Origin of the sequence: Gluconobacter wancherniae NBRC 103581 (genome assembly GCF_007988885.1) — a bacterium.
Classification (GTDB): domain Bacteria; phylum Pseudomonadota; class Alphaproteobacteria; order Acetobacterales; family Acetobacteraceae; genus Gluconobacter; species Gluconobacter wancherniae.
Map to the genome: position 1 here is coordinate 1 of NZ_BJUZ01000002.1, position 57,671 is coordinate 57,671.

45 protein-coding genes and 2 pseudogenes (1 of these 47 running past the window's edge) are annotated in these 57,671 nt (G+C 54.1%); 21 read left to right on the forward strand and 26 right to left on the reverse strand.

Going from position 1 to position 57,671, the window contains the following annotated elements; translation table 11 throughout:
• Positions 1–360, forward strand: a pseudogene (locus GWA01_RS07140) (IS5/IS1182 family transposase); the annotation flags it as partial.
• Here GWA01_RS07140 and GWA01_RS13010 read toward each other — a convergent pair.
• The 4 genes from GWA01_RS13010 to GWA01_RS07155 form a co-directional block, all read right to left on the reverse strand.
• The gene (locus tag GWA01_RS13010) at positions 250–528 is read right to left on the reverse strand and encodes a hypothetical protein (protein WP_186819554.1); all 279 of its coding nucleotides are present in this window, start codon (positions 526–528) and stop codon (positions 250–252) included. The pseudogene GWA01_RS07140 and the gene GWA01_RS13010 overlap by 111 nt on opposite strands.
• Positions 529–598: 70 nt before the next feature.
• Positions 599–1,843 carry a glycosyltransferase family 4 protein gene (locus GWA01_RS07145; protein ID WP_146795641.1) on the reverse strand — a complete coding sequence of 415 codons (1,245 nt, stop codon included), beginning with the start codon at positions 1,841–1,843 and terminating at the stop codon, positions 599–601.
• On the reverse strand, positions 1,840–3,225 hold the full coding sequence (locus GWA01_RS07150; protein ID WP_146797591.1) for a capsule biosynthesis protein: 1,386 nt from the start codon (positions 3,223–3,225) through the stop codon (positions 1,840–1,842). The genes GWA01_RS07145 and GWA01_RS07150 overlap by 4 nt, the downstream gene beginning before the upstream one ends.
• Positions 3,226–3,272: 47 nt before the next feature.
• Positions 3,273–4,865: a capsular polysaccharide export protein, LipB/KpsS family gene (locus GWA01_RS07155; RefSeq protein WP_228118529.1), complete on the reverse strand. Its 1,593-nt coding sequence runs from the start codon at positions 4,863–4,865 to the stop codon at positions 3,273–3,275.
• Positions 4,866–5,416: 551 nt separating this feature from the next.
• Here GWA01_RS07155 and GWA01_RS07160 point away from each other — a divergent pair.
• The 4 genes from GWA01_RS07160 (at position 5,417) to GWA01_RS07175 (ending at position 10,563) form a co-directional block, all read left to right on the forward strand.
• A complete protein-coding gene (locus GWA01_RS07160) occupies positions 5,417–6,736 on the forward strand; it encodes an LTA synthase family protein (protein WP_228118528.1) in 1,320 nt (439 codons plus the stop codon).
• Between the two features lie 492 nt (positions 6,737–7,228).
• The gene (locus GWA01_RS07165) at positions 7,229–7,660 is read left to right on the forward strand and encodes a sterol desaturase family protein (protein WP_229316071.1); all 432 of its coding nucleotides are present in this window, start codon (positions 7,229–7,231) and stop codon (positions 7,658–7,660) included.
• 12 nt (positions 7,661–7,672) lie between these two features.
• Positions 7,673–8,857, forward strand: a complete 1,185-nt coding sequence (locus GWA01_RS07170) for a glycosyltransferase family 4 protein (protein ID WP_146795649.1) — start codon at positions 7,673–7,675, stop codon at positions 8,855–8,857.
• Positions 8,858–9,234: 377 nt separating this feature from the next.
• A complete protein-coding gene (locus tag GWA01_RS07175) occupies positions 9,235–10,563 on the forward strand; it encodes a glycosyltransferase family 4 protein (protein ID WP_146795650.1) in 1,329 nt (442 codons plus the stop codon).
• 15 nt (positions 10,564–10,578) lie between these two features.
• Here the strand turns inward: GWA01_RS07175 and GWA01_RS07180 are convergent, their stop codons facing one another.
• The 7 genes from GWA01_RS07180 to GWA01_RS07210 form a co-directional block, all read right to left on the reverse strand.
• Positions 10,579–11,463: a hypothetical protein gene (locus GWA01_RS07180; protein WP_186819498.1), complete on the reverse strand. Its 885-nt coding sequence runs from the start codon at positions 11,461–11,463 to the stop codon at positions 10,579–10,581.
• On the reverse strand, positions 11,456–12,658 hold the full coding sequence (locus GWA01_RS07185; protein ID WP_146795654.1) for an AGE family epimerase/isomerase: 1,203 nt from the start codon (positions 12,656–12,658) through the stop codon (positions 11,456–11,458). The genes GWA01_RS07180 and GWA01_RS07185 overlap by 8 nt, the downstream gene beginning before the upstream one ends.
• Before the next feature lie 38 nt (positions 12,659–12,696).
• Complete coding sequence (gene rfaE1, locus GWA01_RS07190; protein WP_146795656.1) at positions 12,697–14,151, reverse strand: D-glycero-beta-D-manno-heptose-7-phosphate kinase; 1,455 nt, start codon at positions 14,149–14,151, stop codon at positions 12,697–12,699.
• Between the two features lie 288 nt (positions 14,152–14,439).
• Positions 14,440–15,696, reverse strand: a complete 1,257-nt coding sequence (locus GWA01_RS07195) for a polysaccharide biosynthesis/export family protein (RefSeq protein ID WP_228118527.1) — start codon at positions 15,694–15,696, stop codon at positions 14,440–14,442.
• Between the two features lie 336 nt (positions 15,697–16,032).
• Positions 16,033–16,680 carry an ABC transporter ATP-binding protein gene (locus GWA01_RS07200; RefSeq protein WP_146795658.1) on the reverse strand — a complete coding sequence of 216 codons (648 nt, stop codon included), beginning with the start codon at positions 16,678–16,680 and terminating at the stop codon, positions 16,033–16,035.
• 8 nt (positions 16,681–16,688) lie between these two features.
• The gene (locus GWA01_RS07205; protein ID WP_146795660.1) at positions 16,689–17,852 is read right to left on the reverse strand and encodes a capsule biosynthesis protein; all 1,164 of its coding nucleotides are present in this window, start codon (positions 17,850–17,852) and stop codon (positions 16,689–16,691) included.
• A gap of 328 nt (positions 17,853–18,180) precedes the next feature.
• Complete coding sequence (locus GWA01_RS07210) at positions 18,181–18,975, reverse strand: ABC transporter permease (protein ID WP_146795662.1); 795 nt, start codon at positions 18,973–18,975, stop codon at positions 18,181–18,183.
• A gap of 790 nt (positions 18,976–19,765) precedes the next feature.
• Between GWA01_RS07210 and GWA01_RS07215 the strand changes: the two are divergent.
• From GWA01_RS07215 to rfaD (GWA01_RS07235), 6 genes and pseudogenes are all read left to right on the forward strand, one after another.
• Positions 19,766–20,276 (forward strand): annotated as a pseudogene (locus GWA01_RS07215) (transposase); the annotation flags it as partial.
• 140 nt (positions 20,277–20,416) lie between these two features.
• Positions 20,417–20,881 carry an IS110 family transposase gene (locus GWA01_RS07220; RefSeq protein WP_222592700.1) on the forward strand — a complete coding sequence of 155 codons (465 nt, stop codon included), beginning with the start codon at positions 20,417–20,419 and terminating at the stop codon, positions 20,879–20,881.
• An 8-nt stretch (positions 20,882–20,889) separates the two neighbouring features.
• Positions 20,890–21,114: a transposase gene (locus GWA01_RS13375; RefSeq protein ID WP_371858430.1), complete on the forward strand. Its 225-nt coding sequence runs from the start codon at positions 20,890–20,892 to the stop codon at positions 21,112–21,114.
• A 55-nt stretch (positions 21,115–21,169) separates the two neighbouring features.
• Entirely contained in the window at positions 21,170–23,416 is a 2,247-nt protein-coding gene (locus GWA01_RS07225; RefSeq protein ID WP_186819499.1) for a glycosyltransferase family 9 protein, read from the forward strand.
• 53 nt (positions 23,417–23,469) lie between these two features.
• Positions 23,470–25,596, forward strand: coding sequence for a glycosyltransferase family 9 protein (locus tag GWA01_RS07230; protein ID WP_146795666.1), 2,127 nt, complete (start codon positions 23,470–23,472; stop codon positions 25,594–25,596).
• A gap of 14 nt (positions 25,597–25,610) precedes the next feature.
• The gene (gene rfaD / locus GWA01_RS07235; protein ID WP_146795667.1) at positions 25,611–26,591 is read left to right on the forward strand and encodes an ADP-glyceromanno-heptose 6-epimerase; all 981 of its coding nucleotides are present in this window, start codon (positions 25,611–25,613) and stop codon (positions 26,589–26,591) included.
• 94 nt (positions 26,592–26,685) lie between these two features.
• Here the strand turns inward: rfaD (GWA01_RS07235) and GWA01_RS07240 are convergent, their stop codons facing one another.
• A complete protein-coding gene (locus tag GWA01_RS07240; RefSeq protein ID WP_146795669.1) occupies positions 26,686–27,009 on the reverse strand; it encodes an integrase core domain-containing protein in 324 nt (107 codons plus the stop codon).
• Complete coding sequence (locus tag GWA01_RS13380) at positions 26,966–27,088, reverse strand: IS3 family transposase (RefSeq protein ID WP_186819500.1); 123 nt, start codon at positions 27,086–27,088, stop codon at positions 26,966–26,968. Before GWA01_RS13380 ends, GWA01_RS07240 begins: the two co-directional genes overlap by 44 nt.
• A 1,261-nt stretch (positions 27,089–28,349) precedes the next feature.
• On the opposite strand from GWA01_RS13380, the gene GWA01_RS07250 reads away from it, so the two are divergent.
• The 3 genes from GWA01_RS07250 to GWA01_RS07260 all read left to right on the forward strand — a co-directional run bounded on the left by GWA01_RS07250 (position 28,350) and on the right by GWA01_RS07260 (position 31,701).
• Positions 28,350–29,858: a glycosyltransferase family 9 protein gene (locus tag GWA01_RS07250; protein WP_186819501.1), complete on the forward strand. Its 1,509-nt coding sequence runs from the start codon at positions 28,350–28,352 to the stop codon at positions 29,856–29,858.
• 115 nt (positions 29,859–29,973) lie between these two features.
• Positions 29,974–30,975: an ADP-glyceromanno-heptose 6-epimerase gene (rfaD, locus tag GWA01_RS07255; RefSeq protein WP_146795675.1), complete on the forward strand. Its 1,002-nt coding sequence runs from the start codon at positions 29,974–29,976 to the stop codon at positions 30,973–30,975.
• Positions 30,976–31,110: 135 nt separating this feature from the next.
• Positions 31,111–31,701, forward strand: coding sequence for a D-glycero-alpha-D-manno-heptose-1,7-bisphosphate 7-phosphatase (locus GWA01_RS07260; RefSeq protein WP_186819502.1), 591 nt, complete (start codon positions 31,111–31,113; stop codon positions 31,699–31,701).
• Positions 31,702–32,089: 388 nt separating this feature from the next.
• Here the strand turns inward: GWA01_RS07260 and GWA01_RS07270 are convergent, their stop codons facing one another.
• From GWA01_RS07270 to GWA01_RS07285, 4 genes are all read right to left on the reverse strand, one after another.
• Positions 32,090–35,323 (reverse strand): TonB-dependent receptor domain-containing protein, encoded by a 3,234-nt coding sequence (locus GWA01_RS07270; protein WP_146795685.1) that lies wholly within the window; start codon positions 35,321–35,323, stop codon positions 32,090–32,092.
• Positions 35,324–35,621: 298 nt separating this feature from the next.
• On the reverse strand, positions 35,622–36,104 hold the full coding sequence (locus GWA01_RS07275; protein WP_371858439.1) for a cupin domain-containing protein: 483 nt from the start codon (positions 36,102–36,104) through the stop codon (positions 35,622–35,624).
• A gap of 41 nt (positions 36,105–36,145) precedes the next feature.
• Positions 36,146–36,691: a VOC family protein gene (locus tag GWA01_RS07280; protein WP_186819503.1), complete on the reverse strand. Its 546-nt coding sequence runs from the start codon at positions 36,689–36,691 to the stop codon at positions 36,146–36,148.
• Between the two features lie 97 nt (positions 36,692–36,788).
• The gene (locus tag GWA01_RS07285; RefSeq protein WP_146797602.1) at positions 36,789–39,377 is read right to left on the reverse strand and encodes an MMPL family transporter; all 2,589 of its coding nucleotides are present in this window, start codon (positions 39,375–39,377) and stop codon (positions 36,789–36,791) included.
• A gap of 82 nt (positions 39,378–39,459) precedes the next feature.
• On the opposite strand from GWA01_RS07285, the gene GWA01_RS07290 reads away from it, so the two are divergent.
• Together GWA01_RS07290 and GWA01_RS07295 are read left to right on the forward strand one after the other, a co-directional pair.
• Positions 39,460–40,056, forward strand: coding sequence for an IMPACT family protein (locus GWA01_RS07290; protein ID WP_146795691.1), 597 nt, complete (start codon positions 39,460–39,462; stop codon positions 40,054–40,056).
• Between the two features lie 86 nt (positions 40,057–40,142).
• Entirely contained in the window at positions 40,143–41,450 is a 1,308-nt protein-coding gene (locus GWA01_RS07295) for a solute carrier family 23 protein (protein WP_146795694.1), read from the forward strand.
• Between the two features lie 35 nt (positions 41,451–41,485).
• Here the strand turns inward: GWA01_RS07295 and GWA01_RS07300 are convergent, their stop codons facing one another.
• The 9 genes from GWA01_RS07300 to pspA form a co-directional block, all read right to left on the reverse strand.
• The gene (locus GWA01_RS07300) at positions 41,486–43,480 is read right to left on the reverse strand and encodes a glycosyltransferase family 4 protein (RefSeq protein WP_146795698.1); all 1,995 of its coding nucleotides are present in this window, start codon (positions 43,478–43,480) and stop codon (positions 41,486–41,488) included.
• Complete coding sequence (locus tag GWA01_RS07305; protein ID WP_186819504.1) at positions 43,461–45,080, reverse strand: Hint domain-containing protein; 1,620 nt, start codon at positions 45,078–45,080, stop codon at positions 43,461–43,463. The genes GWA01_RS07300 and GWA01_RS07305 overlap by 20 nt, the downstream gene beginning before the upstream one ends.
• A 270-nt stretch (positions 45,081–45,350) precedes the next feature.
• Positions 45,351–46,757: a DNA repair protein RadA gene (radA, locus tag GWA01_RS07310; RefSeq protein ID WP_146795706.1), complete on the reverse strand. Its 1,407-nt coding sequence runs from the start codon at positions 46,755–46,757 to the stop codon at positions 45,351–45,353.
• A 91-nt stretch (positions 46,758–46,848) separates the two neighbouring features.
• Positions 46,849–47,637 carry an ABC transporter ATP-binding protein gene (locus GWA01_RS07315; RefSeq protein WP_146795710.1) on the reverse strand — a complete coding sequence of 263 codons (789 nt, stop codon included), beginning with the start codon at positions 47,635–47,637 and terminating at the stop codon, positions 46,849–46,851.
• Positions 47,634–48,419: an MlaE family ABC transporter permease gene (locus GWA01_RS07320; protein ID WP_146795712.1), complete on the reverse strand. Its 786-nt coding sequence runs from the start codon at positions 48,417–48,419 to the stop codon at positions 47,634–47,636. The genes GWA01_RS07315 and GWA01_RS07320 overlap by 4 nt, the downstream gene beginning before the upstream one ends.
• Before the next feature lie 45 nt (positions 48,420–48,464).
• Positions 48,465–49,814 carry a DUF4097 family beta strand repeat-containing protein gene (locus GWA01_RS07325; protein ID WP_146795714.1) on the reverse strand — a complete coding sequence of 450 codons (1,350 nt, stop codon included), beginning with the start codon at positions 49,812–49,814 and terminating at the stop codon, positions 48,465–48,467.
• A gap of 1 nt (position 49,815) precedes the next feature.
• On the reverse strand, positions 49,816–51,081 hold the full coding sequence (locus tag GWA01_RS07330; RefSeq protein WP_146795716.1) for a hypothetical protein: 1,266 nt from the start codon (positions 51,079–51,081) through the stop codon (positions 49,816–49,818).
• Complete coding sequence (locus tag GWA01_RS07335; RefSeq protein ID WP_146795718.1) at positions 51,078–51,305, reverse strand: envelope stress response membrane protein PspB; 228 nt, start codon at positions 51,303–51,305, stop codon at positions 51,078–51,080. The genes GWA01_RS07330 and GWA01_RS07335 overlap by 4 nt, the downstream gene beginning before the upstream one ends.
• Positions 51,306–51,331: 26 nt before the next feature.
• Complete coding sequence (gene pspA / locus GWA01_RS07340) at positions 51,332–52,015, reverse strand: phage shock protein PspA (protein ID WP_146795720.1); 684 nt, start codon at positions 52,013–52,015, stop codon at positions 51,332–51,334.
• 113 nt (positions 52,016–52,128) lie between these two features.
• Between pspA and pspF the strand changes: the two genes are divergently transcribed.
• The 5 genes from pspF to GWA01_RS07365 form a co-directional block, all read left to right on the forward strand.
• A complete protein-coding gene (gene pspF / locus GWA01_RS07345) occupies positions 52,129–53,196 on the forward strand; it encodes a phage shock protein operon transcriptional activator (protein WP_146795722.1) in 1,068 nt (355 codons plus the stop codon).
• Positions 53,197–53,478: 282 nt separating this feature from the next.
• Positions 53,479–54,159: a phosphoadenylyl-sulfate reductase gene (locus GWA01_RS07350; protein WP_146795724.1), complete on the forward strand. Its 681-nt coding sequence runs from the start codon at positions 53,479–53,481 to the stop codon at positions 54,157–54,159.
• A 38-nt stretch (positions 54,160–54,197) separates the two neighbouring features.
• Positions 54,198–54,992, forward strand: coding sequence for a sulfate adenylyltransferase subunit CysD (cysD, locus tag GWA01_RS07355; protein ID WP_146797605.1), 795 nt, complete (start codon positions 54,198–54,200; stop codon positions 54,990–54,992).
• Positions 54,993–54,994: 2 nt separating this feature from the next.
• A complete protein-coding gene (gene cysC, locus GWA01_RS07360) occupies positions 54,995–56,875 on the forward strand; it encodes an adenylyl-sulfate kinase (RefSeq protein ID WP_146795725.1) in 1,881 nt (626 codons plus the stop codon).
• A 492-nt stretch (positions 56,876–57,367) separates the two neighbouring features.
• Positions 57,368–57,671, forward strand: the start of a protein-coding gene (locus GWA01_RS07365) for a sugar porter family MFS transporter (protein WP_146795727.1). 1,106 nt of this gene lie beyond the right edge of the window; only the first 304 of its 1,410 coding nucleotides appear in the window; it begins with the start codon at positions 57,368–57,370; its stop codon lies beyond the right edge, outside the window.

Consider the following 57,671-nt stretch of genomic DNA (forward strand, 5'->3'; position numbering starts at 1 on the left):
CGAATGCCCCGGGTGAACGGGCTTGGCGATCAGCTCGAAGCGTTTTCCCTGACTGTGGATTTTGAAGCGTTCCGTTCCGTTCTGATCTGAACAAGGCCTCGGATGCCAAAACGGTCTGGCTGTTCCGTGAACGCCTGATACAGGTGGGGGTCATTGAAAGATGTTTGATCGTTTTGACGCGACCCTCCGGAACACGGGTTATCTGCCGATGTCGAGCTCTAGATCCTAGATGCAACATTGGTAGCTGCTCTAAAGCAGCGTAATACGAACGCTGAGAAAGCCGATCTTCGGGAAGGACGGATCCCACAGAAGTGGTAGGACAAACCCGCAAAGCGGCCGCACAAGGATCGTCATGCGCGCTAAATGCTGAAGTTCACGAAGGCGAAGCGGCAGGTGGCCAATATCGTCTACAACATGCGCCGCTTCCTCTTTTTGGAACGGATCAACGCGAGTGCGTAGCCATCCAGCAGGGAGACAGTCCCCGATCTGCTCAAAACGCAGATCGAATGCTACTTCAAGAACCGTCAATCAAATCGCCAAAAGCCAGAAATTACGGACCAAGCACATCAATCAAAGGTTCTTCGATCCCTCCAGATCGCTATGTCAAAGAAGAGATATAATCAAGTGCTCGGGCGACACTCTGGGGCCAAGTGAGGATTTGGTTTTTGGCTAAGGGCGCTTGAGGTAGGGACAGTCTCGATAGAGTCTCAATGGCTTGTATCCACGCTGGACCGTCCAATGGGTCGAGGTATGTGGCGCAGTCGCCGCCGATCTCCTGGAAAACTGGAATGTTCGAGCACAGGACGGGTGTACCCAATGCCAGAGCTTCTGCTAGGGGGAGGCCAAACCCCTCAGAAAACGACGGGAATAGGAGAGCTTTAGCGCCCCGAAGCAGGGTCACGACTGTCGTATCGGGAAGGGAGTTGTGTTCTTCTACCATCCCCCTCAGGGCTGGAGAGCGCTCCAGCATATCGATGACCTGTTCGTTCTCCCAGCCTCGCTTGCCTACGATAATTAGATGAGGTGCGCTCTCTCCGTGGATATCGACTAAGCGTCGCCAAAGGTTGAGAAGTAGGAGATGGTTCTTGCGTGCCTCGATTGTACCCAGACAGACGAAATAAGGGTGGCTGCGTCGGGTGATCGTGTTGGCTTTGTCGTCGGGGAGCATGTCTGCGTCTGATGTGGCACGCAAATGGACACCGAGTGGGGCCGACCATATGGGAACGTCTCGCCGCGCTTGTATGAAATGTGGGCGAAGCGACTGTCCGGTGGCTACTGAAGGCACGAGAACGGCATCGGCATATTGGACGACCGTCTTGATACGGCGCAGGTGTCTGTCGGGTTCACGTTCCCGGGAATATTCGGGGAATTCAAGCGGAATCAGATCATGGACCATCGGAACAAACAGGCCATTGCGCCGTCGGATCGCAGCTGCGATGAGTCTGGGTTGTATCAGATGGTGGTGAGACATCAGAAGATAGATGTTGCGGCCACGAGTCTGCCCATGTGGCGCGGTAGAGCGGACGGGACGTGGCAGCAGAACACCGTGTAGAAGGGCGCGGCCCAGTCTGGAAGCTCGTCCTCCGTCATCCGTTCCGCTGTCCCAGACGGTGCCGATGGCCTTTATAAAGGCACTGGCCCTGTCATAAGGGAGAACAGCGAAACGCCCGAGCGGATGCGCGGCGGCGAATTCAAGATGGTCAGGCGCATGCTGGCGGAGATAGCGGGCATATTCAAGTTCGACGCGGTCGATCCCTGTCGGAACGCGGGCACTCGCACGGGTGAGAATTCGCGAGATGTCGAGGGTGTAGAACGGCCTGTTTCCAGACGGCGAATCACTCACGATGAGACTTCTTTCAGAGCTTCAAGTTCTGCTTTGAGCGCGTTCTTGGGCAGAGCCGGAAAGGTGATTTCCGCAGGAGTATCTGGATAACGGGACAGTTTCTGGCGCAGAGCTTCACGGCGTGCCATTTCGGCGCGTGATGTGGCGGCGAAATCCCGTGGGCTGTGATGTGTCAACCGATCGATTGCGTGGCGTACCAGCTTGCTCATACCTTCGTTCGAGAAGAAGCCACCGGGAATCAGACAGCGTTCGATCAGAACGCGACGATAGGCCGCGAAGATTTCTGGATCGGGTTTACCCGGATTGGACCAGAATTCCTCTAGCGGACCCTGAAATGTGATGCCTGGAATATCGTAGACGGCATTGCCCAAAGTGATGACAGGTTTGCCTTCTGCAAGTGCCAGTGTTCCGGTCGTGCTGTTGATGGTGATAACGCCGGTAGCTGTGCGGACCAGATCCGCAATATCCCCCGCTTCGAAGTAGTCCACTCGGTCCGAGACGCCGTAGGCTGCGGCCTGCATCGCTACTTCATGGCACCAGTTCCGAATATTGTTGTCGAGTGGGTGCTCCTTGATGACGAGGCGCATACCATGGGGAGCATGGGAGGTAAAGGAAGCTATTACAACCCGGATGGCCTCTGCCATTCCGCTGAAGGAGGAATGAAGGCGCACCTGCGCGTCAGCATCGAGTTGAAGAGGAAAAAGCATGTAGAAGCTATGCGAAGCCCGTAGCGTTTTGAGTGCCTTTTCGCTTCGGGCGCGGCGCTCATCGCGGGCGAGAAGTTTACGTAACCATCCGATCCCTTCCGTCAGGGGGTGCCAGGGACGGTAGTTGTTCCAGTGGCGATAATGCCAACGGGAGAGGAGGTCGGCGGTATTGTAGGCCAGTCCCTGAAGGGCGCGGGTCCGGAAGGAGGACGGAACGGGATGGTGCGGCGGTAGGTCGGGAAGAGCTTTGGCGTTCTCGATGTAGTAAGTCGGATCGCGCGAAAGAGTAGAGTTGCCGTTGACGCCTCCAAGCTCGAACGTCACCCAGTCCGGGCGAAGATAGCCTTCTTCAAAGACATGCACTGGAATGTGCAGCCGTGCGCAGACGGCGATGGCCGCGCTATGCAATGGGCGGCAATCCCCGAAAAGTACGACATCAGTGATGTCATGTTCGATGATGATACGGGTCAGGGCGTCCGGCCACTCGTTGGCACGGCCGGTAAAGTCGATCCCACCCGGAAGGCGCCAGAAAAGCCGGTCTCCGCCGTTGAAATTGACTTTCCAGACACCGTATCCCCGACGGCGCAATTCTCTGCCGATTAGCCTGAAGAACGGCCCCATTAGCCCCTGAAGGAGCAGGATGTTGCGTTGTACACCATCGTTGGTGCGTTGCATCATGATGGGGGTCGTGTCTGCGGCAGAAGGGTGTGTCTTTACGGTGATCATAACCGATTCTTCTTTTTCGCGGAGATGTGCAGCACCGTTTGAACTCCCTGAACAAAGGCTTTTCTGATCCCTCCCTGAACTTCACGCAAACGCATGAGAAGATCAGGTCGCCAGACTTCGGGAGTGCCGAAGCGGGCGATGAGAATTTCTGGTCCGCAGAACAGGCCAGTTAGAGGATCAATATATCTTGGATAGAGCAGCAATGTGGCCGCCGTAAGCTGGGCGACGCTTAGTCGCCGGGTCCGCCGTGGAATGGGTTCCCGATCACAGGTTAGCCCCCACCCTGCGTAGAAAGGTTGACCATATGTCGTGACGGGAAGTCCGCGCATTAGGGCTTCAAAGCCAGTCAGGGAGGTCAGCGTATGGACTTCGTCCACTGCGTCCAGCAAAGGCGCCATGCCGCCGCCGCGAGAAATCTGGTTGGCTACTTGAAGTATGTCAGCATCGGGGATGGCACCAGCACGATGTCCTGCATCCACGTCCGGATGTGGACGATAAACGATGAATGCGTCCGGATTTTCTGCCCGGACGCGGCGTAGCAGTTCCATGTTGCCCTTTATGGCTACGCCTCCTAGCCGGACCGACATATCGTCAGCGACCTGTCCGGGAACCAGGAGGATCCGTCGCCCTTTCGGCGCGTTTATGGTCGGCACGTTGCCGCCTGCAGAATATTTTGAAATATTTTGTGCTCGAATTAGTTCCGTCAGGGAGCAGGCCCGCTTCTGAAGCTCTTCTCCAAGGGGATGTGTGGCGAGCAGGACTTCCAGATCACTAGGTTGGGCTGGGTCGTAATAGGCCCCCCTGCTGTCGGCGATGATGGAGGCAGGAGGTAAAAAGCCGCTTCCAAGACCGACAGAGCGTATAAAGCCGTCTTCGACACGGAGAAGGGGACGGTGATTTTTTTGTGCTGCTTGTTCCAGTTCGCGCGGCAAGCGGGTTGCCCAAGCGGCGATTCCGTTCCGACCTATAAGATTTTGCCGCACGCTTAGGGCGCCAGCGGTTGTACGACGGAAAAGCGGGTATGGATGGTGTTTTTCGGCTGTTGCGAAAAACGTTTTCATCCGGGAGCGTTTCCAGAATGACATGCCGACACACACGCTGATGGTGCGATTAGCCATGAGAATGCGTTTCCATTCCGTAAGGAGAGAAATCGCTTCAAAGATATCGATCGGTTGCCCCGAAAATGGTGACCGGTACTCTGTTGCAGAATGGAGAATATGAAGCGCCTCCGAGGGGGCGTGAAAGTCCGGTTTCCAGCATTTATTTATATCGGAGCGCAGAACGAAATGTCCGGTCAGGGCCGCAAGCGCCGAAAGTGTCGTCAGACCTTTGGGGGGCAAGAGGAATGTGCGCTTTCCATCCAGAAGAGAGTGCGGGTCCACATTTGCCGAGATGGCCTGAGCCCCTTCGGCCCGGGCCTCATTTCGCATCCTGCGCCATTGGGGAGTGTCATGTGGTGTGACGAGCAGTAGTCGACGCGGGCTTGTCCACGCTTTTGCGTTTCGCCACATCTGCCGGGCATACCCTGCATGAGAGGGTACGCAGACCACGGTTGCGACTGCTGCCGCCGCGGAGCGCTCCCAGAACATGCCTCCTATCCGCGCCTGTAAAATCATTCTTACGGCGAGATCGTTTCTGACATGATCCGGCGAGATTGATGCCTTATCTGACAGGAGCTCGTGATATGGTCGAACCTGGGTAAAGGTATAAATAGGGTTTCCTAGAGGAGGCGCGGAAAGAATGAGCGGAAGTGGACTAGATGTCGGAACGTCTTCTAGGCTCAAGACTGATACTCTTCTTTTCTCGTGCTCCTATCCGGATTTGATGTTTACGGAGCTCTTGAGTGGGATAACATTTAAAGGATAGTCGCGAAAGATGAAAATAAACCATAAAATGGAAACATAGGATCTCATGGAGGCAGTAAGAAATTTACCAACATGAGTAAGTTAATATTGGAGCAATAAGGATTCATGTGCATATAGTATGTTCTATACTGATAGACTTTATTTTATTTAATTTTATTGATATAATTGCATTCAATAATAAAAAATCAAGGAGAATCCATAAATATTTAATTTTATTGCAAGCATCTCTGTTTCGTTTTTTTTTGGTGTTTGTAATTTTTGGAGCATTCGTATCATTGCTGGGGCACCCTCTGGTTGCTGCGGCGCTAACGGTTCTGATGGGAGTTCTTCTGCTCTTTGGCTCAAGTCTGAAGAGGAATATTCTCGGTGAGCCGCTGATGTTCAGTGATGTTGCAGTTATCGGCGCCTTTGTCCGGCATCCCAGATTTTATATCGGAGCCATTCCTCCAGTTGCGCGAGTTCTAGTCGTGACGGGGCTGACGTTGCTTGGATTATCTTTCGTAGTCCTGCTTTTGAGGGATATGTTCTGGTTCCGGACTGCCCCTGGCCTTACCGTCAGGATCCAGGGAGGGTGCTTATTTGTTACTGGATGGCTGTGTCTGCACATTCTGGGGCGTGCTGGATTGGCCCGCAGGATTTTACCTGATGCGGATCTCGATATGGGAGAGGAGCGCTACGGTCTGTTGGCGACTATCGTACTGGGTTGGCTGAGATGGAAGGATGATCGTCGTCAGAAGCTTCCGAACTGGTCGCCGGTATCCTTAGGGCAATCCGCTCAGGCACCTCTGATTGTGGTGATCCAGTGTGAATCGTTTGCCGATCCCCGTGAGTTCGGTCTTGAAGAGGCTTCAGTTTGTATGTTGCCTCACTTGCTACGCGCAGAACGGGACGGAGACGTCGGAAAGCTTCAGGTCTCGGGATTTGGTGCCTATACCATGCGTGCGGAATACGGCGTGTTGTTCGGCCACGAGGAAAGCGAACTGGGCTTCCGTCGTTTTGATCCTTATCTCACGGCTCGAAAGCAACCCGAGGATGCGCTGGCGGCCAGATTGGCTCAGGTCTGTGAGGAAAGGGTGTTTTTACATCCGCACGATCTCAGGTTTTATGGGCGTGACGATCTGATGCCGATTGGGGGATTTAATCGGCTAATCGGTGTGGAAGAATTCGCCGATACAGCCCGGTGTGGGTTCCACATCGCGGATGATGCCGTAGGAGACCGGATATTGCGGCTGATTGATGAGGCTGTTTCCAGACCTTCGGGAACATTCATCTTTACAGTCACTATCGAAAATCATGGGCCATGGTCAGGCGGGATAGCCGATTACCTTCATCATCTCCAGCATGGGGACGAACTGCTGGGGCGTGTGACGCAGGCTCTCGGGCAGACAGGTCGGAATGCTTTACTGGTGTTCTATGGGGATCATCGTCCTTCACTTCCAGGTGCCGTAATGCCGAGTGCGACACGTCATACACCAGTAGTTGTTAAAGGATATGGAACTCTTTCTACTTTAGCGCAGCTAAATGGCATGTCTTTGACGCCGGCAACCCTTCACCACCGAATTATCAGTTTGATAGCACAGAGTTCGGCCCCCTAGAGCGCTTTCCTATCAATTAGGCCTATACCTTACAGGGGTAAAGGAAGTATGCGTATTCTGCAGGAGTGAACTCCTGATTAATCAATGTTCTGGTGCTCCTTTATAGGGCATTACGGCTTCGATCCTGAACTCATGGCTGCACTTCCATCTCGCTAGATCCACCCTCCAATGCTTTGGTCATGATTCTATCTTCGCGGCCATGAGGCAGGTAGCAGGCCAAGGGTAGTTGTTTTGCTATGATTTACAGATGACTGACTGAATGATAGGAGTTTAGTTGACGGATTTTTTGTATAAAGACGGGTGAGGTTTGCAATGATGGTCCGGAATTTAAGGGCACATCCGACGCGGGTCCGTCTGTTTCGAAACAAGTGGCTCGAACTGACGACGCTGACCCCTTTCCCTCTTTTTTTTAGTGTATGGATACTGATCGATATTCTTGCGGCCGTAACAGCCTTTCAGGCGGACACAGGCTGGGGGATATTGATAGGTTTCATGGCGGGACTTCTAGTCTGGCTTCTTTTTGAATACGTCGCCCATCGCTATCTTTTTCATCTCAGCCTCAGTTCGGTGATGGGACGCCATTTGATTTTTCTAATACACGGCAATCATCATGAGGATCCGAAGGACCCCCTACGCAGTATCATGCCGTTGACCGTCAGTCTTCCTCTAGGGTTCCTGATATGGTTTTCTTGGTGTCATTCAGGAATTCCTGCACACGATTCAGCATTTTTTGGGTTTGCTGCGGGGTATACAGTCTATGATACAGTGCACTGGTCTTGCCATCAGACCAGCTCACGTGGACGACTTGCTCGGGTACTAAGAAAGCATCACCTTTTGCATCATCATGCGCCCATTCACGGTAATTATGCCACAACAGTCCCGCTGCTGGATCGTATTTTTCGAACCCATATCAAAATAAGGTAAACTTCTGACTTCATGCAGATTATTCTGGACGCTCGAAATACCGGTCGCGTTATGGGTACGGGAGTTACAACTTATACTAGAACTCTCGCTGAAGCACTAAGAGAGCAGGAAGGCATTTCAGTCGGATACCTCAATGAAGCATCCTGTTCACGAACAGATGAAGCGACGCGTGCTCATTCGCCCTCTGCAAGCAGCCTCCGTTTGACGAGAGCTTTAAGCAGTCGTCGTCGTAAAGCTTTTATGGGCATCGGTAATCAAACGGGAAATTTGATTTGCGAAGATATTTTCCGGATTGGGCATGTACATTTTAATATCTATAAAAAGCTTCTAACCGTCGATCCCGCTCAAGAACCTTCGGTCATGCATTGGACCTGTCCATTACCGCTTCATATGCGTGGTTGTCCAAATGTTGTGACGATTCATGACCTCATTCCGATTTTATATCCGGAATTCTGTCAGACGGAGCCTAGACGAATCCAGAGACTGCTCGAGAGTGTGATTGAGCGAGCGGATATGATCGTCGCTATTTCAGAAACTGTAAAAAAGGACATTGTGACGTATTTCGGACTTTCGCCGGAGCGTATTCGCGTCATTCATCAAGCTACCAATATCCTTTCTGAATTATCAAATATTGCTCCTGTAGAGTATGTTTCTTGTCCCGCTGACAGCTTTATCCATATCGGAACTGTGGAGCGTAGAAAAAATATTGCCCGCCTGATTCGGGCCCACAGCCTCAGTCGCACTCGACGCATGCTGGTACTTATTGGGCCAGACGGTTTTGATGCACGACAAGAGCTTGCCGCGCTCTCTGACCACCGTCATCCGGAGCGGGTTGTGCGTCTGCCCTGGATTAACCGATCAGATCTTCTCGTAGCTCTCCGAAAAGCCCGAGCCGTTGTATTTCCTTCTTTAGCTGAAGGCTTCGGACTTCCTATTGTGGAAGCAATGGCTTTAGGTGTTCCAGTTCTCACTTCTCGGGGAGGCGCCACTGAAGAAATCGCAGGTAAAGCCGCCTATTTGTGTGACCCGCTCGATATTGAATCTATCGCGGAAGGTCTGATCCGGCTGGATCGAGATGAAAGTATGTGTCACGATCTGATTCATTTAGGTAACCAGCATGTGAAGAATTTTAACCCTCATAATTACGGATTACATTTTAAGTCTTTATATCAGGACTTGCTCAGTATATCACGCTGATACAAAAATGTAATGATTTCGTTTGGGGTCTATCAATTTATTGAACGTAGTAATTCGCAAGCCTACCTGAAAGGCAGTCTGTAAGTGAAGTGTTTATATTTCCGGAGAGCCAGACGACACGAATCGAGCCATTTTCTCTCTGGTACACGGAATACCACACAAGGGTGACTGACGTGTTCTGAGTTGGGTCGTTTATGCGCTCTGCAATGGCCTTCAGCGGAAAGACGCCTCGAAACGTATGATCCGCACAAATCTTTGTGTAATCCACACCGTAGTAAGCTTTATCTTCTACCTTAAAGGATGAGTGCTGAACCGATCAAAATGGGCTGGTGTAACGCCGCAGAATGTTTCATCCCTTCTCCTGCAGGAGTAAAAGAATGACAGTTGCCGTATCACGTCCCTTCCATGTGACACTTGATGGTTTCAATCTCGCTCTTCCACGCGGGACAGGTGTCGCTACCTACGCCCGAACCCTGAGCGAGGCTCTCAAGGGAATGTCCGTACAGGTAGACGTGCTCTATGGCTTGAACATTCCCTCCCATACGCCAACAGCCCTCCGGGAAGTCCTGTTTTATGATCGTCTGGGCGAGGAAGAGCCAAAGACGAAGGCCCGCTTCTTGTCGGAACGCTGGAAAGCACGTCAATATAGTGCTTTGGCAGGATGTACAGCCCAGACGATACCTGCGGACTCCCGGATTGACGCGCGTTCTTTTGGTGAACGCATGCCGGCCTTCGACTGCTTATTGAACGCGCGCGATCTATTCTTCGTTGCTGCACAACGATACCGGGCCACACGACGTTTCATGACGGTGAATCTGCCGGAGCCCCCTGACGTTATGCACTGGACCTACCCTTTTCCAATCCGTGTCAAGGGTGCACGGAATGTTTATACTATTCATGATCTTGTGCCTTTGCGGCTGCCGCACACTACGCTTGATGACAAAGGTTATTATTTTCGTCTGATGAACGATTTGTGCCATCATGCGGACGCGATCTGCACGGTCTCCGAGGCCTCGAAACGCGATATCATCGCATTTTCTCCTCAAGCCGCACCGCTCGTTCATAATACTTATCAGACGATCCGCGTACCTTCAGTTTCTCTTAACAGCAGCGAAGAAACGTTGAGGGATGTTCTTGAAAGACTTTATGGCCTGCGACTGGACGGTTACTATTTGTTTTTCGGTTCAATCGAGCCGAAAAAGAATATTGGCCGTCTTCTGGAAGCAATGCTTTCATCTTCCGCTGAGCGGCCGCTGGTCATCGTGGGTGCGATGGCCTGGAAAGCGACGGGCGAACTCAGGCTGCTTGAGCGCTGCCTGAATACCGGGCGGGTAATCCGCATGGAATATCTACCGGAGCGGGACCTGATGACGCTGGTACGTGGTGCACGTGCATTGCTGTTTCCCTCTCTGGCGGAAGGCTTCGGCCTTCCGGTCATAGAAGCTATGACGTTTGGCACGCCCGTCATGGCCTCACGCGAGGGCGCCCTTCCGGAAGTCGGGGGAGATGCCGTCCTGGCTGTGGATGCCTATGATATTCCCCAGATCACAGCGGCCATCGAGCGGCTGGACAGGGACGACGCGCTTTGTGCCAAACTACGCGCCGCAGGGCCCGGCCAGGCGGCGCGTTTTGACATGCATAGCTATCGAGCGCGGTTGGAGACATTTTACGCTGATGTCATGCGGGCACCAGTGAAGCATCCCTAACGAGGGGCGCGCGCTTTACGCAGAGATGCGCCACACTTTTTGATATCCAGAGTAAAGAACCTCTGCCCGAATCGTATTGAGAAACTGGTCTACGATTAAACCCTTGCCGCCCGGTCCCAGCGGCGCGACGTCGAAGTCGTCGATGCACAGGATCGTGCCTGGAGCCAGGAGACGACGCGCAGCCATTAATTCCATCGCGTGATGAATGGCGCTCGGCATCGGGTTATCGAGGTCCAGATCGAAGGAATCTAGATAGATCAAGGCCGCTGGTCCCATCCCAGACGCACCCAGAGCATCGAGCGTCGCGACAGAATCGTTGAGGATGGTGCTGGTGACGCTGCTACAGGCACGGCGAGCACTGTCAATGCTTTGGGGATTGACATCGATGGTCAGGACCCGCCCTTGCTTTTCACGCGCATACCAGTCGAACTGAAAAGTGCTTTGTCCATCGCCGTCCCAGTTGCGCGGCACACGCAGGCATCCAGTTTCGATAATAAAGGGCGTTTCGTGTTGGTCGAGCGCTTCAAAAATTGTCGCAAAACCGTCGGCGCGCTTGCCAAGGCGCTCACGTAGATAGGTATCGAATCCTGATTTGAAATCGCAGTCCGCTGCTTCGGGGGGGAGGCCAACGTAGTCGTAATTTGCCTGTGTGACCCAGGCAATGCCGTCCGGCACGGTTCCTGTCCGGGCGAGTTTGGCCAGCTCTTCTACGGGCGTGCCTGAGGCGATCTCGCGTGCGATCGCCTCCATATCCGCATTCTGATTATTGATTTGGGTAAGGAGCGCCTTGCCTGCGCCATCCGTGAGCCTGTCTAGAAAGGCGAGTACATGAGCCGAAGATGCGCCCGTCACGGTGGATCGACCTGTCTTTTTCGCTATGCTTGTGCGTGTCTCAGCCATCATCCGTCTCCCGCATACGGCCCGATAGAAGCCGCGCCGCTCCATAGATATGATATAGTGAACTAGCGGGCATGTAATCTACTAGCGGTGAGCCGGCCTCGTCAAAGCGGTCTACCCATCCACCGGCGAGGCGCGACGGAGCAAATCGTGAGAGAAATGCCGTGCCCAGATCGTGAACCGGGATGCTCTCTGGTTTGCCTAGAACCTGACGAGTGTACAGTAGGCGAAGGAGTTCTGTCTGCGGCCAGATCCGTGTCGTCCGCTCGAAAACAACTCCATCCTCGGTCATCGCATCTAAGGCAAATCCTGTCTTCTGGTCGATCCCGCATGACAGACCAGAACGGAACAGCCGTTCTGCTGTTTCCGTCAACCCGTTCATATCCTCTCCCGACGGCGAGACGAGCCGCCCATATTCACCTAGCAGCCATGCCCACTCGAATAGATGGCCGGGCTCTACACGATTACTGGACGCAGGTTCTGAAGGTTTCCACGAAGAATCGAAGAACTCCAGAAGCAGACCGGAGCGACGGTCGATAAGATGGTGCTGGGTAAGCGCGATCAGACCACGCAACCTGTCAAGATAATACTCGTCTCCCGTGGCTTCGAACAGGACGAGATAGGCTTCGAGCAGATGCATATGCGGATTTTGTCGTCGCAGGGAATCCGCGGGAGGGACCGTATCGAGATAACCTGCACCGGGCGCGGCAAAGATACGCTCCACCTCCTGTGTCGTCTGGCGGGCAATTTTTCGGTATTTTTCCTCTCCGGTCAGCCGGATTGCCCATCCATAGGCGAATAGTATGAAGGCATGGGCATAGAGATCGCGTCGAGAATCGGCAGGCGTCCCGTCGGGCGCGAGGGAAAAAACCCATCCTGCATCCCCGTCGCTGCCATGATAGGCGCACTCGACGACATCGAGACAACGCAGTGCCTGTGCGGAAGCGTCATAAAACCCGTCAAGAGTGGCGCGACAATAAGTCGAAATCTGGCGTGCCTGCACCATCAGGCGTAGCCCGCTCATGGCCACAGGGCGCCCGTCCCAATTCATCCGTTCATGGTAAAGATTACTCTTCTTATCGAATCCTGCGCCACTCCAGAGCGGGAGCGCCTTTGCGCTCAGCCAGTCCCTCCAGACTTCACTGGAGCCTGCATCCGTCGTGTCGGATGGGAAGGAAAGTTTGTCAGAAACCGTCATGAGTATGTCCTTGGATGAACGGGCAATGAAGCGGGTCATCAGGCGAGTGGCGATGATGCCGGTGCTACCTGCATTTTCTTGACGATGGACGTCGTGGAACGACCGGACACGATATCCACGAGAACGACCGATCCACCGTAGGATTTCACGAAATCCCCGCCCACGACTTGGTGTTCCTGATAGTCCGCCCCTTTGACGACGACATCCGGCCGCAATGCCTGAATGGTTTCAAGTGGTGTGTCTTCGTTAAAGATCACGACCATATCGACGTCGCGCAGTGCCCCCATGACGGTTGCTCGCGCCCGCTCATCCTGAAGCGGACGCGTCTCGCCCTTCAGGCGCCGGACGGAAGCATCGCTATTCAGGGCGACTATCAGCTTGTCACCCTGACTCGCTGCAGCGCGGATCAGTGCGATATGTCCTGGATGTACGAGATCGAAACAACCATTGGTAAACACGACCCGCGCGCCGTGATGATGCCACTGCTCGATTATGGACTTGGCGCGTTCGAGGGAGGCAACTGCCTCGTCCTCTTTCATCTCATTTATCAGCGCAGCGCTCAGCTCGGCACGCGAGACTGCTGCTGTCCCAAGCTTGCCCACGACAATCGACGCCGCACTGGTGGCGATGACAACGGCGGTCTCAAGATCCTGTCCCGCCGAGAGTACGCTCGCCACCGTTGCTACGACCGTATCGCCCGCTCCGGACACATCATAGACCTCCGACTTGCGGACCTGTACATGAGTGACTCGCTCGTCCTTACGGAAGAGCGTCATTCCTTCCTCCGAACGCGTCACAAGGACATGACCGCCGAACTGCCCGGATGCAATACGTGCAGCTCTTTCGATTTCTTCATCGTTGCGCAACGGCATGTTCGTGGCCACGCCCAATTCGCTTCGGTTGGGTGTAATGAGATCTGCGCCGCGATAAGCTGTGAAATCCCGCCGCTTGGGATCGACGATCACCGGAACACCATGCTGTTTCGCGGCTTCGAAAATTGCAGCCAGAACTTCGTCCGTCAGAACGCCTTTAGCGTAGTCAGAGCAAATGACGACATCTGCTTTGGCAATTGCCACTTGAGCTGCCTCCACGAGGCGGCGGCGCGTGGAGACTGTGGTCGTCTCAACCCGTTCCTCGTCAATCCGCACAATCTGTTGGCGCCCGCTCAGCACGCGGGTCTTGGTGATCGTTGTCCATGCGGGATCTATCACGAGACCACTGATATCAATGCCCGGTTGAGCGGCGAGCGCTGAGCGAAGCTTGTGTGCTGATTCATCGTCCCCGACAAGCCCGACCAAGGTCACACTGCATCCCAGAGTGGCGGCATTCAGTGCCACATTGGCAGCGCCTCCAGGCACAGCGGTATGATTGGCCCGAAGAAGAACCGGAACCGGCGCTTCGGGAGAGATGCGGCTGACAGAACCGCTGATATAACAATCAAGCAGGAGATCACCGATAATGGCCACTTGGCCGAACGCGAAATTATCAATCATGACCATATTCTCGTGATTACCGTGGAAGAAAAGGGAGCCGGAACTGAACGAAACTCCCGAAAAAAGAAAGACAGTGGAACAACCGATCCACCGCTTACGCGGCGTGCGATCCGTACAATACGGATATGCGCACGCACCTGCCCTGTTTTATCACGCCGCTGACCACATGCCGGAAGCACTGAAGCTGTCTGGAAATGATGGACAAAAAGTAAAGAGCGTATCATTCGCCCCTTCCTTTCTGAATAATCCATAATCCGTTGGACAGTGCAGCACGCAGCATCTTGAGGTTTACTTGGCTATCCATGCAGCCGTAATAGCCGGACTGACCAGTGTGCCGATTAGTTGATTGAATTTATAGAAACGGTTTGTCCGTGCATTAGCAACGAGGAGAACATCTTTGCTTTTCACCGGGATCTGTTGAGTCAGGAAATAAGATGTCGGACTCATCAGATCGGCCTGATATATGACGGGAACCCCTTTGGGGGTTATTGGCGTAGTAAGGCCCAATCTTCGCGCGGTCTCAGGAGTTTCGAAGCGGAATAGAAACGCGGCGTTCGGGTCGGCCCGCTCATCCGCAGGCCCTCCAACACGTGCAAGCGCCTCGGCCAGAGAGACATGCGGTGTTTCAAAACGCACTTCTGTCGCCTGCCTGCCAGCCGCTCCGAACACCGTATAGCTCCGTGGCTGATAAACGACATGTAGCCGGTCTCCCGGACGAGCTCGAAGATCCTCGGCAGGATATGTTTCCAGTGTTCCTAAATCCGTTTCGGCAGCGCGATCACCTCGTACGACCTGAACCTGCGTATCCTCGGGCGGATACATCGCGCCGCCAGCTATGGCCACAACATCTGATAACCGTTCTTGCGCAGTACTCAGTACGACGCGCCCCGGATGATGGACTGCCCCAGATACAATAACGGTATTCGAAATATCGTTCGCGATACGAACCATAACTTCCGCGTTCTGTGACTTGCCGATGAGCCGCGTCCGAATCGACGCAGCAACTTGCTGGGGCGTAAGGCCGGAAACGTGCAAACGGCCCGCATATGGGATGGCGATCGTCCCATCCGCCTCGACCTCGGTAGGAGGCAAATTAGACGTCGTAACGCCTGTTGTCCCATGCGAGATCGCCCCAACATCGCCACTTTGCCCTGAGGACAACATGGAACCGCTGGAGGAAAATAATCCGTTACCAAGCTCGAAAACTGTGATTGTAAGAACGTCACCGGCCCCAACTCGGTCATTGTGGGCTGGAGGATTATTTGCCGTATCCAAGCTCGAAACCAATGGTGCCACCTCTGCGGACAGAATAGCGGCAACACGGGGAGAGAGGCGTACAATCGCATAATCGAGCGGATTTCGCTTTGTATCCCGTGATTCTGAAAGCACACCGCGTTCTGTCGGCCCGCTATCAGGAAGTGCCGAACAGCCTCCAAGTATCAGAAGAAGCGCCACCTGAGACAGACCAAGAACGCTGAAATACCGGGAAGAACCTGTCAGAAAATTATTCGGCATAGTAGCTCGTTGCTTGGGATGTGCGATCATGCAGCCTTTCTGGTCTGGTTTCACACTTGTTGCAACAGGTAGACGGCTTGAAAGGCCTTTTAAGTATGATGGAGGCCTCGTAAATCCCGTTCCTCGGAGCACAACAAGAAACTCGAAAATGAACATGAAGGAGCTAGTTTTATGGCCAGAAAAAATTGATACACCTGAATGAAACATAGGGTCGAATTCTTGATTTGAATCAGATATTTTAAAATTTTTCAGAAAATATGAAAGATTCTCTTTCTTTAATCAGTCTTGAAAGTAAACGAATATATAGTAACGCTTATATTGAAGTATTTATGGTAGCTTATTTATTGGGCGTTATCAATAAATAAGCTAAAGATTTTCATAGGTATCAATTGCCTCATCCATGCTATCGTAAGGAACTAATTTCCCCTGATCGAGAACTGCAACTCGATTACACGTCTCCCTCATAAAACCCATATCATGAGAGACAACAATCATCGCCCGTTCATCTCGCTTGCTAAATAGTTCCTCCTGACAACGTGCATGGAAACGTGCGTCTCCAACCATTATGACTTCATCTATTAAATAACAATCGAACTCAATAACAATCGAGAGGGCAAAAGCGAGTCTTGCCCGCATGCCTGAAGAATAGGTTTTGACAGGCTCGGTAAGTTGATGCCCTAGTTCAGCAAAATCATCTACAAAAGCGCGAGTATCTGTGTAATCTAGATTGTAGATCCGACAAATAAATTTTAAGTTGTCGAGTCCGCTCAGGCTCCCTTGAAAAGCTCCGCCAAAGGCAAGGGGCCACGAGACAGTCATGTCTCTTTCTATCTTCCCCTCTGTAAAATGCTCTACCCCCCCGATTATACGGATCAACGTCGATTTTCCTGCGCCATTACGCCCGAGAATGCCGAGTTTTTCCCCTTTCTCAAGGGTGAAATTAACGCCGTTTAGTATACGGCGCCTTCCTCCATGGACTGGGTAGTCCTTTATGATATTAATGCATTGTAACATCAGTCATCTCACATACTTTTATGCTCACGGGCACCGGCAACAAGTAGTGAACCGATGAAATACAATCCAAGCATAGTTACGAAAACAATTGCTATGTCTGCAATGCTTCGAGGGTAGACGGGGTAGTCTGGAAAATCAGGTTTGGAGATCTCTTCCAAGTAAAGTTGCTGACGATCAGCTTGAATTCGTGCACTATCGAGTGCTGCATCTGCTGCGCTAACTTCCCTTTCCACAAGTTGTCGCTGAAAGATCAAATCCTCGTATCCACTAATCTTCGGTACGAACGATTTTCCGTCCCCTGTCACTTTGGTCGCCGAATTGGCGATTTCTTGATCCAATGCACTCAGTCGTCGTGTCAAAACTTCGATCAAAGGGCTATTAGGTGTTGAACGACGGAGCTGCTCTAGTTGCACGCGCGTGGTCATTCTAGCTGTATCGAGGCCAGCAAGATCAGTCAGAAGCGGCTGGGACTGACGTTGGGGATCGAGCAGGCCTGTCTGATTGCGGTATGCATCGATTCGAATGTTGAGTGTCTGCAAACGACTGATAGCCTTATCTCGTTCGCGCAGAGACGCTGCGATGGTATTTTCGCGTTGTCGCTCGTTCATCTCGTTAACAAGCTGCTCGGCGGCCGTGAGAAGTGCACGGGCGATACGTTGAGAAGTCGCAGCCTCAAAAGTACGAACAGAAAGCGTGGAAAGACCGGTGGTCGTATCGAGTTCGGCTTTTACGTGTCTCTTATAGTAGCGGTAGAAATGTTCGAATGTGCCTCCAGAATAGAAATTCGGGAAACGCGCTAGAACGTCAGCTTCGGGAATATTGAAAACATGGGAGAGATCCTGCGTTTTCAGCAGAAGCTGCGCCGCATCACGCGACATCACGTAGTCTTGAACGGCATACGTATCTTCGCTGCCACCTGTCGCGCCACCAGAGGATAAGATCCCCGCCAATAACCCTGGGGTCTGGGGCGTTTGTCCGCGAACTATAAAATCAGCCTGCGAGACATATTGAGGAGACGCTATAAGGCCATAATAGATAATGGCCAACAACGTCGGTAGAACGACCATCAGAAGAAAAACTACACGGCGCCTACCCCAGGCAGTGATCTGCCTGATGCTAAGCCCAAATTTTACATCGGATCTGGAGGCCGAGGTGATGAACAGTTTAGCCATAGATCTGCTTTGCCTTAAACATCACAGGAAGGCAACGCAGCGTTTCCTTCTTTATTCTATAAGGTGATAGTGTGATTCCTAACCACGCTGATTTAGTCTCATTAAATGAGAGAGTTTCCCTGGAACCTTTGATTCACCGGAAATTTTTTGAAAGACCATCTTATGGGCTATTGTTACCGCTGACCAAAAGGGTTTACGTAGATAATTTCACCGCAGGATTAGGGCAACCATTCTCTTCTACTCCTCATAATAAACTGATTGATCAGCGCAGCTGCATTAGGCAATGATAAAAATTGCTTCTAAAAATTAAATTATTTTTAATCTAAAATTACTGAACGTTGATATATTTCCTACTTCTGAGTGTCAGTGAAATCCCCATAATAAGCATGAACGCTATCGCGTATGAATTATAAACCATGTCATAATACGGATGAATAGTGTGTCCGAATTGACCACCCCGAATCATTTCAATATTATTAACAGACGGAGACCACAGAAGAAGGTTTCTCGCTTTGAGTGGTAGCCAGCTTTCTAAAATAAAAGCACCAGAAAATGGTAAAGAAAGATAAGAAAAAACGCTAATAGATTTCTCGACTAGTTCTGATCTCTGACTTAAAGCGGCAACAAGTAAAGCTGTCGCATAAGAAAAAAGGCTCTGGTAAAAAATTCCTACGTAAAGAAGACCATAATCCTTTGGGGGGGTCATATATCCCAGTAGCATAGCACCGGAGCAAACGATAATCCCTGCGATGATCGTACCAGCTATTTCAAGAATGCTTCTGGCCGTAATGATATCGAGGGGCGTTACCTGTCGATGAAAGAGCAAACTGCCATTCGCTTCAAATGCCCGAACGGAACTTGCCAAGCAATGTCGCCACATCGTCAAGGGGACATAACCTGTAATGACAACGGCTGTAGTTTGAAGGCCATGTTCATGAGATGGGCGGATAGCTGTCCAAGCAATAGCGACGCCAGCACAAAAGAGTATCGGCTCGCCTACGATCCAAAGATATCCGAGATTTTCGCGTCCGAAGCGAGTGTGTAATTCGCGCAGCATCAAGGCGCCTATAACCCGAATTTGAATTAGAAAGAGTTGCGGAAGAGTTTGGCGACTTTGAAGCATGGAACATCATGCCCTCAACAAGAAGATCATCGCAAGTGTTGCAGCCTGAATGGTTCGCAAATTCCCTTGATTTTGTTGCACAATTCACTCTCTCCACATGACGAGGTCGTCAAGTGTGCTCTCTTGCGCGATCTCGTAGGAAAAAGGATTCCGGGCGTGCTGAGGCGGTTAAGGATAGTAGCACGGATGTGAATTTGGGTGAGTTAGCGATCGAATTGCGTATGTCAGGTGCGGGGCCAGTTGAATTGGTACACCTGAAACGGTGGTAAACCTGCAGAGCCTTATTTCGAGTGATGGTTCCTGCATATTGGGGTGCTGTAGTTTACGATGTTCGCATCCTTCGGCATAGCCCACTCAACTCCGGTCATGTGCGGGAGATTTTCGACAAAACCCATTGTCTGTCCCAACACAAAACTGCGAATTGGATCTGAGGCGAATCCTATAGGCTTCATAGAGCGCGCGTTCAACCAATGATCACGATCGCTTATGTTGATGGCTATTGAAAATCTTCGGCGCACCGGAGCGAATATGCGCACCCTTAAGTGCCTTGATACCGAAATTTATTCTCCATTATAACATCAGACAATGGATTGTTGATCCGGTCATTTATTATAATCGCATTCCGATAGTTTTCACGAATACCTTCGATGAGGGCAAGATAAGAGCACTGTCAGACTTTATCATGTCGCAACTCATTCGGTCTCAACGGTCCGGATGATCTGGAGGGTACGAAAAACCCCTTGGTTCTGACCTGTTCTGTATGATTCCATCTCTTTTGATCTGGAGCTGGTTGGCCTATTCAGATGGAAGCAAAGGCCGTCGTCCGCCGTTTGATCCGGTGCTGATGTTCAAAATTCTAGTAATTCAGACACTGAACAATCTGTCTGATGAACGGACGGAGTACCTGATCAACGATAGCCTGTCCTTATCATGCGTTTTTCTGTGATGTGGATTTTGAGCTGTTCCGTGAACGCCTGACCTAGGCGGGTGCTATTGAACGATGTTTGACCGCTTTGACACGACCCTGCGCAACGCGAGCTATTTACTGATGTCGGGTCAGATTCTGGACGCTAGACTGGTGACCGCTCCAAAGCAGCGCAGTAAGAACGCTGCAAAAGGGAATCTGCGAGCAGACCGTATTCCCGCAGGCTGGCAGGACAAGCCTGCAAATCTGTCCCACAAGGACCGTCATGCACGCTGGACGCTGAAGTTTACCAAAGCGGAAGCGGCAGGACGATGGAAGCATGCCATCCAGCGGTCTCGCCACTCCGTTCTTTGGCTACAAATCCCAGGTATCGATAGCGGTGCCAGGTCTATACTCCCAGAGTGAACCAGGCTGTTTCGGGGCTGAAGTCCCTGAGAGATTCGCCGATCGTCTCGTCTTTTGTGAAGCATGAACCCGGTCCGGCCGCGCTGACGGGGTAAGAGTAACGTTATTGTGATGTCTGCTTTAAATGAAGTTGATCGGCCCTCACTCACCGCTTTTGTTCAGACTGCCGTGATGGGGCTGATGACAGATGACCACGTTCAGGTCATCATGGAGCCAACCGGCATGAGCTGGTTTCCTGTTACCCACCATCTTGCAGATGCTGGCGTTACCGTGGTTCGCGTCAAGGGAAAACGGGTTAAGGCTCTACGCCGTTACCTTTCCGGACACGCCAAAACAGATATGGCTGATGCCCAGATTTTGACGGCCATACCGACATTTGGTGGATCACTTCTTGATCCAGTCTATATTCCGGATCCACGAAGCCACGCTCTTCAACGTCTGACCAAACAGAAAAGTCGCTTTCAGAACGAGATCGCGGATGCCAGGCAGTGCCTGCTTGATCTCATTCGTTGGGCATCCCACAAGCTCTTCTGCTCAGTATTCCGGGTGTCGGCCGTCATCTCGCGCCGACCCTGATTGGTATCTTGCAGAACATTGAGCGGTTGCATTCTGAAAAACATTTACGGTGTTTCTGTAGCCTGTTTCCTAAGAAGGCCGATAGCGGTGGTGTGGAGCGAGCAGGTCAGACCCTGATCCAGAATGTCAATAACCGTATCAAACAATGGTTCTTCGATCTCCCCCTCGTGCCTCTGCTACAACGTCTTGGCTGCTGGTGTGGTGGCCTTGAAGGCATTGGGTCTTATCATTAACAATCGCTCCGGATGGACCCGGTGGGGGTTTCGTAAGGCTAGAGACGTCAGGGTTATGATACTGAACCAGAAGATCGAGAAATTAGGCGACACCGCGGATAAGGCATACCGTCTTCTAAAGAAAAAGATGAGAACTCCGGCTAACAGGCTGGCAGCGACATTGACGTCACTCGGAGATCGGGCACGCGATAGCGGTAAATTTTTGGCCGCCGCCGATCTTTATCGTCAGGCCATCGAAGCGGGAACTCCGCCCGTCGGGCTACTGCTGATATGCGGGCACATGTACAAAGAGGGGCGGGATTTTCCCTCAGCCGAACGATACTACAAGAAGGCGCTCGCCGTGTCCCCCATGGACAAGGAAGTTTTCCTGCAGCTCGGCCATTTCAACAAATCCATAGGGAGATACGGCGAAGCAGAAAAATACTACCAAGAGGCCATCATCGTCGATCCCGACTGGGATGTGCCTCGGCAAGAAATCGAAAATCTCCGTCGCTCGAACGAATATCGCCGCCTTTATCGTAAAGGAAGCCAAGCGGACGGCAGGCTCAGCAGTGATCTCGTCGCCAAGACACGCGACGAACTGTATATCGATCACGGTCCAGCTTTTGTTTTTACGCATAATGGCAACGGGCAGGCGACTCGCTGGGGCTCCGGCGTAACGATTCGCGGCATAGATGCGTTGCGCGGTTACGTCGTTTCTGACCAGATCTACACGTCCATTGAAATTTCCCTCGACGGCACTCTCATTTATGCTGGCGATCTTACGCCGGCGCCGTTGCGACGCGAAAAATCGAACGCAGCGATGCGCAAATATGTCTATAATGCGTGGATCGATTTCTCCGATATCTCCTATGGTCCACACGATCTCCTGTTCGTAGCCAAGGGACCAGGTGTCGAGCCGCGGGAAGGAGTCAACTGGCGGCGCGAACACGTGATTTTCGCGGAACCGTTTCCCGAAGATGTTATGATTGAAAGCCCTGCCTATGTCTCGCGGGCACAGGTCGAGGCAATTCTTGCCCAGATGCCGGTCTCTGAGGCCGTAAGTGTTGAGGCACAGGCCCTAGTTTCGGCCCCCGCGATCGTCGCCCCCTCCTTGCAGATAGCGCCCGAACCTGCCGACCTGTGGAAGACCGTGCCGGAGGCGTATTTCTCGGCGGAGGTCGTCGCGCGCGTACGGAACGCCTCGCGCCGTCTCCAAGACGCGATCAATGCCCTTCCGACCGTCGTTATGACACCGAAGCCGGACACGCTGCCCGGCAAGGTCCGCAATATTGCCGTCATTCGCGGCGACCAGTTGGGAGATCTGTCCGTATCGGTCGGAGCCCTTATGCGGCTTCGGCAGGCACTCCCCAATGCCCGCATCGTGGGTCTGCTCAGTCCTGCTAATGTCGATCTAGCCAAGACACTCGATGTATTCGACGAATATGTAGTTTTGGATTATCCGGACGATGCGCTCCAGCGTGACCGTGTAATGAACCGGGTGGGCCAGTTAGACCTGATCAAAAAACTCAAAACCTATAATTTTGACGTCGCAATCGATTTTTCGATTGCCGGTGGGACTAGGAAGCTCCTGCCAATGACCGGCGCCCCGATCACCATCGGTTTCGGTAACGGCAACGAGGGGTTCCGGTCTCTCAACCTCAACGTTGTGGCGATGGACCCCCGCGGAGGTGGTCGTGGCATGCGGCATTCCGCAAACGTTCATCTGCTGGCCGAAGCGATCACGCTCTGGCTCAATGGCGCCGGACAAATTGTCAAGCGAAATGACATCACGCGTGAGGATATTGCAAAATTCGGACTTGCGTCGACGGAGGACTACATTGTCATTCATAGCGGATCTAGGCTGCCGATGGTGCGCTGGCTGCAATATCCTGCGTTGTGCGAACGTTTCTTAGCCCAGGGCTGGAAAGTGGTCTATTTCTCCGATGATGAATCCGAGATTGAGCGTCTGCCGAAGGATAAAATAGACGATGGCAGCATTATCTACATGTCGCGCAAGATTTCATTCAAAGAATTCGATGCGCTGCTGGCCTATTGTTCGCTTTTCGTCGGAAACGATTCCGGGCCGAAGCATCTCGCAAGCCTGCGCGGAGCTAAGGTACTGAGTATCCAACCAGGGCGGTCGGACTGGCGCGAATGGGGGCAGGAGTTAACAGGAAACATCCTGATCCGCCGTGTGCCGTGTGCAGGTTGCGCCTTACATTATGATCCTGAAGAATGCGCCCATGATGTCGCGTGCGTGACGAAAATCACGCTTGATGAGGTCTTTCAGGAGGCGATGAGGCTCCTTGAGGTGGTGTAGGTAGACCTGTCTGCACGTCACGTCCACTCCTCAACGTAATACGGATTATCGCCATGAACGTCCTAAAATACCTCAACGTCAAACCAGAGCCCACGGATACCGGGACTGATATTCGCGCAGGATTGTTGTCGCGCGCCGAGGAAGCGCGCTCGCGCGGCAATTTCGTCGCCAGCGCGCTGCTGTTCGAACACATAGCCGAGATGGAATCGAACCCCGCCTCCGCCCTCCACCAGAGTGCTCGGATGTATATCGAGGCTACTGATTTTACCCGGGCAGAGCAGTTGCTGCTGCGTGTCGCGCAGGCAGAGCCGCATAATGCGGAGGCATATCTCGATCTCGCGCAGCTCTCGTTCCATCAGTCTCGTCTCGACGAGGCGGAATTTTTCTATGAGCGGGCGCTGGCACTGCGACCCGAATGGCATGAGGCGAAGGCGGGCCTCCTGCGCGTCGGCGAGACGCGCACCGAGCAGCTCCGGCGCGAACGCTTAGCTCGCAAGGAAACTGCGTTGAGTTTTGCGCAGTACGAAGAAAAGGAAAACCTGCTCGGTTCGCGAGACAAACGCGTCGATCCCAGTCTTTTCAAAAAGGGATGGAACGAACTCCATCATGATCACGGCCCAGCCTTCGTCTTTACGCATAGTGGCAACAATGCCAAGACGGAATGGGGGAACGGCGCGACATTAAGGGGCATCGAGGCCCTTCGGGGCTATCTCGTGTCGGACGTCCCGATGGCGAGCTTACGCATCTATATGGACGGTGACGTGATCCACGACGCCCCGCTGATCGAGGCCCCGCAGCGGTTCGAGCGCTCCAACCCGAATATTCGCAAATGGGCTTATAACGCATGGATCGATTTCACGAATTTGCCCCGTGGCTGGCACGAGTTTATATTCTGCGCGTTCGGTGCTGACGGCGAGGCGCATGAGGGGCGGACATGGCGGCGAGAGCACATGATTGTCGCCGACCCGCTGCCAGCGGAATTCGCTACAGAGTCGGACACGGTCGTGCCGCCGTTCGAGCCGGGAACGTCAGGCTCTCTGGTCGAGCGGATCAATGCCCGTCCTAGCATTGTTCACAAGGCGTCACCCCACTCCTTCCCGGGGAAAATCGATACGGTCGCTGTCCTGCGCAGCGACCAGCTTGGCGACACAGCAGTGTCTGCCGCAGCGTTTCTGCATCTGCGGCAGATCCTGCCGGACGCACGTCTGGTGGGTCTGATGAGTTCAGCCAGCGCCGAGTTGTCGCGCTCTTACGGCGTATTCGATGAAATCATCGAATTGGATTTTCCCGAGGATCAGGCGCAACGCCAGCGGGTGATGGATTTCGATGCACAGGAAGCTCTGATCGATCGGCTCAAGCCATATAATTTTGATGTAGCGATCGATTTCGTCGTCAATGGCACGTCCAAGCGGTTGGTCGCGATGACCGGCGCGCCGGTGACGATGGGCTTCGGAAACGACGATTCCAAGACGTTTGCGATGGACATCGTCACCAACGACCCTTTGTCCAACAACGACATCACGCATCATTCCGTCCGCATGATGATGCTAGTCAAAAGCCTCGAACTATGGATGAAGAGTGATACCCGGATCGTGCGGCGCGAGGATATCGGGCGCGAGGAGCTCGCCGCTTTCGGTATCGCGCCCAACGAACGGTACGTGTTGATCCACTCCGGCTCGCGCATAACCTTTACTCGCTGGCAGCATTATGTCGCGCTGGCCAAACAGGTCATCGCCGAACTGGGGGTGAAAGTTGTCTTCATGGCCGATGATGACTCTGTTCGTGACCAGTTCGCGGAAGAGGAAGGGGCAGGGCGCCTCATCTATCTTGCGCGCAAGCTTCCGTTCGACCAGTTTGATGCCCTGATTTCATTCGCGTCTGTGTTTGTCGGAAACGATTCTGGTCCGAAACATCTTGCTGCTCTGCGCGGAGCACCTGTCGTCAGCCTACATTCTTCGCGGATTAGCTGGATCGAATGGGGACAGGAACAGACCGGCGTCGTCATCAGTCGCCAGGTGCCCTGTGCGGGCTGCGGACTACATCATGATCCGGAGGAATGCGCGCAAGATGTCGCATGTATGAAGTATATCCGGCTCGCCGAAGTCTTTCGCGAGGTCCGCGCACTGTTCGAAGCGGGGGCGCCAAACGATCAGGTGGTTGCTGCCATCTCGCCAGCGTAAGGAAAAGCAAACCCATGATCATTATTACCGGAGGGGCCGGATTCATCGGCTCTTTTCTTCAGGCTGAGTTGCACGCTCGTGGTGAAGAAACTGTCGTGGTTGACTGGCTCGGCCATGAAGAGAAATGGCGTAATCTACAGCTTCATGCTCCCTCCACCATGCTATCTCCCGCTGATTTGGACGCATTCCTCTCAACTGATCCCCCGGTCCGCGCCGTCTTCCATATGGGGGCGATCAGCGAGACTACGGCCACGGATGGTGATCTAGTCTGGCGAACGAACGTGACGCTGTCGCAGCGGCTGTGGACCTGGTGCGCGAAGCGCGAAATTAGCTTCATCTACGCATCATCTGCCGCGACCTATGGTGCTGCGGCTTCCATGGATGCCTTTTCGGACATCCCCGCGAAGCTGGACAGTCTGCGGCCCCTGAACTTATATGGCTGGTCGAAGCATGTCTTCGACCAGTGGGTGATGCGCCGGATCGCCAAGGGAGAAAAGGCCCCGCCCCAGTGGGCAGGCCTCAAGTTCTTCAACGTCTATGGTCCGAACGAATATCACAAGGGCAAGATGATTTCGGTTATCAAAGTGAAGTTTGACGAAATTCGGCGCGGCCAATCTGCCACGCTCTTTCGATCCGACGACCCGCTGATAGAGGATGGTCATCAGGCGCGTGACTTCATCTGGGTCGGAGATGTGATCGCTGTAATGCTGTGGCTGTTAGATCACCCGGAAGTCAGCGGACTGTTCAATTGCGGTACTGGAACGGCGCGCACCTACCTTGACCTGACGAAGGCGATCTTCGCGGCCCTCGACGTGACACCGACCGTTTCATTCGTGGACATGCCGACTGCGTTACACGGCAAGTATCAGAACTTCACATGCGCAGATATGTCATCGCTATGCGACAAAGGTTACGATCGGCAGTTCACGCCGCTTGAGACCGGCATCGAACGCTACATAAAAGACTATTTGATCGCAAAAACACCTTACCGGTAAGAAGGCAGCTGTAGGAGGCGATTCGTTCCTCATGCAAATGGGACAGAACGATGGTGGACGTGTCCTAGTTTACTTCCGGACCATGGGTTGTCTGTTAAGCTGCGTTGCGCTCATCTTCCAGAAGGTTTCTCCATTGAAGCGTGGAATGCAGCCTCTGCGGATTACAGAAATCATGGATGTAGGATGTGAGAGCCTGCTCGACCTCCTGACGCGCCATCCGTACTTGCTGCCACAGGAGTTCAGCTTTTAGGGTCTTGAAGAAGCTTTCCGTGACAGCATTGTCCCAGCAGTTTCCCCTTTTGCTCATGGACACGATAAAGCCATGGGCAGAAAAGAGTTTGCGGTAATCTTCTGAACAATACTGATTGCCGCGATTAGCATGATGGACGCAGCCGGCGATCTCCGGCGGAAAATCCACGAGCCCTAAGTGTCTCTGTCACACGGGGGCTTCCGTAACATCGCCTGCTCTGGGCGTGAATGGCGCGGATATGAAGCATCAGAATGCCATCCTGTCTTTTGCAGGCACAGACCGGATGCTGTCGACAGGCTTTCAAACATCGCTCGCTGACACCAAACAATCGATAGACTCGATCACGGGAAAGCGGACCGCAATATCGTGCAATGAACGCAAATCTCAAGATCTTTGGTTCGCGGCGTAACTTCTCATTCTCACGCAATAACGCCGTATGATCCGTTGTGTCATCAGCGACAGTATCGTGCTTCTGGGAAACACGTCTCCATGTCTTCAACGTCAAAAGCTGATACCCAGATTTTGGGTAATAAGCTCACGCGACAGACTGCTGCTCAGAGCTTAATGTACCGCCTTGTGCCTGACCGAGGCCTTATAAATTCCCACCATTACACGTCTCCTTCATGACCATCTTTGGTCTTAAAAGTCCGAAATTAAACTGGTACACGTCCATTGCCCTGCTGCCGCGCCAATGGTATTGCGCTGCCTTGAGAACTGCCATCAAAACGCTCAAACAGTGGACGCCCGCCTGTGCTTTCGTCTGAATGTGCCAGTGCCTGCGTCAGATCAGACGGAACACCTCAAAGTCCGCAGTCCGTGAAAGGCCTCAAGTTGGTCAACAAGGTCACTCAAACGAGCAGGCCGCTCTTTAACTATCAAAGAAACCGAACTGCTTCATCCGCTGGAGCCACCTCGGTGTTTTTGACCGGATATTCGTCGCCCTGACAGAACAGGCTGGCCCTTCTATGTTATGAGAATAATCGTCGAACTCTGGTATGAAATTCTAGAGTTCTGGATTTTATTGTCTCGATTCAATGCCATATGGGCTGACTGCCCAGCAGGACTTCGCTTGCATCAGGTAGATCATCGTCGAGGAGGTGTTTGGAAGGTTTTGTGATCATAATGCGCGCTCATCTTGGTCCAGTGCAGGTCTTAATTCAGTCGGCACCGGCCTTTCAGTAAGGGTTCTAGAATGGAATCTGCAATAAAAAAGAAGGTCTTGAAGCATGGCGGAGGTATACAGCGTTCGGAATGTAGGACACTGCGACTTATATACTGACGGGAACACGCTCCTTTCTCATCTGTCCCCACAAGCAGGACCTACTCGCGCAGCGGCCCTGCTTGACGGCGTAATTTTCCGCCATATCGGCTGGCTGGCCAGGCGACTGATAGTATGGTCTCGGAGTAGGAACCCGGTCGTTGGGTTTGTTCTACGTCCTCTAGGTAACTCCCTTGCCACTCTTCTTGCTGTAAGTCAGACACGTTTTTCGATTGTCCAGATTGGTTGGATGAAAACCAAAACAGGCGTACCGATCCTTTCTGGTATCGTAGCGTTCCGTGTGCTTGTTCATTCGCGCCACGAGCTTACAGAGGTTCTGGCTTACTCGGACGATACGGGAGAGGTCATTAGTCGCATTGCGCCAGTACGCTTGATGACGACCGGTGCTGTTACCACCTGGTCTGCCAATCTTTGGATTGACACGTCTTGTCTCAATGTGGGTAAGCAGAAGATTCATATTCGTGCCTGGTCTGGATCGCGTCTGGCCGGGCGGATGCGTCGTTTCGTCGTGGTGCAGAGCGAGGAGACAACTCTGAGCGCGGTACCCGACGCAGTACATTCATCTTCTTATCTTCAGTCATCTGGCTCTCCGACAAATGACGCCACCTCTTGGGTGCTGTCTCGCCCGGTCGCACGTCATTATCCTCCAAATCCCCTTTTCTCAGGTCCTATAAACTCAATCCTTGTCTTACGAACCGATCAACTCGGTGATGTCGCCGCTTCGCTCCCCGCTATGGCTCGGCTTAGAAAGCTTTTTCCCCAGGCCAAAGTGACGATGCTTCTTCAGACAGCTAATGTGCCTGTAGCTCAGGCCTCGGGTGTCGCGGACGAGTATCTCGACCTGACATTGCGTTACGATCCAAAGACAGAGCGCCGCTATCTGGATGCAGAGTCGGACGTCCATCTGCGGAATCAACTTCGCGGGCGTAGCTTCGATCTGGCTATTGACCTTTCTCCTGGTGCGGAAAGTCAGCCCCTTCTCCTTCTCTGTTCAGCACGCTATCGTGTAGGTTTCAAGCCTGAGCAGTTCCCGTTTCTGGATTTTGGGATTGAGGTAATATCCCGTGAAGCTATCAACCGTAAGCCTGTTATTTCCCATACAGCCCATGTTGAGCTTCTTGTATCTTCTATTGAAAAACTCATGGATCAGAGGCGTGAAACCGTTCCTCGCTGTGAATCTATCTCATCGCAATTTGATCAGATACGTCCTCATGATCGCCCCATCATCGTCCATTCAGGCGCCCGCCATCCCATCAATCGCTGGCCGATCGAGAATTTCCTGACACTCTGCGCTGCCCTTGCTGCAGAGAGTGGACGCGATGTTCTTCTTTTCGTCGATGGCGACACGCTTAACGATGCAGTACGCGTACGTTGCACCGAACTCCCTGGTGTGACGCTCATGGACCACCTGCCTATGGATGCATTTGACGCTCTGGTCGCACAAGCTGCTCTGTTTGTGGCTAATGATACCGGCCCTAAACATCTTGCGGCTGCACGTGGTGTGCCAGTTGTTAGTATCGCTATTCCCCGCTTGAATTGGGAGGAGTGGGGACAGAACCAAGGAGGTGTGATTTTATCTCGTGCTGTTCCGTGTGCGGGATGTGGACTGAACAATCGTGATGCCTGTGGACGAGATGCAGCGTGCATCACCACAATATCTGTCGAGACCGTTCTCAAGGCTGCACTGGACGTCTTCGAACAGTCGAAGATCGAATATAAAAGAATGTCCCAAGACTGATGAGAAGAGTCCTGCCTGATCTAGACTGTTCGAGTTAAATTTTTGTCAAATTTCTATCAAACTCTATGGTTTGAGTAGTAAACTAAATTTCTTTCTCGTTTGGTGAGTTTTAAGTATGCGTAAATGTATCATTGTAACCGGTGCAGCCGGCTTTATTGGAAGTAACATCGTTCGAGGCCTGAACGCCCGCGGGTATACCAATATCATTGCGGTCGATAATCTCGCGAATGCAGAGAAATTTCATAATCTCGTTGATCTTGGCATTAGCGACTATGTGGACAAAACAACATTTTATGATTCTTTCTCGGCAGGGAAGTTCGGTTCGGTAGACGCTATTTTCCATGAAGGTGCGTGTTCCGATACAATGGAGCATGATGGCCGCTATATGCTTGCCAATAATTATGCCACGAGCAAGGCGTTGCTAGATACCTGTGCGTCTACGGGCACGCGCCTGCTCTATGCGTCCAGTGCTGCGACTTATGGCGGATCATCAAAATTTATAGAGGATCCCCGTTTCGAGCGTCCGCTAAATGTATATGGCTATTCGAAACTGCTTTTCGACCAGGTTGTACGTCAATCTCTACCGCTGTTCCGCAGTCAGGTAGCAGGGTTTCGCTACTTTAATGTTTACGGTCCTAATGAGCAGCATAAAGGCCGCATGGCCTCGGTCGCCTATCACCAATTCAATCAGTTTCGGGCAGACGGAAAGGTTAAACTGTTTGGCGCTTATGATGGTTACGGACCCGGCCAGCAACTGCGTGATTTTGTCTATGTTGACGATGTCGTAGCGGTCAATCTTTGGTTTTTTGACAATCCAGAACACAGCGGCGTGTTCAACCTGGGTTCTGGCCGGGCACAACCGTTTAATGACGTGGCGCATGCAGTGGTGAACAGTTTGCGCAGTACACAGGACCAGTCTTCCATCACGCTGGAGCAGATGGTCAGTGACGGGATTGTGGAATATATTGATTTTCCTCAAGCGCTGATTGGTAAATATCAAAGTTTCACCCAAGCCGATCTGACGGGTCTACGTGCCGTCGGTTGCAACCATGTGTTTGCGGATGTTGCAACTGGAGTTTCGGCTTATGTCCGGTCCCTTTTGGCGGAAAAATCCTAATGACCACCTCCCCGCTTATGGTTGAAATGTTAGTGCGTACGTTTGTTCGGGCAGGACACAGGCTGCTGCAAATCTTCGCATGCTCTTACGAATATGGCCGTAGCATAATGATAACACTGGATGAGGCACATCATCATGCCGCATGCTAGTAATGTTATGCTACAGCGTCGACCGATTTCTTCCGGTACGCCAGCACTATTCCTGGATCGGGACGGAGTCGTTAATGTTGATACTGGCTATCTCTCAGACCCAGAAAGCGTAACGCTCCGTGACGGGGCCGCGACTATGATTGCGGCTTTCAATGCTGCGGCTTGGCCGGTGGTCATAGTCTCAAATCAAAGTGGTCTGGGTCGTGGTTATTTTGATCTTTGCACCATGCTGGCCGTACAGGAACGGATTGAGGCACTGCTTCTGCACGAAGGGGCATATGTCGATGCCGTGTTTCTTTGTGGTGCAGCTCCTGACGACGTTAGCTCTCTTGCCGAATGGCGTAAGCCGGCACCAGGAATGTTGACGACAGCGGGGCTGCTATATGGCATTGATCTGACGCGAAGTGTACTGGTGGGCGACAAGGTTAGTGACATGCAGGCAGCCGCCACTGCAGGACTATGCAAAGGTTTTTTAGTCGATGCTGACTGTATCGCAGACATCCAGATCGTTCCAATTCCAGTTCACGCCGTAAATAATCTGTCAGATATTTACCCTGCCTCTTTGCTCTCTTGGTAGAGTTCTAAAAATTTGTCAGCGGCGATTCTATTTTTGGTGTGCTTAGAGGCTTTTGGGGAAGTCAGGGATGAGTGTTTCTGCGAAGCATGAGGTCTTCCATGACTATGTGGATCATGGACTCTGAGGCGTCGATGCGCTGTTCGTAATCCTTCACCAGACTGCGCCAGCGGGTCATCCAGCCGAAGGTACCTTCAACAACTCATCGGCGAGGCAGAACCTCAAACCTTTTTGTCGCATCTGAGCGGACTTGGCGATCAAATCGAAGCATTTTCTCGAGCTGTAGATTTTGAAGTCTTCCGTAAGAAGAATAAATATTAATCAACAGTTCTTCGAACCTTTCATCTTTATTGTGAATTCAGCCCCACAATTCGGGGGCTGAATTTTAATATTAGAAGTGTGCGCCGATTGCCAACTGGAACGAACGGCCCAGAAGGACATCGTAATAACGTGTAAGGCTCACGGTATTCGCATATGCAGGCAGAGCGTTGGTTACGTTGTTCATCATGAAATTGACGTCAAAATTCTTTGTGATTTTGTAACCAATTGTCGTGTTGAAATAGGCGAAATCTGAACGCTTGTTGTTCTGGTAGGTGCTTTCTGCAACCTGAACGGCATAGTGAGAAGGGCCGTAATAGATTGTCTGCCACTGAACAAAGAGCGGGCCACGTGTGTAGTTTAGGTTGGTCGTGAATGCATCACGTGTCTGGCCGGTTGTGCCCACGCCCTGATACGTGCTGCCGAGATAGGTCTGGGCAAGTTTTACGTAATGGGTGTAGTTGCCATCCAGTTCGAGTGCGCCTGCGGAGCTGGGAAGGCCAAGGCGACGTAGGGGAAGATAATAGCCCAGATGTGCCTGAAGCGCCTGCATATGCTCGTTAGCAATGTTGTAATAACCCGCCGTATAATCCGTGACCTGGTGGTTGGAATCACGGGTGAATGACTGGCAATACTGACCGCTGGGGTATGATGAGGAATCATAGCAGGCGGCCATGAGGTCACCTACAGACAGGGACGTGATTTCGTTCTGGATTTTTACGTCGATGAACGATGCCTTCAGATCGAAGCCCGGGATAAAATGCGGACGTAGTTCGAGCGTGCCGGTGTAGCTTTTGGACGTTTCGTTCTGCAGGTGTCTGTTGCCGCCGCTTTTGCCCGGAACTGTCTGGTTGACGATGTCAGATTCGAAATTCGTCGGAATTCCTGCTTTTGCACAGTTTGCTGCACGGATAGCCGGATTCGGACCGCTTCCCAGAAATTCCTGCGAGCATGGATCGTTGGCTGTGGCGTATTCCTGACCCTGCGGTGCAAATAGTTCGGTAACGGAAGGGTTTCGGACGGACTGTGCATAGTTGCCGTAAAGACCGAAATCCTTTGTTGGCCACCATGAAGCACCGAACATATATGTCCAGTAATTACCGGTCATGCTGTTGTTGGTGAAACGGCCGTTCGCGGTTGCGGACAGGTTGTAGATTCCGGGGACATGCATCTGGGGTGATACAATGGGAACGTCCAGCTCCCCAAACGCCTCATGTGTATGGTACGCCCCAGACACCGGCTGGATGGGGATGAAGTTTCCGTACTGCTTGTATGTTCCATCCGTCTGCAGTTCACCCTGCATGAACGAACCCGGGTTGAAGTTGTATCCTTCACGACGATGCTCGTAGCCGATATCCCAACGGACGTCGCCCGCGGGTAGTGTCAGAACCGTGCTTCCGATTTCTGCCTGCAGGTCGCGCTGAGCATTCGAATTTTTTGAGTTGGCGTCCGATATGACATAGTCGCGGGCCGCAGTTGTCATCTGCCCGTTACCGAACGGATTGAGGGGCGAGCAGGTGCTGCTGCGGGTTCTTGCGCTGGAATTCGTATAGTTTGGTGCGCAGACAATGTTTCCATTGCTGTCGATTGTTGAATTCAGGGCGTTGAGCAGGTTTTGCGTGTTGATCATGGGTTCAACGGTATCATTCAGATACTTGCTGTATTCGCCCTTGATGCTCCAGTGGAAATTACGACTGACGGCGTCGAAATCTCCGTTCAGGCCACCGGCGAAACGGAACATTTGATTGGTCGTTGTGAATAGTGCTGAATCCAGATCCTGATTCAGCTTGCTCATGTAAAATGTGTCGGTTGGCTTGCCAGCTGCCGCGAGTGCGTTGACGATCGTCGTACGCTCTGCCGGTGTGAGGTACGGATTGTTAGTGCTGAGAGAGTAGGCGCCGTTTACGTCGGAATAATCTCTGTAGCTTTCCTGGGTCAGAGGATCATCACCAAACATTGGTGTGCTCCATGTGCCCTGACCAACGGTGCTGGATGCTGTGCCGCGCTGGTACCAGCCCTGCCATGTTGCGTGCAGGTGATCCGTGAAATCGTAATGACCCAAAGTGGTCAGGTTCAGGGAGTTCGACGGTGTGAAAAGCTGGTTGTACTGGGCGAGCGAAAGACCGTTACCGCCCGTTGTGTAGCGGTTGCCCGCAATGGCTGTGTCATATGTCAGCGGAATGAGGGACTTTCCGTCCTGACTGAACATCAATGCGCTGCCATTGGCGCCTGCGATGGCCGTATTGGGTCTGCCATTGGTCAGAGGAAGTACTCCGCCCGCGGCTGACAGTGTCGGGATGCCAGATGTCGAAACCTGTGCGAAGCGTGTGTCGCGAGTCAGCATGTAAGTGTAGGGAGACGTCGTTCCTACTGCCGCGCGACGATAGGTTTCGCCGTTGTAGCCCGTGATGTTCGGGCGATCGTTGGCGACCATGCCGCCGCTGTTGCGGTATTCGACGTCGAATACGACCCCACCCTTGCCATGATCAAAGCTCGTGCCAGCTTTGAAGACGATCTTTTCCTGTGGCGCATCAAGTTTCTGGGTGAAATTGCCCTGAGCGTTGAAATCCACGCCGGTGAAGTGGTCATCAAGTTGGTAGTTGACGACGCCGCCGATAGCGTCTGCGCCGTATGCAGCACCTGCGCCACCATACTGCGAGTCAATTTTCTTCACTAGCGATGTTGGAATTGTTCCCACATCAACTTGGGACCCCGAGGAAGAGCCGAACATGGACGACGTGGCGCCGCCGACCATACGCATGCCGTCAATGAGTGTCAGGGTGCGCTGGTCCCCAAGCCCGAAAAGTCCTGAGAAGGTCTGGCCTGCACCGAAGCTGCCCTGACTGCCGATCTGGCTGTTGGACGGGACGGAGAAGGCGGGGTTTTCACGCAGGAGAGCAAGACCGAGATTGGTGTAGCCACGGGCTGCCAGCTGTGTCGCGTCAATGGAGGTTCCTGCCATGACGTTCGTCAGGCGCGTTTGTGAAAGACGTGTTCCTGTGACGGTGACCTGCTCAGGAGAGGATGACTGAATAACCGCACTATTTACCGCCGTCACCTTGGAGGGGGTCGGGGTTGCACTAATCGTCGTAGTTGTATGAGCCGCGGGAGCAATCGTTACTGGAGCTGTAACGACTGCTTTTTTCTTCTTTGTTACATGCTTATGGACAACGCCTGAGTGTTTCGCTGTCTCCTGTGCCTGCACATGACAAACGGGGACGGCGGCATAGGAAATACCGGCCATCAGAAGCATTTTAAGGACTGTCTGGGGTGTCTTTTTACTGAAGACGTGTCGTGAGGTGTTCATCTCAGGGAGAAGTCCTTTCTAGATTTCCCGCGGCTCTTTACCTTCAGTTACGATTTTGTAAGGAGTCGACATGGTTTCACAAGGACAACAATGAGTTGTATTTCGAGATTTTATGTATTGTTGCTCAATAAGCACATTTATTACAAAATATGTAAGTATTATTTTTTGATGTTTCTTCACTTTATTGAGGTAAAGAAATTTAATTCCAATATTTTCTTCGAATTGTAATAAATATTATTATGATGTTTTTGCGTGGAGGGAGTTTATTTTTACATCCCTCCGTAATTAAAAAACGTTCCTATTTGAATCTGCAAGGCTGATCGACTGTAGGTTTTTCGTCGAGCTGTATAACCATTAATGTAACAGGACCATCTCCGACATTACCCGCGAAGTGTCCTATATGTCCGTTTGTATCTTTTTTACTCATCTGGTCTTCACCCAGAGACACGTCTCCTGGTCCCATAATGGCCTTTTGACCATCCATGGCTGTTACATACCACGTTCCCTGAAGGGGAATTATCCACTGCACTTTTGGGTCAGGATGCCAGCTCCCATCCCAGTGCGGGGGCTGAACGGTTGAAATAACCTGTGCTTTGCCTTCCTTGAGTCGGTCCTGCCACTGGGGACCTGCAGGCTTGGACATGGTTTTCAGGATGTAATTGTGGAAGGGGCAGTGGGTCATGTGGCTTACGCCATTATGGTCTGTCCAGTTGTGCCAGTACCACGCCGTCGGCGGAGAAGGTTTTGCGTTGTCAGCGGCCCTGACCTGTAAGGGGGAAATGAAGGTGCCGAGTGCCAGAAAGCATGCCAGTGATAAGCGTGTCACGAATCATTCCTTTGTGGTGGCTGATAGCGTTTGACGGGAGAAACTGCGTCCATGCCAGCCCGGCTGGGGGTTGAGAGCAACTCTATGATCATGCCCCAGGGCGTCCGTCCGTAGCAGAAGAGGTTGCCGGGGCCGGCTTCTACGGAGGGCTGATTGCGAGGTTCTGTTAAAAGGTGCCCGCCAGCATAGGAAAAGCGCTGGCACGCCGCACGGATGTCGTCGACGTAGACGGCGAAGTGCTGGATGCCAAAATCGCTGGGCCTGACTGCGGCCCGTTGTTCGGGCCCATGCATCTCAAACAGTTCGATACATGGGCCATGACCAATGGCCATCATGCACATTTCGCGAATGACTGTGCCCTCAGCGAGGCCCAGAAGCTCCTCGGTTTCCGGCCCTTCCTGAGGTTTTCCAGGAAGGACGTTTCGATAAAGTGGAATGGCCCCGAACGCTTTTTCAAGAAAGCGTATGGCGTCCTCTATATCGGGGACTGTGACGCCAACATGGTCGATGCCGCGAGGCAGACCTGAATAATCTGTGACCAAGGTTGATATCCTCCATTTTGGAGGAGTCAACTATTCCGTAAGGGATTCGGTTGCCGGAACGTCTATGACATTCCGGCGATTTAGACGATGTCTTGAATCAGGCTTCGTCGATTGGACGTTTGGGGAGCAGGGCTGGCACAAAGATTAGCGTGCAAAGCAGGGTGCAGCCCAAAGACATCAGGAGCAGGCGTCCCATGCTGGCGGTTCCGGGGTGAGCGGATGCGGCCAGGGAGCCGAAAGCCGTGCCGGTTGTCAGTGCTGAAAAGAGTACAGCTCTAGCGGTGGGGGATGTGAGCGGGCCTTTGACGCCTGCGCGCCAGTTCATCACGAAATAGATGTTGAACGAGACGCCTACGCCCAGAAGCAGCGGCAGTGCGATGATATTTGCGTAGTTTAGTGTCTCGGGGACTGTGACGATCAGGATGACTGTCAGAAGTGCGGAGAGCAGCAGCGGCGCCATAACCAGAGCTGTGTCCAGCAGGCGCCTGAGTGCGACAAGCAGGATCAGTGCGATCATGATCAGAGCGGAGACAGCCGCGATCGTGAACGCATGTACGATCGTGTGGGCGCTCTCCGTGATTTCGGAAGCGGGACCCGCGATATTCTGGCTTACCGTATGAAGCTGGTTGACGAACGTGTGCAGCACGGAATTTTCAGACATCTGGCCATTGGGGTGAATGGTCAGACGGGCGCGGCCGTCCGGGAGGATATAGTCCTGACGGATATCCTGCGGGATATTGTCTATCGTGACGGTGCTGGGTTGAAGTGCCGTACGCAGCATCTGAAGTTCGTCAGGCAGGAAGCGGGTGAGGGCTTTGTCGGCAGCGATCAGGGTTGCGTCAGGCGCTGTGGAAAGGGTGGTGAGGGCCGCGCGGATGCGCTCAAGCGGAGCAGGAAGCTGTGCCTTTACGGCGTTGAGCTTGGCAGCAGCACTGACTGCAGCGGCGCGAATTGCCGCAGCATCTGGGGTGGGTGCTGGGTGATCCACGACGATGGTCGGCAGCAGAATTGATGCTGTGTCCTGGATCATTGCCATTTTGGCAGCCTGATCCTGGGGAACGAGTGCGCCCAGCCAGAGCACGTCATGCACGCTGGAGAGTTTTGAGAATGCCTCTGCCTGTTCTGCGGCGGCGGTCAGGTTCGGAACCAGAACCTGCGCACTGTAAGGCGTGGTCAGAGGATTTGCTTCGAGCAGGTGCAAGGCACGCATGCCTTCGGAATTCGGGTTTTTTGTATGAAGTGGATCTGCATCAAACTTCAACAGCGGCATCAGCGCGAGCCCGACAACTCCGAGCAGCGCAAAAACCCCAAGAACGCGTTTTCTGCGGTGACGCAGAGCATGGTCCACAGGTGCCATGAACATGAAGCCGGGTTCGCCCTCGCCGATTTGTGCGCGGAATAGGACGAGAAGGGCTGGCAGAAGTGTCAGCGTGCAGATGAAGGCGATCAGCATGCCGAAACCTGCGATCAGCCCAAGCTGGGCGACACCGACAAAGCTGGTGGGTGTAAAGGCCAGAAATCCTGCGGCTGTTGCCAGAGCGGCGACGAAGATCTGGGTTCCACTTTCCCGACCTGTCAGGATCAGGGCTTCGGATAATGTCGGATGACTGCCGTCTTCATGGCGCTGACCACGGAAACGGACGGAGTATTGAATGGCGAAATCGACCGCAATGCCGACGAACAGGATCGCGAAGGCGACGGAAATCAGGTTGAGTTCGCCGACACTTATGGCCGCAAAACCTGTGGTTAGTAACAATCCGCAGATCAGAGTCAGGAGGATGGGGAGGATGACCCTGATCGAGCGCACGGCCAGAATCAGCCAGACCGCAACAAGTGCCAGCGACAGCACCAGCCCCAGAACCATGCCATGCGCGACGGTGGCAAATTCCTCATCGTTGAGTTTGACCTCACCGGTGATGATGCCTGTGGCCTCGCCTGCTTTTACGAAGGAAAGCTTGTTGATGGCGGCACGCATGGCGTCCGTTGCGGCTCCGCCGGGCTGGAACGAATTATAGTCCAGGCGGGGCTGGGTGACGACGAACTGGTAGCGGCTTCCCATATCCGCAACCTTGCCTGCGAGAAGGCTCTGCCAGGACATATCATGCGGGTGGCCGTTGGCGGCATCAGTCAGGGAGGTTGCAAATCCGTCCAGAGCGCCGGTGAAACCGCTGGGGATGCCCTGTCCGACCTTGATGCCCTCGCCAATCAGGCCAAGTGCACCGAACAGTCCGCGAGCAGACGGGTCTGCTGCGAGTGTGCCCAGAAAGGGCTGTGCGGAGACAGTGGAATCCAGCAGGGAATTGAGGTCTTCACGGTCCAGGAACAGGAAGCCATTGCTGTGGTAAAAGGCATTGTCTTCAGGATCTTTCACGCTGCGGAAATGTTCGTGATCCTTGCTGAGGATATCCGTCAATTCGCGGGCAGTGGCACGACCCTGCTCGGGGATCTTGGCATCGATGATTGCAACGAGCTGGTTGTCATCCTGCGGGAAGAGGCGCGCGATTTCGGCGTTGCGCTTTTTCCACGGCAGGTTTGCGGCAAACATCTTGCCGGTATCGGTGGTTACGCTGAGGTGTGTGACGCTCAGGGCAACGCATCCCGCACAGAGCAGTACGAAGATCGCGGCAACAAGGGGGGCGCGGCGCGTGCAGGCGGCATTCAGCCGCGCAATCAGATCCGAAAACATGGGGCCTACCCTTAGCAGAGAGTGGGCTGTTTCCACACCCCTGCGAGGCAGGAACCTGACATCCTTGATCTGATAGGGCAGAATGGCCGTCATGACATGGACACTCGATGGCCCCGCAGAACATGAAAGCGTCATCAAGAACAGTGTTTTCCGTGCTCTGGCGAGGCCTGTAGGGGACGAAGCTGCGGCTCTGGCGTTCCTTGCGGAAGTGGCTGTGCCGGACGCAACGCATAATTGCTGGGCGTTCCGAACGGGGCAGCGATACCGTGCAAGTGATGATGGCGAACCCTCTGGTACGGCGGGCCGCCCCATTCTCTCGGCCATCGAGGGGCAGGATTTTGATAATGTGATGGTGGTCGTCACCCGCTGGTATGGTGGTGTGAAGCTGGGTGCCGGAGGGCTTGTAAGAGCCTATGGCGGGGCTGCTGCTGCCTGCCTGCGGGAAGCAGCGAAGATAGAGCGGATCGAGACGGTTTCTCTACGGTTTCATTGCCCGTTTTCGGAATATGCGATGGTGGAATCGCGTCTGCCTGTCTGGCGTGCGGAAAAGCTGGTCTGTGACTTCGATGCGGAAGGGGCATCAATGGTGCTTGCTGTTCCGGCTGAAGGCGCGGACGATATCACGAGTTACCTGCGCGACCTGACACGCGGGCAGATGTCGATTACCAGAGCGGATTAGATGCAGCAGGCTTGCGCCGCTCGTTGCGTAATGAAATCGTATGGTGGTGGGTATTCCGCTGTATGATGGCAGGAGAAAATATTTAGATGACGGAACGCTGGCTACCTGTCTGGAGACGTTCTGCGCAGGTCGACTTCGTTGCCCCTGACGAGCATCCCGGCTTGTCCCAGACCATCCTTCTCGGCGGGCAGCATGTCCTTGCGATGATGGGGGCCACGGTTCTGGGGCCGATGCTGATGGGCTTCGACCCTAATGTTTCGGTCCTGTGCAGTGGTGTGGGAACGCTTCTCTTTTTTGTTCTGACAGGTGGGCGCGTTCCCAGCTATCTTGGGGCAAGTTTTTCATTCATTTCGCTTGTCATTGGCCTGACGCATTATTCAGGCCATGGCATCAATCGTGATCTCGCCGAGGCGTGTGGTGGCATCATCGTTGCCGGCGCGATTTACGCGTTCATTGGCCTTGTGGTGCAGTTCACTGGCTCAGGCTGGATCGAAAAGCTCATGCCGCCTTCCGTTACGGGGGCTGTTGGGGCTGCGATTGGTTTGAATCTGGCGCCTGCCGCGACGCATGATCTGGGGACGGGTGGACCCGGGACGGCCTGTGGTCTGTTTGGATTGCTCGTTCTTGCCGTGTGCTCGGTTTACGCTCCGCCATTGCTTCGACGTATCTCTGTTCTGATCGCGCTGGCTCTGGGAACGTTGCTCTATGCTGTTCTGGCCAATGGTTTGGGACTGATGCCGGGGATAAACCTTGAGACCATTCGACAGGCTCCCCTGTTCGGGATGCCACATTTTACGGCCCCGCACTTTACGGGTCATGCGGCTGCGCTGATCGCACCCGTAGCGCTGGTTCTGGTTGCGGAAAATTTGGGGCACTTGAAGGCATTGGGTGCGATGACGGGACGTTCATTTGATGGGCTGGCAGGCCGGGCATTCATAGGAGACGGTCTGGCCACGATGTTGTCTGCGGCCGTGGGTGGCACTGCGGTGACGACCTATGTCGAGAATATCGGGGTTATGGCTTTGTCCCGGGTATATTCGACGCTTGTGTTCGTCGTGGCCGCCCTTTTCGCGATTGGATTGGGTTTTTCACCGTTTTTCGGCGCCGTTGTACGCGCCATTCCTGACCCAGTTCTGAGTGGTGTAGCGCTTGGGCTTTTCGCGATGATCGCTGCGACCATGGTTCGTGTCTGGATGGATCATCGTGTTGATTTCACGAAGCCAGCCACATTGTTTCCCGTAGGCGTTGCACTGATTGCCGGAGCGGGGGACCTTACGATCAATATCGGTGGGGTGGCTCTGGGCGGAATCACTACGGCCACCCTCTCGGCTATTATCCTCAATCAGCTTCTGGCCAGAGGGGCGGATCTGAAGGAGCCACCTCTGGCACCATAAATTCAGGTCTGAGCCTGTTATGTTTTTAAGGTTGATTAGTTCAGAGACGGTTCTGCAGGGTCCGTGAATGTTTCCGGTGAAGGAAGGCTGATTTCCACGGGAGGCAGAAGGGTGCGGAATGTTTCCTGTATGAGAGCTGCCGAGAAGCGTTCCCGCAGGATTCTGCGTGCCTCGGTGATCTGTTTGCGTCCGAGGGATGGTTTTTCAAGGAAGAGTGCTGTTTTCCGTGCAAAATCTTCAGCAGTAGATGCAATCGCCATTTCCCAGAGCGGATCTTCGGAATCGACGAGCCCTTCAGCGGCGATCGGCGTCATGACAATTGGAATGCCCACAGACCATGATTCAAGGACCTTTCCTTTAAGCCCCGCACCATATCGTAACGGGGCGATGCAGAGTGTGGTCTGTGCTAGCGCCGGATGCAGATCAGGCACAAAGCCGAGAATTTCGACGTCGTCTGCCGCGAGTTGATGGATGGCGTGGGGCATGGCGCTCCCGATGAGGCGACACCGGATATCGGGGCAGAGTTTGCGAAGTCTGGGCAGGATATCCAGCACCAGCCATTTTGCAGCATCCAGATTGGGCGCATGAGCGAAATGCCCGACAAAGGTGATTGTGGGTCGGTCGATAGTCGTTTTACGGCGTGACAGCACCGGGACGGCCCATGGGATAATTGCGGCGCGGGCTGTGGGAATGGTTCGGGAAATCCACTCGGCTTCGACTGAGGAATGGGTGATTGTCACATCTGCAAGCCATGCGCACATGCTCTCGCGCACTTCCAGATTTGTGGCCATGCGATCAAGTTCAGGGCGATGTTCGATGGTTGCCTGTCGATGCAGCCGCATGGAGGCGAGGTCTGCGATGCTCCAGATCAGCGTGGCTGTTGGTGCAAATGCGCGCGCGAGCGCCGAATAGCATTCGGCATTGTTCAGGCGGTGCAGATATATGGCTTCAAGCCCATCGCCCAGATGCCGCAATGCGTCTTCCGGGCCAGAGCAGAAAGGCTCGGTCAGACATTCGATTTCGAGTGTGGCGAGCTTCCTGCGATCGTCTTCAGATGACGGGCGACGGGATGCAACGAAGAAGACACGATACCCGAGCGCCTGGATGGCAGACATGTGTGATACAATCGCGACGGAACCTGCGTCTCGCGTTATGTCCGGGGCCTGATCGTCCACGAACAGGATTGTGGGAGGAATTGGAGCGGTAGGGATCTGCTGTCGACGCGCCTGTGCCTTGCGTGCCCGTGCGTCACAGTCTGTTAGGAGTGCACCTGTCCGGTCTTTCAGGGATTTAGCCTCGTGCATCAGGAACGACAGGGCTTTTTCACGCTCAGGGAGTGTGTCGATCCCTTGCAGGAGCGTGGAAAGATAATTCCTCATCGCTGTATCGAGAGTTCCTGCGCGGGCAAGCGTCACAGGGTTCCCGAACGGGGTGTCTCCGTGTGTCAGGTAGATATCGTGTCCTTGGAGGGGGTCCAAGGGAGCAGGAAAAATATGGTCGAAGCCGTGTCGGCCAGTTCCGAATCCGGCTTCCCGCAGATCCCGCCTGAACTGGTTCGCAGGAAATCGCGACACTGGCTTTCCATCCAGCCATAGCGTCAGCCAGACGGTGCGATCCGGGTTGGCTGCATCCTGTACCCAACCTGCGACGTGCCTACGATCTGCAATATCCAGGCTTCCCCGAAGGGTGGCGGGCAGAGGCGCAAGTCTGAATGGTGAGCCCGAGAGGGGGCGATCTAGCAGGACGTCCACAATCTCAATCAGGCACCCTTCATGGGGCGGGGCTTCAGGCCATGTCCATTCAAACGCGCAATGGCCTTCTCGCGGCAGTCCTTCGAGATCTGTGCGTGGAAGGTCTGCGTCTGTTTCATCGACGGGGCGTCCGTCGCACAGAATACGGAGGCGCACTGGGAGGTCTGGGGCGGACAGATCGACCGCCCAGCCTGCAATCCGTGTGCGGTCACAGACATCCAGAAACCCTGTCAGGGGGCAAGGTGGTGTGCCAGAGGACTCAGGCTGCCTGGATGTCATTGGCTGAGAGAGCTGTCAGGCGACGGTGAATGGTTTCGAGAAGTGGCCCCTCTTCTACGCGCGGTGCGCAATATATGGCTTTGCGGCGTGCCGCATCGGGATAGCGGGTATCGTAGTCACCTGCGTTGTGGAACATGCCGCGCGAACCATCATCAACGAAGCTTTCAGAAGGTGCGCGCTCGGCAAGGAGGATGTCGTGGGTGTCCAGTTCGATGTGGATATAGTTGATCTGGCCGGGGTGTTGGACCTGTATGATGCTCCGCCCGTTCACGAGATGAAGCGCAGGAATCAAAAGGCCATCAATGAACATGGCATGAAGTGGCGAAATCATGAGGTTCCGTGCGGGAAGGTTATTTCCAAGTGCGCCCTTATGAATGAGGATCGGCAGGATATCGCGGTTTCCATGCGCAAAAACCGGATCGTATGAGCGGCGTCCGATCCAGCGTATCGGACGCACATGGCCGTTTGCAGTGAGGATCATGTCTCCGATGTGGAGCGTTTCGACAGGGCATTCCCCGTCGGGTGTCATGATGAGGGTGCCTGGGCAATAACAGGGCGTTCCGAACGAAACCTGCGCGCCGCTGCCAGAGGGGGCTGTGCGGAAATAGAGCGGGGAGGAGAACGCGCTCGTAACTGGAATTTCTTTCAGGATTGTCGTGCCCGACATGATCTCGAGCGTTGTGGGCGCAACGCTGCGTGTAAGAGAATTTTGAACGAAGATGCCGCTTAGTGTGGAAGGAGGCGCGGTAATATCAGTGAAAGTAATGGCGCCACCGCTTTGTATAGAGAGCGGATCTTCAATAATGGCTCCTGAATCGAGGATCAGATAACCGCCATTGCTAATGGTGGTTTCAAACAGTTCTGATCCTGTGCTGCCAGAGAGGATTCCGCCTGAGAAAACGACGGTGTGGCTGGCGACACCTGTGGTGCCGATGGTGAGGATTCCGCCGGTGCTGACAGTTGCGCTTTCGGAGTAACCGTCGACCTTTTGTACCGCGCTCCAGGTGGAAGTAACGGACTCATAATGGAATGGTGGGAAATTGTCGTAAATCTGCTGCCAGGCGCTCGATAATCCCGAGAGCGTAGTCCTGATGGCTGTGCCTCCCTGGGCAACATATGAGGAGCCTACGTAATCGACGGTGGTGTCATATGTCGTTCCGCCACTACTTACTGTTTGTAATGAGGAGTTCGTATAATAGACAATTAGACTGCCAAAAACTCTCTCTGAAAGAACGCCCTGTACGGCAGTGGAGTAGGCTGTTCCACCATTGGTAACAATTTGGGATGGAGCATCGTCTGGCCCACCAGCGCCTCCGTAATATTGCGCTACTATTGTGGTGTTTTTGACCGTGCCTCCGCTTACAAGCTGTATTCCGCCGTTCCAGATTTGTACGCCGTTGACAGTTCCGCCTGAGAGGACGGTTTCCTGAGCAAAAACGGTGATGTTTTGCCCATAAGGATTGTAAGTCGTGCCACCAGTAATCGTTCCCTGAAGGACGCTTCCTCCAGACGAAACGATCTGGTTGGTACCTGACAGAGATATATTACTTACGACCTGTCCGGAGCTGACAATCGTCGTATTTGCAGGTGATGCCGTCACGACGGCGCCTCCTGCGTAGACGGTCAGGTTTTCTGTGGAAGGACTGGGTGTTGCAGATGAAGATACTTGAGTAGCCATAATGATTCGGCCTTACGCAATGTGTCCTCAGATAGCTCAAATGTACTCTGTTTCAGGGTATCTGATGGATGAATAACGACAAGAATTCTTTTCGTTGTGACGGAAGGTGACAGAATAAACTTAAAATAAGTAGTCAAAAAAAATAATTGACGATTTATTGACGATCTCAGTTTCTATTAAATAAACTGTCGCCTAATCTTCAGTGCTCTCGCCTGCGAACATTCCAACCAGATCTGTAAGATGGCCAATTTCTACTAATTTGAGGCCAGCGGGCGGCTTGACGCGCGCGGACCCTGCCGAGACGCGTCGGGGAAGTACGGCTTCCCCAAAGCCGAGCTTTGCGACTTCCTTCAGGCGCTGGTCTGCCTGGCTGACCAGCCGGATCTCTCCTGAAAGGCCGACCTCACCGAAATAGGCTGCGGTGGATGATGTCGGTTTTCCTGTGGCTGCCGAGACCAGTGCTGCGGCGATTGCAAGATCTGCGGCTGGCTCACCAATGCGCAGGCCACCGGCGACGTTTAGATGAACGTCCATATTGGCCAGTTTCAGCCCGCAACGCGCATCCAGAACGGCGAGCAGCATGTTGAGGCGGGATGTTTCCCATCCCACGACTGCGCGTCGGGGGGCGCCGTCTCCGGCTTTGGGGGAGAGAAGGGCCTGCACTTCAAGCAGGACAGGGCGCGTTCCTTCAAGGCCAGCAAAAACGGCAGATCCGGCAATGTTGCCCCGGCGCTCTGCGAGGAACAGTGCGGAAGGATTTGGAACTTCGGTGAGACCTGCGTCGGTCATGGCAAACACGCCGATTTCGTCTGTAGCGCCAAAGCGGTTCTTGGCGGCGCGAAGAATGCGGAACTGATGGCCCCGATCACCTTCGAAATACATGACGGCATCGACCATATGTTCCAGAACGCGCGGGCCTGCCAGTGAGCCTTCTTTGGTGACATGCCCGATCAGGATCAGGGCAAATCCAAGAGTTTTTGCAAGGCGGATCAGTTCGAAGGCGCTGGCGCGGACCTGCGCAACCGAGCCGGGAGAGCTTTCTACGCTTTCCAGCCACATTGTCTGGATGGAGTCGATGACGACGACTGTGTGGGCACGGGATTCTTCCAGCGATCCAACGATATCGCTGACATTGATGGAGGCTGCGAGGTCCAGCGAGTCCAGCGTCTTTTTTTCGTCCGCCAGTCCCAGGCGCTGGGCGCGCAGGCGGATCTGGTCCACGGATTCTTCACCCGATACATAAAGAATGCGATGGCCACTGCGCGCCAGTGCGCAGGTCGTCTGGAGCATGAGTGTCGATTTGCCGATACCGGGATCGCCCCCCACAAGCACAACGGATGCAGGGACCAAGCCGCCCCCAAGAACACGGTCCAGTTCGTCGATCGATGTATTGATACGCGGCGGTGGTTTTGCCTCACCATCCAGTCGGACGGTCTGGAGGCGTCCTGAACGTATTTTCCCGGATTTGAGCGCGGTGGGCTCTACACTTTCCTCGACCAGAGAATTCCACTCTCCACAGGCTTCGCAACGTCCCGCCCATTTAGGGTAGTGGGCGCCGCAGGACTGACAAACGAAGCGCGTGGTCGGCTTTTTGGCCAAGGTATGTTCTCTCTGTCTGTATCCGGAGCCTTCCCGATATAGGGTGTGTTCCCGTTATGATCCAGTCAGCGCCGCAGTAAGGCCAGGTGAATTATTTGCGGAGTTCCATTCCGATTGGCCCCTCACGGCGACCATGAGTGAACTGGTCCACCATGGCATTTCCGGAGTTCATCAGTTCCGAAGCCAGCCCTTGCCAGACCAACTGGCCATGATAGAGCATGGCCGCGCGGTTTCCGATCCGCTGGGCGGAGGCCATGTCATGAGTGATGGCGATGGCTGTGGAGCCAAGCTTCTGCACACAATCTACAATCAGGCCATCAATGACGGCGCCCATGATTGGATCGAGGCCTGTTGTGGGTTCGTCGAAGAACAGAATGTTCGGTTGGCCAGCAATGGCCCGTGCAAGCCCCACGCGCTTTTGCATTCCGCCTGAGAGCTCGGAAGGGCTGAGCAGTCCCACAGAGGCATCAAGCCCGACCTGCTGGAGGATATTGCCAGCAAGTTCGCGTGCCTTGGCCATCGAGGGCTTTGGGCCTGCTGTGGGCAGGTGCTTGGCACGTAGACCAAACGCAATGTTGTCGGCCACGCTCATGCTGTCGAACAGGGCTGCATTCTGGAAGAGCATGCCAATCTGGCGGCGCAGTTCTTCCTGTCTTGTGCGGGATGCAGTGAGAACGTTTTCCCCATCAATTTCGATGGTACCGGCATCGGGTTGGATCAGGCCGAGGATACAGCGCAGCAGGACGGATTTTCCCGACCCTGAGCCGCCGATAATGACCATCGAGGTCCCGGTTTCAACATCCAGGTCAATGCCATCCAGCACGACCTTGGAACCGAAAGCCTTGGAAAGGCCGCGAATGCGGATCTTGGGGGTGCTCATTGCGAGAAAAACAGGTCCGTCAGAAGATAATCGAATGTCAGCAGCAAGATGGATGCTGCGACGACTGCGGCTGTTGTTGCCGCGCCTACGCCTTCTGCGCCGCCGCGGCTGTTGTAGCCATGATAGCAGCCAAGCAGAGCTATCAGGAAACCGAACACCGCCGCCTTCACCAGCCCGACCGTGACATCGATCGTCTTCAGAGAGCTCAGTGTTGCGTTGATATAGCCAGACGGAGAAAACCCGAGCTTGGCGACGGACACCGTGAAGCCGCCAAAGACGCCCAGAATATCGGCCACCAGCACCAGAAACGGAAGTGCGAGAGCTCCTGCCAGAAGGCGTGGCGTCACGAGATATTTCATGGGGTTGGTGGAGAGGGTTGTCAGGGCGTCGATCTGATCGGTGACGCGCATTGTGCCAATCTGGGCAGACATTGCAGCGCCAACGCGTCCGGCGACCATGAGTCCAGCCAGAACGGGCCCCAGTTCACGGGTGACGGAAAGGACCACGATGCCTGCGATGGCACTCTGAACATGGTACTGCCCGAAGCCCACATAGGATTGCAGGGCAATGACGCCGCCCGCGAAGAGGGCTGTCAGGGCTACGACTGGCAGTGAGAAAAAACCGATCTCGACAAGGCTGCTCAGGAATACGCGCCAGTAGAAGGGGGGGCGCACCAGATGCGACAGGGCTTCCAGCGCAAAAAGCGCGAGTGCACCTGCCTCTTTGACGAGACCAAGAAAAGCGCGGCCGAGGGCTGCGATAGGATCAAGAACGGCATTCACCCTTCTGCCCCTACCCTGCCTGCCCCGTGCCGTCAAAGGGAAGGCTCAGGCCTGACGCTCTGCGGAGCGCTCCAGATCACGGAACTGGCGCTCCAGCATGAAATCTGAAGATGTCACGAATTGTTCCATACGCGCCAGTCTGGGCTCCATGCGTGCCAGACGATCCTGAAGGTGGCTGAGTGGATGGCCGGGAGGTGCAGAAAATTCTTCAGCCGTTGTTGCGCGGCGGTTGCGATGGATGTTTCGCTGTTCACGGGCTGTGTGCGTAACTTCTGCCCACAAATCTACGGCGCGGCGTGTGTAGTAAATGTGTGGTGGAGTGTGGGCTTCTGACGCATTGCTACGTTGTTCAGCCATTCTGTGCTCCCAGTTCTGTACGAACGACGCATATCCTGCGGAAGCATCGTCCCAGACCCTTTGCGGAATGGCCGAGATCGGCTCCCCGGTTTTGCGGCGGTGTCGACGCACAATGCTTATCACTCCCCAAATGATCAGGCCCACAAAGATATAATGCACGGGGCCATGATGTTCAGTGTGTGATGTGTGTGTCGTCGGTGCCTCATCGGAGTCGTCGTTGTCCCATATTGGGCCGAGGCCGACTGCGGAGGTCATGGCTCCGATTGTGTCGGACGTGATTCGTGCACCGTCTGGATGGTGGCTGGTGGTGACATGTGCACCATTCGTGTTCGACGCGGTAATGTCTCCGCTGCCGAAAGAAGACTTGGTCAGCGTGCCGGTGACAGTGTCGATATGCAGGTCGCCACTGCTGAAACTGGCAAGTGCTGCGTCGCGCGCACTGATCTGGGCGTTGATGTCGCCGCTACCGTAAGACCGGGCATTGAGGGAGGCGATTTTCCCTCCGTCCAGCGCGATATCGCCAGAGGCCATGTTGTTGATGTCGGCGCTTGAAACGTCGCTGTTGCGGATGGTCAGGTCACCGCTGGAAAAATTATGGATGGCCATGGTGCCGGTGGCATGGTCGATGCGAACATCTCCGCCGCCGAGCATCGAGAGGTTCAGCCCTGTAACGCTATCGACGATAACATCTCCCGACCCTGTTCGGGCGGAGAGCGCGCCATTCACATCTTGAATGGAATAGCTCGTTTTACCGCCCTGTTGGATCGTGATCGCCGTTCCGGTTGGAACATGCAATGTCGCCGTGTTGTGGTCTGTGCTGCAATCGGCGTCATTGGCCGAAAAAACACTGTCCCCGTTTTCTCCGCTCTGGAGATGAATACCGTCTGGAAACTGGTTTTCGCCGTTTTCGCCCGTAATGGTGAGGTGGGAAAGGCAGGTTTTCCTGATGACAAGTGTGCTCGCAGTTGCCTGCGCACTCAGAGCCAGCATGCTTCCAATACCGAAAAGCGCGAGTGACAGGCTGCTGCGGGATGTCATGTCATCCTCCCTGTTTTTCAGGAGTGACAGGCTGAACCGGAGCGGGTTGTGCCGTACTCTTTGGAGTTGATTGGGTTACGGGCGCCGCCGGGCTGGTGGGTGCAGAAGTAGCGGTAGGTGCTGCAGCGGACTGTGTCTCGGCTGGTGAGGGCGAAGCGGTGTTTTCAGGCGCATTTTGTGGTGCGCTCTGCACGGGGGGCATGCTGGATATTGTGGTGCCGGGCAATGGCCTGGAGAGCGACGGTGCGGTCGGCTGCGTGCTCGGAGGGAGCGTCGGTGCTGGGATGGATACCGGAGGGTTGGGTGGCGTCTGTGCCGGTGCCGGGGGAGGTGCTGGCGCAGGATCGGGAATGCTGGGCTGCGGTTGCTGCGGGATCGTTGGTGTAGGCGCCGTGATGGTCGGGGGTGATGGTGCGGTCGGGGCAGGAGCCGGGGTTTGCGCTGGTGGCTGGACCGGTGGTGCGGCGACTGGGACTGCAGCGGGTGGCTGTGCTGTTGGACGCAGGATCTCGCCGTTTGGTGCGCCGACGCGAAGGGAGCCTGAGCCAGACCGGACGAGTGGTCCCGTGACCTTTTCGATGTTGACCACGCCCGACCCATTTGCCGTGACGGTTGCGACGGTTGCGTTTCCCATGATTGTGGCGGTGGCCTGATCAGCTGTCACGATCGTAAGGGCTTCGATGCTTCCGCCGTTGATCATCAGGGACGCATTGTTCGTCAGTTGTGCCGATAGAGCGGAAAGCTGTGCGTTATCGGCTGTGAATGTGGATGTGCCTGACGACACGATCTGTGCCGCGCGCTCCAGATAGCTGACATGAACGCTGGATGTTCCGTGCAGGCTCAGATCGAGAGACTGCACCCGTTCCATGTCCATCGTGTCAGAATCGAGACTGGCATCGAGGGATGCAAGGCTGCCGATGATGGTGAAATGCGTATCGTGGCTGTCATGGATGGACAGGCCTGTATTGGGCGAAATGCGGATGGCCAGCTTGCCGCCGGGTGCGCAGTTTCGCGTGGCGATCGTAATTTTGCTTTCGGCTTCGTCCTTGCCGTCACGCATCATCACCTGGGTGTTGCTGCTGCTGTCGAGAGACGCACCGTCCTTCAGGGAGGGGTCAACTGTAATTTTTACCTGACCCATGCAGGGTGTCGTCAGGTCCAGATCCTCTCCGGACATGGTGACATGCGCCGCATAGGCGGAATGCAGCGGTGCTGCACTGGCCAGACCGGCCAGAAACAGGTGACGCAGGACGATGCGAAACTTCATCGTGAACTCCTAGCTCTCCACCCCGGTGCATCCTCATCGAGAATACGTTCGAGGTGGTCGATCCTTTCTTCCAGACGGGCGGCCTGCGCCTCAGCCTGTGATAATGCCAGATGCAGGGTCGGGTCAGCGGTCGTCCGCGTTCGTCGTCCCTGCAGTAATGCATGGACGATATAGATGATCGTTCCGAAGAAACAGGGGACGGCGACAAGGCCAACAATATCCACGTCAGAACCCTCCGTTTTTGACGGGATCAGGCATCATGCTTTTTCTCGGCAACGCGGCGCTTGAGGGCTTCGAATTCGTCTTCAACGGCGGCATCGGTTTCCAGAGCGGCAAGTTCATCGTGGAGGGAGGGCCGACCGGAGCGGCGACCGAGATCATATGCTTCCGCCTTGCCTTCCAGTTCGTCCAGTGCGCGTTCAACCTGCTCGAAGCGGTTGAGCGTATCGTCGATACGGGTGTCATACAGTTTTTCGCGGGTCTTGAGGCGTCCCTGTGCGGTGCGTGCCCGCATGGTCAGTGCTTTCTCACGCGATTTTGCATCTGCCAGCTTGGCCTGAAGCTTCGCGATGTCGTCGTTCTGGTTTTCCAGACCTTCGATGACCTGCGCGATCTGCTGTTCAAGGGCCTCACGGGATTTTTCGACCGAGTGGCGCGCCGCGAGAGCGGCCTTGGCAAGGTCGTCGCGGTTGCGCGTGATGGCGAGCTCTGCCTTGCGCTGCCATTCGTCTTCCTCATGCATCATGGTGCGCACACGGCGTTCGAGCTGTTTGCGTTCGGCGATTGTACGGACCGCCTGACTGCGGACCTCTACCAGCGTGTCTTCCATTTCCTGGATGACAAGTCGGATCATCTTCTGCGGGTCCTCCGCATTGGCGAGGATCGCATTGAGGTTCGAGTTCACGATATCGGCGAGGCGAGAAAAAATACCCATGACGCTTTCCTTCCTGAAGGAGAGATTTAGGACAGTTTGGACCGGCTTGTCAGGACCTTCATTCTGAGGCTGTACTGTTTTGCACAAGACGATCTGGCGAAAGAGGCTGAGAAATGGCGAGATCCACCGATCCCGATGAGGTTCCAACGCCGCTCGGGCGTTCTCCTGCCTTTCTCTCGATGCTGGATCACGTATCCCGTCTGGCGCCGCTGCGCCGTCCGGTTCTGGTGATTGGGGAGCGCGGGACCGGCAAGGAACTTGTCGCCGCCCGTCTGGCTCTTTTGTCCGAACGGTGGGATCGACCGCTCGTTAAACTTAACTGCGCGGCCCTGCCCGAAGCCCTGCTTGATAGCGAGTTGTTCGGCCATGAGGCTGGTGCCTTCACGGGGGCCCAGAAGCGCCGGCAATCCCGATTCGAACGCGCTGATGGCGGCACGCTGTTTTTGGACGAAATCGCCACAGCGTCTCTGGCTGTTCAGGAAAAGCTCCTGCGCGTTATTGAATATGGCAGCTTCGAACGTGTGGGTGGGAACGAGACCATTCGCGTGGATGTCCGCATTATCGGTGCAACCAATGCAGATCTTCCTGCGATGGCCCGGCAAGGCACCTTCCGTGCGGATTTGCTGGATCGTCTGGCGTTTGATGTCGTCAATATTCCGCCGTTGCGTGCGCGGAAGGAGGACATAGCCCTGCTCGCTGGACATTTCGCCACAAGGATGAGCTCGGAGTTGGGGCGTGATCTCTTTGCGGGTTTTACCAATCGGGGGATGAGTGTGCTCGAAGGGCATGGCTGGCCAGGGAACGTGCGTGAGCTCCGCAATGTCGTGGAGCGCAGCGTATATCGTATGGAGCGGCCGGAAAGGGCGCTGGACGAGATTGTACTGGATCCTTTTGTCGTGCCGGACTGGCAATCCAAGCAGGGAGAAAGTCTTTCTGTGGAGCGCTCTCAAGATATTGTTTCTGGGGCTTCGGGCGAGGCTCATGGCTTTCCGCTGGATTTTGCGGAAGTCATCAAGGGGCATGAGCGGCATTTGCTGGAGGCGGCCCTGCGGGATGCGCAGTTCAGCCAGCGCCGGGCAGCAGAGCTTCTGGGGCTCACGTATTACCAGTTTCGCCACCATCTGCGGCTGCATGGTCTGGCGGACAAAGAGTCCCGAAAGGCGCTCGACCGAAAAGAGTAGGGCATTGCTCATGGAAAATGGTGATGCAGGAATCGTGCCAAAATTTTGAACGCGGTGTTCGGGCCTGCTGAGGGCGTTTCTGGAGTGTTCGACCCTGTGTGATGTGGCGATATTTTCTGTTTAGTGGTGCGATGAGCCATTAAACAAAAAAATCCTGCCATTAAATAATATAAACGAAAAAATATAGTAATTTACAATAATACTATTGAATTTTGTGTTTTATAATCCTATGTATCCTTTCGTCGTCGTGGTTTGAATGCCATTTCAGAGGATGGGAACAGCGTGTCGCTCTCGCAGACCGAATTTCAGAGCCTGGAACAGCTCCCGGAAGAAGAGCTGCTTGGACAAGCATTGCGGACGCTCAAGGGGCGTGTGGCCATTGTTTCGTCGTTTGGGGCAGAGTCTGCTGTGCTGCTGGCGCTTGCGGCAAAGGCTGACCCGTCTGTTCCAGTCTTCTTTTTGGATACAAAGCGCCATTTTCCGGAGACGCTGGTCTATCGCGATGTGCTGTCAGCCCGGCTGGGTCTGACTAATGTGCGCACGATTGGCCCGCGAGAGAAATCACTGGAAGATCGTGATCCTCAGGATCAGCTTGCGGCCTTTGATCCGGATGCATGTTGCGCGCTGCGCAAGGTGGAGCCGCTGGATCTCGTATTGCCCGATTTTGATGTGTGGATTACGGGGCGCAAGCGAAATCAGGCACAGACACGGTCGCGCCTCCAACTTGTGGAGCGCGAAGACAACGGACAGGTAAAGCTCAATCCGCTGGCAAACTGGACACCAGAACGGATCGGGGATGCCATGAGTGAATGGGGGCTGCCCCCTCATCCCCTCGTTGCACAGGGTTACACTTCAATAGGTTGCGCGCCCTGCACGCGTGCCATCAGGAGTGGTGAGGACGGGCGGGCTGGTCGATGGGCCGGACTCGCCAAAACGGAATGCGGCATCCACCGGCCGGCATGAAACGGGAACGGACAATGACACTGCCAGAACCGCGTATTATGGATGACCTCGATCAACTCGAGGCTCAAAGCATTTTCATCCTGCGCGAAGCGTACCGTAAGCTGAAGCCTCTCTCGCTGCTGTGGTCTCTTGGAAAAGACAGCAACGTGATGGTCTGGCTTGCACGAAAAGCCTTTATGGGGCGCGTGCCTTTCCCGGTGATGCACGTTGATACCGAGAAGAAATTCCCGGAAATGTATGCATTCCGTGATGAGTACACCAAGAAGTGGGATCTGGACCTTCTTCTGGGTTATTGCCCGCCGGTTGAGGAAATTGATCCGTCTCTGCCGCCTGCTGCCCGTTCCGCTGCGCGTAAGACCGCTGGACTGGCTGCCATGATCGAGAAGCACAAGCTGCGTGGTGTGATTGCGGGTATTCGCCGCGATGAGCAGGCCACGCGTGCGAAAGAGCGCGTGTTTAGTCCACGCGGGGCTGGGCATCGCTGGGACGTGCGCAACCAGCCGCCGGAATTCTGGGACCAGTATGCAACGCCTTATGAAGACGGCATGCATATCCGTGTTCATCCGCTGCTTGCGTGGCGCGAGATTGATATCTGGCGTTATATCGAGCGCGAAGGCATTCCGCTGGTTGATTTGTACTTTGCCAAGGATGGCAAGCGTTATCGCTCGCTTGGCGATCAGGACATTACTAACCCTGTTGAAAGCAATGCCACTACGGTTTCCGAGGTTATTGCCGAATTGGAAAACAGTAAGACTTCCGAGCGGGCTGGCCGCGCGATGGATCATGAATCAGAAGACGTGTTCGAGCGTCTGCGTGTTGCGGGGTATCTGTGATCATGGGCGATATCATTTCAACCGAGCATAAGTCGGTGGAATCACGCGCAGCTGCCACGCCAATCGTGATTGTCGGGCATGTCGATCATGGGAAGTCCACGCTGATCGGGCGTCTTCTCTATGATACGGATAGCCTGCAGGACGGCAAGCTTGCGCAGATTGTCGAGAGCAGCCGCAAGCGTGGTTTGGCTGTGGAGTGGAGCTTTCTGCTCGACTCTCTGCAGATCGAGCGCGATCAGGGTGTGACCGTTGATTCGACGCGTATTCCCTTCACGCTCAATGGCCGCGAATTCGTTATTGTTGATGCGCCTGGCCACCGCCAGTTCCTGCGGAATATGATCACGGGTGCGGCTGACGCGGAAGCAGCCGTTCTTGTGGTTGATGCGCAGGAAGGCGCGCAGGAGCAGACGCGCCGTCATGCAATGCTGCTGCGTCTTATCGGTATTCGCCATGTGATCGTGCTGCTAAACAAATCCGATATTCTGGGGTTTGATGAGGCACGCATTGCGCAGGCTGAGGCAGATGTGCGCCAGCTTCTGGGTCGTCTGGAAATTCAGGTGGAGGCTGTTGTTCCGGCCTCCGCGCGTGATGGCGATAATATCGCTACCCGTTCGGAGCGTGCGCCTTGGTATAAGGGGCCCACACTGATTGAGGCTCTGGCAGACGTGCCACCGCCAGCTTCGCGTCTCACACTTCCGTTCCGTATGCCGGTTCAGGACGTCTATCGTTTCGATGATGTGCGTTATGTCGCTGGTCGCATCGAGCGCGGGACCGTGCGGGTTGGTGACAAGCTGGCTATCGGGTCTCAGGGGCAGGTTGCTACTGTTGCGGAAGTCTGCCGCTGGCATGCTCCTGTTCATCCGATAGCCGGTGCTGGCGAATCCATTGCCCTGCGTCTTGAGCCGGATCTGGTTCCGGATCGTGGTGATCTTCTCTTCGCAGCCGATGACGCTGCTGCTGCACCGGAGAAGGCTGCACGTATCCGCACGCGCCTTTTCTGGCTGCGCGGTGAGCCGCTTCGGGTTGGGGAAAGCTTTAAGCTGCGCCTCACGACGGCCGAACATGATGTGACGGTTGTATCCATTGATGCTGTCGTTGATCTTGATGATCTGACATTGCGTCCGGGCGACAGCGTGCAGCCTGATGGTTTTGCGGAAGTGACGCTTGCTGCGTCTCATGCCGTGCTGTTCGACCCATTCTCTCCCGGTTTTGGGGATGGTCGCGGCGTTCTGGTTGATCATCATCAGCGGATTGTTGGTGGTGCTCCACTGATTGGTCCGGCTGAACTGGCGACTGGCGAGCGTGCCATTCATCCGACGGCAAGTCGTGTTTCCGCGCAGCAGCATGCGCAGGCCCGTGGGCACAAAAGCGCTGTATTCTGGCTGACCGGTTTGCCGGGCTCTGGGAAAAGCACTGTGGCGCGTGCTGCGGAGGAAGCTCTCGTTGCTCAGGGTATTAAGGCTACGGTTCTGGATGGAGACACTCTGCGCGCCGGGTTGTGCAGTGATCTTGGTTTCTCACCGGAGGACCGTACGGAAAATATCCGTCGTGCGGCTCATGTGGCACGGATTCTGGCGCAGAGTGGTCAGGTCGTGATTGTTGCGCTCGTATCGCCGCTGCAGGCTGATCGTAATCAGGCGCGCAGCATTGTAGGCGAGGGCTTCCATGAAGCATTTGTCGATACATCGCTGAGTGTGTGCGAGACGCGTGATCCGAAGGGTCTTTATGCTGCGGCCCGGGCCGGGAAAATTCCCGAATTTACGGGGGTTTCTGCGCCATACGAAGCACCCCTTTCGCCAGATCTGCGTATCAACTCTGAACGCTCTACTGAAGAAGCTGTTGGAGAGTTGACCGGGTTTATCCTGAGAGTCGTGCAGGCCTGATGGTTACGGTGGTGGGACATCGTTATGGTGTCCCACCATTAAAGGCATCGTTCATGCGCTGCCTCATGAGAAGAAAATGTTCATTGTTGTGATGCATAAAGCTGCGAGCTGATCCGCTTAGTGTTTGTTTTTTTTGGTAATGTATTTATAAATTTCATAATTAAAACCAATAGTTATTGTGTTTTATTTTAATTAATACAAAAAACATAAAAATATCATTTAAATAATAACTCAAGAATCAATTCAATGTGATATTTTTGTTATTAACATATTTAAATGTTTGTTTTTTAACTAAAGGACATATTTCTAATAATTTTTAATATTATTATGGCATTCCAGGAATATTACTTGTTATTTTCTTGGCTTATTTCTAATGGAATTTGCTCGCGAATAATTTAGCTCTGCGCGCGTAGTTGTGAGAACGCACATATGAGATGTTGCGTTAGTGATGGGGTATAGCACAAAGACCCCAGCGGGCGCGGAAGAAAAAACATGTCAGATCAGTTAACCACCACCAAGAGAAGCACCGGGACGGCTTTGACCAATACGATTGCCGCCATTTCTGCAACGGGCGGCCTGCTGTTTGGTTATGACACAGGGATCATCTCCTCGGCCCTCCTGCAGCTCAAGGCGGAGTTTCATCTGGATACGCTGGGGGCGGAAATCGTGACGTCGGCCATTATTCTCGGCGCTCTTTTTGGGTGTCTGGGGGCTGGCACACTCTCTGACCGAATGGGGCGGCGGCGCACGGTAATGGTTGCTGCCGCGCTATTTCTGATCGGCACAGTGATGGTTG

What these genes read in the sequence shown, in the direction of transcription:
- GWA01_RS07325 (WP_146795714.1), bottom strand. Translation starts at nt 49,814, where the DNA reads ATGACATCCCGCAGCAGCCTGTCACTCGCGCTTTTCGGTATTGGAAGC.
- GWA01_RS07155 (WP_228118529.1), bottom strand. Translation starts at nt 4,865, where the DNA reads ATGTTCTGGGAGCGCTCCGCGGCGGCAGCAGTCGCAACCGTGGTCTGC.
- GWA01_RS07290 (WP_146795691.1), top strand. Translation starts at nt 39,460, where the DNA reads ATGGCCGTCATGACATGGACACTCGATGGCCCCGCAGAACATGAAAGC.
- GWA01_RS07295 (WP_146795694.1), top strand. Translation starts at nt 40,143, where the DNA reads ATGACGGAACGCTGGCTACCTGTCTGGAGACGTTCTGCGCAGGTCGAC.
- GWA01_RS07180 (WP_186819498.1), bottom strand. Translation starts at nt 11,463, where the DNA reads ATGGCTGAGACACGCACAAGCATAGCGAAAAAGACAGGTCGATCCACC.
- pspF (WP_146795722.1), top strand. Translation starts at nt 52,129, where the DNA reads ATGGCGAGATCCACCGATCCCGATGAGGTTCCAACGCCGCTCGGGCGT.
- GWA01_RS07175 (WP_146795650.1), top strand. Translation starts at nt 9,235, where the DNA reads ATGACAGTTGCCGTATCACGTCCCTTCCATGTGACACTTGATGGTTTC.
- GWA01_RS07185 (WP_146795654.1), bottom strand. Translation starts at nt 12,658, where the DNA reads ATGACGGTTTCTGACAAACTTTCCTTCCCATCCGACACGACGGATGCA.
- cysD (WP_146797605.1), top strand. Translation starts at nt 54,198, where the DNA reads ATGGATGACCTCGATCAACTCGAGGCTCAAAGCATTTTCATCCTGCGC.
- GWA01_RS07315 (WP_146795710.1), bottom strand. Translation starts at nt 47,637, where the DNA reads ATGAGCACCCCCAAGATCCGCATTCGCGGCCTTTCCAAGGCTTTCGGT.
- cysC (WP_146795725.1), top strand. Translation starts at nt 54,995, where the DNA reads ATGGGCGATATCATTTCAACCGAGCATAAGTCGGTGGAATCACGCGCA.
- rfaE1 (WP_146795656.1), bottom strand. Translation starts at nt 14,151, where the DNA reads ATGATTGATAATTTCGCGTTCGGCCAAGTGGCCATTATCGGTGATCTC.
- GWA01_RS07250 (WP_186819501.1), top strand. Translation starts at nt 28,350, where the DNA reads ATGAAAACCAAAACAGGCGTACCGATCCTTTCTGGTATCGTAGCGTTC.
- GWA01_RS07220 (WP_222592700.1), top strand. Translation starts at nt 20,417, where the DNA reads ATGTCTGCTTTAAATGAAGTTGATCGGCCCTCACTCACCGCTTTTGTT.
- GWA01_RS07170 (WP_146795649.1), top strand. Translation starts at nt 7,673, where the DNA reads ATGCAGATTATTCTGGACGCTCGAAATACCGGTCGCGTTATGGGTACG.
- GWA01_RS07165 (WP_229316071.1), top strand. Translation starts at nt 7,229, where the DNA reads ATGGCGGGACTTCTAGTCTGGCTTCTTTTTGAATACGTCGCCCATCGC.
- GWA01_RS07270 (WP_146795685.1), bottom strand. Translation starts at nt 35,323, where the DNA reads ATGAACACCTCACGACACGTCTTCAGTAAAAAGACACCCCAGACAGTC.
- GWA01_RS07150 (WP_146797591.1), bottom strand. Translation starts at nt 3,225, where the DNA reads ATGCAACGCACCAACGATGGTGTACAACGCAACATCCTGCTCCTTCAG.
- GWA01_RS07200 (WP_146795658.1), bottom strand. Translation starts at nt 16,680, where the DNA reads ATGTTACAATGCATTAATATCATAAAGGACTACCCAGTCCATGGAGGA.
- GWA01_RS07330 (WP_146795716.1), bottom strand. Translation starts at nt 51,081, where the DNA reads ATGAAGTTTCGCATCGTCCTGCGTCACCTGTTTCTGGCCGGTCTGGCC.
- GWA01_RS13380 (WP_186819500.1), bottom strand. Translation starts at nt 27,088, where the DNA reads ATGCTTCATATCCGCGCCATTCACGCCCAGAGCAGGCGATGTTACGGA.
- GWA01_RS07260 (WP_186819502.1), top strand. Translation starts at nt 31,111, where the DNA reads ATGCCGCATGCTAGTAATGTTATGCTACAGCGTCGACCGATTTCTTCC.
- GWA01_RS07300 (WP_146795698.1), bottom strand. Translation starts at nt 43,480, where the DNA reads ATGACATCCAGGCAGCCTGAGTCCTCTGGCACACCACCTTGCCCCCTG.
- GWA01_RS07285 (WP_146797602.1), bottom strand. Translation starts at nt 39,377, where the DNA reads ATGTTTTCGGATCTGATTGCGCGGCTGAATGCCGCCTGCACGCGCCGC.
- pspA (WP_146795720.1), bottom strand. Translation starts at nt 52,015, where the DNA reads ATGGGTATTTTTTCTCGCCTCGCCGATATCGTGAACTCGAACCTCAAT.
- GWA01_RS07205 (WP_146795660.1), bottom strand. Translation starts at nt 17,852, where the DNA reads ATGGCTAAACTGTTCATCACCTCGGCCTCCAGATCCGATGTAAAATTT.
- rfaD (WP_146795675.1), top strand. Translation starts at nt 29,974, where the DNA reads ATGCGTAAATGTATCATTGTAACCGGTGCAGCCGGCTTTATTGGAAGT.
- GWA01_RS07230 (WP_146795666.1), top strand. Translation starts at nt 23,470, where the DNA reads ATGAACGTCCTAAAATACCTCAACGTCAAACCAGAGCCCACGGATACC.
- GWA01_RS07225 (WP_186819499.1), top strand. Translation starts at nt 21,170, where the DNA reads ATGATACTGAACCAGAAGATCGAGAAATTAGGCGACACCGCGGATAAG.
- rfaD (WP_146795667.1), top strand. Translation starts at nt 25,611, where the DNA reads ATGATCATTATTACCGGAGGGGCCGGATTCATCGGCTCTTTTCTTCAG.
- GWA01_RS07195 (WP_228118527.1), bottom strand. Translation starts at nt 15,696, where the DNA reads ATGATCGCACATCCCAAGCAACGAGCTACTATGCCGAATAATTTTCTG.
- GWA01_RS07210 (WP_146795662.1), bottom strand. Translation starts at nt 18,975, where the DNA reads ATGCTTCAAAGTCGCCAAACTCTTCCGCAACTCTTTCTAATTCAAATT.